34 protein-coding genes and 2 pseudogenes are annotated in these 41,546 nt (G+C 40.4%); 4 read left to right on the top strand and 32 right to left on the bottom strand.

Translation table 11 applies throughout. The features are described from left to right. Positions 1–166 precede the first annotated feature (166 nt). The 5 genes from PGQ38_RS15505 to PGQ38_RS15525 all read right to left on the bottom strand — a co-directional run bounded on the left by PGQ38_RS15505 (position 167) and on the right by PGQ38_RS15525 (position 2,545). Positions 167–574 (bottom strand): hypothetical protein, encoded by a 408-nt coding sequence (locus PGQ38_RS15505; RefSeq protein WP_204453460.1) that lies wholly within the window; start codon positions 572–574, stop codon positions 167–169. Beyond that, positions 564–686: a hypothetical protein gene (locus PGQ38_RS15510; protein ID WP_264295764.1), complete on the bottom strand. Its 123-nt coding sequence runs from the start codon at positions 684–686 to the stop codon at positions 564–566. The genes PGQ38_RS15505 and PGQ38_RS15510 overlap by 11 nt, the downstream gene beginning before the upstream one ends. A gap of 235 nt (positions 687–921) precedes the next feature. Further along, positions 922–1,302, bottom strand: coding sequence for a DUF4313 domain-containing protein (locus tag PGQ38_RS15515; protein ID WP_204453462.1), 381 nt, complete (start codon positions 1,300–1,302; stop codon positions 922–924). A gap of 327 nt (positions 1,303–1,629) precedes the next feature. Next, positions 1,630–1,875, bottom strand: coding sequence for a hypothetical protein (locus PGQ38_RS15520; protein WP_118580277.1), 246 nt, complete (start codon positions 1,873–1,875; stop codon positions 1,630–1,632). A 7-nt stretch (positions 1,876–1,882) separates the two neighbouring features. Next, entirely contained in the window at positions 1,883–2,545 is a 663-nt protein-coding gene (locus PGQ38_RS15525) for a DinB/UmuC family translesion DNA polymerase (protein ID WP_118580337.1), read from the bottom strand. Between the two features lie 7 nt (positions 2,546–2,552). Between PGQ38_RS15525 and PGQ38_RS15530 the strand changes: the two genes are divergently transcribed. Then, positions 2,553–2,951: a hypothetical protein gene (locus tag PGQ38_RS15530; protein WP_226854550.1), complete on the top strand. Its 399-nt coding sequence runs from the start codon at positions 2,553–2,555 to the stop codon at positions 2,949–2,951. Between the two features lie 83 nt (positions 2,952–3,034). Here the strand turns inward: PGQ38_RS15530 and PGQ38_RS15535 are convergent, their stop codons facing one another. The 5 genes from PGQ38_RS15535 to PGQ38_RS15555 form a co-directional block, all read right to left on the bottom strand. Continuing rightward, on the bottom strand, positions 3,035–4,408 hold the full coding sequence (locus PGQ38_RS15535) for an MATE family efflux transporter (RefSeq protein WP_204453463.1): 1,374 nt from the start codon (positions 4,406–4,408) through the stop codon (positions 3,035–3,037). A 164-nt stretch (positions 4,409–4,572) separates the two neighbouring features. Beyond that, positions 4,573–6,600: an alpha-xylosidase gene (gene yicI / locus PGQ38_RS15540; RefSeq protein WP_173736502.1), complete on the bottom strand. Its 2,028-nt coding sequence runs from the start codon at positions 6,598–6,600 to the stop codon at positions 4,573–4,575. 25 nt (positions 6,601–6,625) lie between these two features. Beyond that, positions 6,626–7,459, bottom strand: a complete 834-nt coding sequence (locus PGQ38_RS15545; protein WP_118580283.1) for a carbohydrate ABC transporter permease — start codon at positions 7,457–7,459, stop codon at positions 6,626–6,628. Then, positions 7,456–8,352, bottom strand: coding sequence for a carbohydrate ABC transporter permease (locus PGQ38_RS15550; protein WP_204453465.1), 897 nt, complete (start codon positions 8,350–8,352; stop codon positions 7,456–7,458). The genes PGQ38_RS15545 and PGQ38_RS15550 overlap by 4 nt, the downstream gene beginning before the upstream one ends. A 94-nt stretch (positions 8,353–8,446) precedes the next feature. Next, a complete protein-coding gene (locus PGQ38_RS15555) occupies positions 8,447–9,694 on the bottom strand; it encodes an ABC transporter substrate-binding protein (protein ID WP_204453467.1) in 1,248 nt (415 codons plus the stop codon). A 209-nt stretch (positions 9,695–9,903) separates the two neighbouring features. Between PGQ38_RS15555 and PGQ38_RS15560 the strand changes: the two genes are divergently transcribed. Continuing rightward, positions 9,904–11,664: a sensor histidine kinase gene (locus PGQ38_RS15560; RefSeq protein ID WP_270432546.1), complete on the top strand. Its 1,761-nt coding sequence runs from the start codon at positions 9,904–9,906 to the stop codon at positions 11,662–11,664. After that, positions 11,657–12,409: a response regulator transcription factor gene (locus PGQ38_RS15565; RefSeq protein WP_173717310.1), complete on the top strand. Its 753-nt coding sequence runs from the start codon at positions 11,657–11,659 to the stop codon at positions 12,407–12,409. Before PGQ38_RS15560 ends, PGQ38_RS15565 begins: the two co-directional genes overlap by 8 nt. Here PGQ38_RS15565 and PGQ38_RS15570 read toward each other — a convergent pair. From PGQ38_RS15570 to PGQ38_RS15600, 7 genes and pseudogenes are all read right to left on the bottom strand, one after another. After that, entirely contained in the window at positions 12,402–13,265 is an 864-nt protein-coding gene (locus PGQ38_RS15570; protein WP_148462085.1) for a YitT family protein, read from the bottom strand. The genes PGQ38_RS15565 and PGQ38_RS15570 overlap by 8 nt on opposite strands. A gap of 131 nt (positions 13,266–13,396) precedes the next feature. After that, positions 13,397–14,497 carry an ABC transporter ATP-binding protein gene (locus PGQ38_RS15575; RefSeq protein WP_118580298.1) on the bottom strand — a complete coding sequence of 367 codons (1,101 nt, stop codon included), beginning with the start codon at positions 14,495–14,497 and terminating at the stop codon, positions 13,397–13,399. Between the two features lies 1 nt (position 14,498). Then, positions 14,499–15,413 (bottom strand): annotated as a pseudogene (locus PGQ38_RS15580) (FecCD family ABC transporter permease); the annotation flags it as partial. Beyond that, a complete protein-coding gene (locus tag PGQ38_RS15585; protein ID WP_204453470.1) occupies positions 15,392–15,733 on the bottom strand; it encodes a hypothetical protein in 342 nt (113 codons plus the stop codon). The gene PGQ38_RS15585 and the pseudogene PGQ38_RS15580, both read right to left, overlap by 22 nt. Before the next feature lie 129 nt (positions 15,734–15,862). After that, complete coding sequence (locus PGQ38_RS15590) at positions 15,863–17,005, bottom strand: hypothetical protein (protein ID WP_204453472.1); 1,143 nt, start codon at positions 17,003–17,005, stop codon at positions 15,863–15,865. A gap of 70 nt (positions 17,006–17,075) precedes the next feature. After that, positions 17,076–19,109, bottom strand: coding sequence for a P-loop NTPase fold protein (locus tag PGQ38_RS15595; RefSeq protein WP_270432551.1), 2,034 nt, complete (start codon positions 19,107–19,109; stop codon positions 17,076–17,078). Positions 19,110–19,165: 56 nt separating this feature from the next. Further along, positions 19,166–20,059: a hypothetical protein gene (locus PGQ38_RS15600; RefSeq protein ID WP_204453475.1), complete on the bottom strand. Its 894-nt coding sequence runs from the start codon at positions 20,057–20,059 to the stop codon at positions 19,166–19,168. A 357-nt stretch (positions 20,060–20,416) separates the two neighbouring features. On the opposite strand from PGQ38_RS15600, the gene PGQ38_RS15605 reads away from it, so the two are divergent. Beyond that, positions 20,417–20,602: a hypothetical protein gene (locus PGQ38_RS15605; RefSeq protein ID WP_204453478.1), complete on the top strand. Its 186-nt coding sequence runs from the start codon at positions 20,417–20,419 to the stop codon at positions 20,600–20,602. 52 nt (positions 20,603–20,654) lie between these two features. On the opposite strand, the gene PGQ38_RS15610 is transcribed toward PGQ38_RS15605, so the two are convergent. The 15 genes and pseudogenes from PGQ38_RS15610 to PGQ38_RS15680 form a co-directional block, all read right to left on the bottom strand. Next, positions 20,655–21,812 (bottom strand): IS3 family transposase, encoded by a 1,158-nt coding sequence (locus PGQ38_RS15610; RefSeq protein ID WP_270432555.1) that lies wholly within the window; start codon positions 21,810–21,812, stop codon positions 20,655–20,657. Between the two features lie 218 nt (positions 21,813–22,030). Continuing rightward, a complete protein-coding gene (locus PGQ38_RS15615; protein ID WP_118584255.1) occupies positions 22,031–22,618 on the bottom strand; it encodes an SOS response-associated peptidase in 588 nt (195 codons plus the stop codon). Positions 22,619–22,705: 87 nt separating this feature from the next. Next, positions 22,706–23,488 (bottom strand): PhzF family phenazine biosynthesis protein, encoded by a 783-nt coding sequence (locus PGQ38_RS15620; RefSeq protein WP_204453081.1) that lies wholly within the window; start codon positions 23,486–23,488, stop codon positions 22,706–22,708. Positions 23,489–23,654: 166 nt separating this feature from the next. Next, positions 23,655–24,041: pseudogene (locus PGQ38_RS15625) on the bottom strand (arsenate reductase ArsC); the annotation flags it as partial. A gap of 25 nt (positions 24,042–24,066) precedes the next feature. After that, the gene (locus PGQ38_RS15630) at positions 24,067–24,723 is read right to left on the bottom strand and encodes a thymidine kinase (RefSeq protein WP_270432558.1); all 657 of its coding nucleotides are present in this window, start codon (positions 24,721–24,723) and stop codon (positions 24,067–24,069) included. Between the two features lie 62 nt (positions 24,724–24,785). After that, positions 24,786–25,718 (bottom strand): DUF1848 domain-containing protein, encoded by a 933-nt coding sequence (locus tag PGQ38_RS15635; RefSeq protein ID WP_173717344.1) that lies wholly within the window; start codon positions 25,716–25,718, stop codon positions 24,786–24,788. Positions 25,719–25,762: 44 nt separating this feature from the next. Beyond that, the gene (locus PGQ38_RS15640; RefSeq protein ID WP_270432560.1) at positions 25,763–26,242 is read right to left on the bottom strand and encodes a pyridoxamine 5'-phosphate oxidase family protein; all 480 of its coding nucleotides are present in this window, start codon (positions 26,240–26,242) and stop codon (positions 25,763–25,765) included. 897 nt (positions 26,243–27,139) lie between these two features. After that, positions 27,140–27,790, bottom strand: a complete 651-nt coding sequence (locus tag PGQ38_RS15645) for a TetR/AcrR family transcriptional regulator (protein WP_118583846.1) — start codon at positions 27,788–27,790, stop codon at positions 27,140–27,142. A 303-nt stretch (positions 27,791–28,093) separates the two neighbouring features. Further along, on the bottom strand, positions 28,094–28,888 hold the full coding sequence (locus PGQ38_RS15650) for a S8 family peptidase (protein ID WP_270432562.1): 795 nt from the start codon (positions 28,886–28,888) through the stop codon (positions 28,094–28,096). 51 nt (positions 28,889–28,939) lie between these two features. Continuing rightward, positions 28,940–37,264, bottom strand: a complete 8,325-nt coding sequence (locus PGQ38_RS15655) for an InlB B-repeat-containing protein (RefSeq protein ID WP_270432564.1) — start codon at positions 37,262–37,264, stop codon at positions 28,940–28,942. A 288-nt stretch (positions 37,265–37,552) separates the two neighbouring features. Beyond that, positions 37,553–37,912: a phosphatase PAP2 family protein gene (locus PGQ38_RS20855; protein ID WP_173717812.1), complete on the bottom strand. Its 360-nt coding sequence runs from the start codon at positions 37,910–37,912 to the stop codon at positions 37,553–37,555. Beyond that, the gene (locus PGQ38_RS15665) at positions 37,888–38,061 is read right to left on the bottom strand and encodes a hypothetical protein (RefSeq protein ID WP_173717811.1); all 174 of its coding nucleotides are present in this window, start codon (positions 38,059–38,061) and stop codon (positions 37,888–37,890) included. The genes PGQ38_RS20855 and PGQ38_RS15665 overlap by 25 nt, the downstream gene beginning before the upstream one ends. A gap of 289 nt (positions 38,062–38,350) precedes the next feature. Next, on the bottom strand, positions 38,351–38,536 hold the full coding sequence (locus PGQ38_RS15670; protein WP_173717810.1) for a hypothetical protein: 186 nt from the start codon (positions 38,534–38,536) through the stop codon (positions 38,351–38,353). Between the two features lie 68 nt (positions 38,537–38,604). Next, entirely contained in the window at positions 38,605–39,060 is a 456-nt protein-coding gene (locus PGQ38_RS15675) for a hypothetical protein (RefSeq protein WP_118584190.1), read from the bottom strand. Positions 39,061–39,167: 107 nt separating this feature from the next. Next, a complete protein-coding gene (locus PGQ38_RS15680; RefSeq protein ID WP_270432567.1) occupies positions 39,168–40,112 on the bottom strand; it encodes a PD-(D/E)XK nuclease family transposase in 945 nt (314 codons plus the stop codon). Between the last annotated feature and the right edge of the window lie 1,434 nt (positions 40,113–41,546).

Below are 41,546 nucleotides of genomic sequence, written 5' to 3' on the forward strand. Positions count from 1 at the left end.
TTTTTCCCGCTATAAAAGCATCCGTGTCCTCTTTGGATATGAAACATTCTTTTGCAAGGCTTTCAATAGCCGCTACATTTTGACAGGTCCGGTAATGTTCTGCCAGGACATTTACTTCCTCTATGCTTTTTGCCAATTTTTCCAGCATATAAAGTTCCTCCCGTCATTATGCAGCTTTGGAGGTGTGATTTTCTGCATTTCCGCCAGCTGCCGCTCTTTGCACTTCCTGGGATTCCTTATCAAGCTCATTCACCAGATTCAGTATTACCCGGCGTACCCAAAGGTTTTCATTCCACTTCTTTTCAAGGGTCTCCGCACTCTCTACAATGTCTTTCCACGCATTATCATCTAATGCACGATGTCTGTATTTCTTGTAAAATGGATAGATCTCATACATGGCCTTTTTAACATCCACATAAATAACAGAATCCACATTGGACAACAATCCCATCAGGACCGGATGCCTGTCATATTTCTGGATCAGCTCCTGGATTCCAACAGGTCTTTCTCCTGTGTACAAGCCTAAAAAGTCATTAAATATCGTTCCAACTGTATTTATATTTCTATGTTCCATTCATGTCCTCCTCTGCTCTTTTGATTCTTGCTGTTACGGTTTCCGGTAAGCATTCAAACGCTTCTGCAATTGCATTTTTACTGTAGCCTTCCAGAAACAGCTTTTTCATCATTTTTTCCTGTTCTTTTTTCTTCAGCTTTTTCAGGGAGGAATCCCTGATCTTATGCTTCAGGATTTTTTTACTTAACGGATGATCCGGTCCATATTGATAGATTTTCCAGGCCTCCGCTGCATTTAGTCCGCAGACAATTGCCAGTACCAGGCAATAATAGCCTGCATACTCTTCATCTTTTATGCCATCACCCTCTTTATAGCTCTAAAGTTTTTCGGTTCCCGGCATTTTCCATTTATGCATGTCCTCCTTCCTGTTCTGCAAGAAACTTTTTTACGCCTTCCCGATCATATTCTGCCAGTTTTTCCAAATCAAAACGCACCAGCCGATAATCACAAAATCCAGAATGCCCCACTCTTTGCAGCACTTCTCCAAGCTTGTATTTTCGGATAAACGAAAGCTTATACTTGCACTCAAAATCTGAGATAAATGCTTCGTTTATTTTTATATTCTCACCTGGCAAGCTTACTGTTAAAATGTCATACAGTTCCTCTTCCTGATCTTTTTTCTTGACCATTGCGATAAAAAGCCTGTTTTTGCAACGATAAGAATCCACTTTCAAAATGAGTTCTTCTTTGCACAGACTTCCTTCGTATTCCAAAGTTTTCTGTTCCATGTTCCTCCTCCGATATGCTTATATTTTTTTGAATTATCCAGTAACTCCTTTCCTTCGTATTTGCGCCCTTTGCCTGGATTCTGGAATTTTTGGCAACAAAAAAAGACACCAAAAATCCATTCCAGGTTTTTGATGTCTTTCTATATTTTCCAGATCTATTGTCTCAAATGATTGCTTGTGATTCGCACCAGCCCTAAATTTTCCTGCATAGAGTGCTATGCATAAACGATAATTCGATTATAGAATAGCACAATATATAGTGCGTGTCAATTATATATTTCTATATATTGTATTTTCATTTTCTCTGACAGTCTCCAGCTTCACGTATCAGGAACATCGTCTCTCCATAAACCATTTATCAAATTCATAGTATAAATGGCTCTCTTTTCCATTCACCATTATGGTGTAACAAATTCCGGTTCCACCAGCTTTTCGACTAGCACAGCGCTCCCTTGCAAGAATACGGTCCACATGATATTTTTCCCCGTCTTCCCAGATAAAGTCCACCGGGCTCATAGTTCCATCTTTGTCAAAATTGACAAGGACATCCACATATACTTTTGCATTTTCCATTTACTAATTACCTCCCATTAAAATACCCTATCGGATGAACCGTGTGGGAACTTTGTGCATCCAGACTTGCAAGAGCTTTATCCTGATACATAAAAGCTTTTTGCACACTGAAATAGCCAAACCGTCTACGGATTTCATCCACCGCCTGATCCATTTTCTCCTGTTTTTCTCGTTGTTCCTCGCTCACAAATAAGTCAAGCTGTATAGGAATATCGGATAATACCAGACTTTCTGCACGAACGCCCAGGCTTCTGATCGGATGCTGCCAGTTATAATGTTCCTGAAAGAGCTCGTTTGCAGCCTTCATAATCTCATTTGTAATGTCCGTAGGACGCTCCAGCTTTTTCTGCCGGGAAAAAGAATATAACCCATTATCCCGGATACTGATGGATACTACCTTGCATTTAAACCCATGTTTTCGAAGCCTGGCTGCAACACTTTCTGCTAACGCCATCAATACAATCTGCACATCCAGATTATTTTCCAAGTCCCTGGGAGTCGTGGTACTATTGCCAATAGATTTAACAGGTGCTTCATATCCCTGGGGTGATACTGGCGACTCATCCCATCCATTTGCAAAAGTATAAAGCACCAGACCCATTTTTCCCAATAAACGTTCCAGAAATGTAGGATCCGACAGGGCAAGCTCGCCTTTTATCAACTGGACCATTGAGACCTTGTCACTGATCAAGGCCCGTCTGCAGCGCGGGGACCGGATCACAGACGAAGTCAGCGGGGAAGTTTACACCTTGTATTCTTTCCAGCAGTTTGTGGAGAAGAATTTCTCTTCTTACATAGCAAGCCAGGTGTTTAAAGAGACTTCTAAGCCTGAGAAAATTTACTTCTCACTGAAACCATGTGAAGAAGGCTACTCTCTGGTGGCAGCTGACTCAGACAGCAATAAGACATATGCCTGGATTTCCAGCCTGAGCAAACGATTCTCACTGGTAGAAATGATCGCTACCGGAATTGTATATGTGAAAGATACTCGTACCAATACCTATCAGCCATTTATTTCCGGAAAGGGGAAATATTGTAAGTATGATAAGGAAAAGGGAATTCTGGTAGAAATCTAACCAAAATGGACACAGATCACAATGCCATTACTGGAGGTTCAGTAATAAAGACATTGCAGTCTGTGTCCATTTTTCATCAGATCCTATTGTTCAAAAATATCTTCCCGGGTAATATTTTTCGCCCACTCTCCCTTTCGGTAATGATGGAAAACCCAGGGCCATTTCACGAATTCGTCTGTACAAAGCAGAAAGTAAACCCACAACACTGGAAGCTTCAGTACAAAGGCAGCGAAGAAACCTAGCGGCACCGCATATACCCACATATCTACCGTGTCACAGATTAAGCCAAATTTCGTATCGCCCCCTGCCCGAAAGACACCTGCAATCAGCGCAGTATTTACTGCGGATCCCATAATATAGTAGGTGTTAATGAGAAGCATGTATTTCAGATAATGCATAGCGGTGTCATTCAGGGAAGCAAATTTCATCACAAAAGGAGTGATGGCAAGGACGATCAGCCCTCCAAGTGCACCGGTGATCACAGTCAGCTTCAGCATTCTGGAAGCGTATCGTCTGGATTTTTCCAGGTCTCCTTTTCCCATGATCTGCCCAAGAAGAATGGTTCCCGCACTTGCAATGGCAAAACAGAATACAGAGCCAATGTTCCGCACCACAGTAACCAGGGAATTAGCGGCCACCGCGTCAGTGCCAAGGTGTCCCAGGATTACAGAATACATGGAAAAAGCAACGCTCCAGGACAGGTCGTTTCCAAGTGCCGGAAGTGACAAACAGATAAAGTCCTGAAACAATACTTTACTGCGAAGGAACATATATGCCAGATTCAGCTTCACATTTTTACTAAAGGAAGATACAACCACACAGCCAATCAGCTGGATCAGTCTTGATGCAGCGGTGGCGATTGCAACGCCGGTTGCACCAAGCTTCGGAGCACCGAACAGGCCGAAGATAAAAACTGCATTTAGGAATATATTCAGAATAAATGCCAGCATATTCAGCGCCATACTGATGGTTACTCTTCCAATACTTCGAAGAACTGCCAGATAGATCTCCGAGATTCCCCAGCAGATATAGGTAACGCCCATAATGCGGATATAGGAGGAACCAATGGTGATCAGCTCAGGATCATTGGTAAATAGCCTCAGCATCATCTGAGGCGCAGTAAATGCAACCAGGGCAACCAACAGGGAAATCAACACAGAGAAACGAAGTGCGATTCCCTCTACTACATGAATCGCCTGAAAATCCTTTTTACCGGCATATTGGGAGCACAAAAGAGAGGCTCCGGTACCGATGCCATAATACACCATAAATAAAATATTGGAATAATTGGCTGCCAGGGATACCGCCGAAATAGCGGACTGCCCCACGTAATTCAACATGATCACATCCGCTGAATTCACAGCCGCACTGAGCAGATTCTGTATAATAATTGGAACCGCCAACCGGAAAATCTGCGGATAAAAATCATCTTTTCCAATTGAAAGTATTCTTTTCATTTTCCCTCCTTAGTAAATACCTATATTTAAATAAACCATTTGGTATTATACTGTTTTTCTGTCCCAAAAGCTATCCCTTTTCTGACAGAAAATAACAATATTTTGACATTAAAAAGGCACTGTCTGGGACAAACATGCCAGACAGTGCCTGTAAAATCTTTCTATTAAATAACTTTTAGTAAAGGATCTCCTTCTCTTACATACAATGGCAGACTGAAGTAATCAAAGGTTCCGGTATGCCACTGGTTTCCCTGTGCAGGTTCTTTGGTAAGAAGATGTACCCAGTTTCCTTCTGGAAGATAAAAATCCTGTTTTCCATCTGAGGAAAATACAGGTGCAACCAGAATGCGGTCTCCCAACATATATTGCTGATCCAGATATGCGCAGTTTCTGTCTTTTGGGTATTGCATGTGCATTGGACGCATTACGGGAAGCCCTTTTTCATGGGCAGTCTGTGCAAGGCTGTAAATATAAGGCATAAGCTTCCATTTCAGCTCGGTAAAGTATTTCAGAACCTCACAGGCCTCTTCATCATAATTCCATGGAACACGATAAGAACTGGATCCGTGTAAACGACTGTGGGAAGATAAAAGTCCGAAAGCCACCCACCTTTTGTACAGATCAGCTGAGCCATCATCCTCGAAGCCGCCAATATCGTGGCTCCAGAAGCCAAAGCCGCTGTCCATAAGGGAAAGCCCGCCCCTTAAGGTTTCGGCCATGGAAATATACTGGCTGGTTGAATCTCCGCCCCAGTGTACTGGAAATTTTTGTCCGCCTGGTGCTGCACTTCGTGCAAAAAGAACAGCTTCGCTTTCTCCTTTTTCTTTTTTCAGAAGCTCAAATACGCACTGGTTATAAAGATACGTGTAATAATTATGCATTTTTTCCGGATCAGAGCCGTCGAACCATTTTACATTGGTAGGAACACGTTCTCCGAAATCTGTTTTGAAACAATCCACTCCCACATCCAGAAGTGCTTTCAGCTTACTCTGGTACCAGCTGCATGCATCTGGATTGGTAAAGTCTACCAGTCCCATACCAGCCTGCCACATATCCCACTGCCAAACTCTTCCATTGTCTTTCATCAGAAGATAGCCCTTTTCCATGGCTTCTCCAAACAGAGGCGACTTCTGTGCAATATAGGGATTGATCCAAACACAGATTTTTAAGCCTCGCTTATGAAAACGTTCCAGCATACCTGCCGGATCCGGGAACATATCTTTATCCCAGGTGAAGTTGCACCATTCGAAGCCTTTCATCCAGAAACAGTCAAAATGGAAAACAGAAAGAGGAATATGGCGCTGTTCAAATCCATCAATAAAGCTGTTTACCGTAGCCTCGTCGTAGTTGGTGGTAAAGGATGTGGTAAGCCATAAGCCAAAGGACCACTTAGGCGGCAATGCCGGTCTTCCGGTAAGGGCTGTGTATTTTTCTATAATTTCCAAAGGGGTAGGACCATAAATAACAAAGTATTCCAGTTCCTCATCTTCTACAGAAAACTGTACGGTTTCCACCTTCTCACTACCTACCTCGAAGCTGACACGTCCCGGATGATTGACAAAGACGCCATAGCCTTTGGTCGTATAATAGAACGGAATATTCTTATAGGAAATTTCACTGGCTGTACCGCCATCCTCATTCCAGATATCCACGGTCTGGCCATTTTTTACCATAGGGGTAAACCGTTCCCCAAGGCCATAAACCAGCTCGCCAACACCTAAATTAAGTCCGGAGACCAGATAGTTCATGCCTTGTTTGTGATGCATCATTCCCGTAGTTTTGCTCTTGATACAGGTAAGCTCCCTTCCATCTCCATAAAACTTCATTTCAGGGGAACCAGTTTCAAATTCCAGGGAAAGCTTTCCTGACTTTAACGTCCATTTTTCTTTGCCGGAAGCTTTCTCACATTTACGTTCCGGACTTTTATCTAAATCACCATACAATTCAAATGATGGGCTTTTTACGTAATTTCCAGCGTGATTTACCATGTGGATTCCCAAAATGTCCTTTGCTGGTGCGGTGAAGGTATAGGTCATCATTCCAATGTTTAAGGTATCCCCGCGTCCCTGGATTTGTTTATAGGGGGCAAAAGCCAGGAGTTCGTTTTCCCGCTCTTCTACCTCATAAATGTCTCTTACATAATCAGCCTGAAATTCATCTCTCACAAGCCAGAAGCCATTGGTAAACTTCATCTTCCATTCCTCCTTTGAAAATCGGTCAGCCTTTTACGGCTCCAGCTACAACACCCTTGATAATAGATTTCTGGAAAATCAGATACAGGATCAGCGCTGGGATAATGATCAGGATCGCAGCAGACATAATGTTCTGCCATTCCATTTTGTACTGTCCCATAAAGCTGTAGGCTGCAAGCTGCAGGGTTTTGCTGCTCTTTCTTCCGCCCAGCATAAGAAGGGGAAGAAGAAAGTCATTCCAGATCCACATTACATTGATGATCGTAACCGTCGCAGTACAGGATTTCAGCATTGGAAAAATAATACGGGTAAAAAGCTGAAACTGGTTGCAGCCGTCAATAAGTGCGCTCTCTTCCAGTTCCAGGGGAATGCCCTTGGCAAAGCCCTGATACAGGAAAATACTCATTGGGGCACCAAGCCCCCAGTAAATAATGGCAAGTCCCCATATTTTCCCATTGATATGTAAAGTGGTGGCTACATTTACCAGAGTAAGCATAAAGGACTGGAACGGGATCATCATAGGCGCAATGCAGAACAGGAAACAGAAACGGCTGTAGCGTGTTTTCACACGTGCCATTTTATAGCCTCCCATGGAAGCGATCACGATAATGCCGAGAGTTCCTATTACTGTGGCGATGAGTGTATTCAAAAAAGTAGCTGGATATTTCATATCATGAAATACATTTTTTATATTGTCAAGAGTAAAAGCAGATGGAAGGCTCATAACATCTGTCATGATTTCCTGATAGCTTTTAAAGGCATTGATTCCCACCAGGAAAAGAGGGGAAAGATATAAAAGCAGAAAAAGGATCAGGAATAACTGTATTACACCGTGAAGTGCTTTGCTTTTTTTACTCATGCCTCTACCTCCCTGCCTTTAAAGAAATTAACCTGAATTACGGAGATCACCAGAACGATGATAAAAAGAATTACACTTTTGGCGCTTCCATATCCATAGCGGCTGTTGTTAAATGCAGTGTTGTAAATATCAAGTGCAATTGATGTAGTGGATGTTCCCGGACCGCCGCCTGTCAAGCTGAAGATCAATTCAAACATTTTTAAGGAATTGGCAACAGAATGGAACATGCAGAAGGAAATGGACGGCATGATCAGCGGGATAGTAATTGAGAAAAATCTGCGGACTGCTCCTGCCCCATCCAGGTCTGCGGATTCATTTAGTTCCGTTGGTACTCCCTGCATACCTGCAACGTAGATCAGGATATAAAAGCCAAGGCTCTGCCAAACAGAAACAATGATGGTGGAGAACACAGCCAGTTGGGAGTCTCCCAGCCAGCTAAGACCGAAAATTCCCCATCCGGTTATGGACATAAGTGCTTCAAATACTCTGGTACAGATAAATTTCCAGATAAATCCAATGATAACAAGGCTTATGATATTGGGAATATAAAAAGCGGCTCTGAAAAATCCTTTGCCTTTGATCTTGGATTCCAGAAGTGCGGCAAAAAAAATGGCAAGTACATTTACGATCAGTACTGTTCCAATGGCATAGATAAAGGTATATTTCAGCGCACTGACAAAGGCTGGATCATTGGTAAAAAGCCGGATATAATTTTCGAGTCCGATAAATTCCGATGTTTTTCCAATACCGTTCCATTTACGGAAGGAATAATAAATACACATAACGAAAGGAATTCCTACAAACAGCGTGATGAAGAAAACTGCAGGGGCTACATATCCTGCGAATTCCAATGCTGTTTTTCTGGCCCTTCGTTTCTGGCTGTTTGCCTGCATAAAGAAACCTCCTGTCCTTTTCGGAAAAACAGGGCTGCCGAAATTGTCAGCCGCCCTGTTTTCGTTTTTATTCACGCGATCATTTTATAATAAATTACATTGCATCGTAAGCATCAACAAATAACTGGGTAAGAACCTCTTTTGTCTCGTCGCGGTCTGCATTTCCTGCAACATAGTTCTGGAATGCGGTACCAAATGGCTCTTCTACACCTTCTGGTCCTTTAAAGATCCACCATGGACATGTTACGGAATTATCCTGTGCAGCTGCAGTTTCTGCTGCAAGCTGTGTATCAGGTGCATCTGCTCCGGTAAGTGGGGAGATATCACCGATAACTGATGGAACCCAGCTTCTTCCATAATCAGAAGTACACATGTAGTTCAGGAAATCAAGAACCGTATCAAGATTTTCGGAATCTTTTGCTACACGGAAGGTAAGGTTGGACTCAACTGCGAGAACTGCTTTTTCGTCCATGCGGGGCATATAAACATAACCCATATCAATATCAGGGGCAATGGCGCGGATACTTGCCTCGTCCCAGGAGCCATTGTGGATCATGGCAACTTTTCCTGTTGCAAAATCGGAGCACTGAAGATCATTGGTGGACTCCATTGGCTTGTCACCGCTGTACTCCTTGATCAGATCCAGAAGATCAAGTGCAAAATCAACCTGCGGAAGCTCGCCAAATTTCAGATCTCCTTTTTTCACATCTTCAAAGAGCTTGTCATAATCGCCGTCATAGGCATCACTCATGGACGGATAAACGGTCTGTGGAAGGATCCACCACTCACCAAATCCGGAGCTGAATGGCTGAATACCTGCATCTGTCAATTTCTCACAAACGGTGCGAAGCTCGTCTAAGGTAGTTGGAAGTTCTGTGATTCCAGCCTGCTCAAATAATGCTTTGTTATAGATAAAGCCATGGGACTGAACCAGGAATGGCATTCCTGTAATATGGCCATCTTCTGTTACAGATGTAAGGGTTGTCTCGGAAAAGTTCTTCATAAACTCTTCGTCATCCAGGTTATAAATATAATCTGCATATAAAGTATTGTCGCTGTATGCACTGGAAAGAAACAGGTCCGGAACCTCACCGGAATTTAATCTGGAACGGAGTACAGTCTGGTAATCATTCTGAAGGACTTCCAGCTCAATGGATACATTTGGATGTTCTTCTGTATAATGATCGATCAGATCATGGTAAGCGTCTGTGTATTCCGGACCATTAAACATGAAATAAAGCTCTACCGGATCATCGTCTGCCATTACGGTTACAGAACCCATTGTAAGAGAACTGACTGTCATTAAACCGGCCATTAATAAAGCAATTTGTTTCTTATGCATATGCATATCCTCCTTCTTTTTGCTGCTGCCCGTTTCGCCCACGGCAGCCTGCTTTGTTTTTGATAATCTAATCATACACTATGCAATATTACAAATAAATAGAAAAAATCAAACTGTTTATGGTAAAAGTTTGATATCTATAACCTGTTCTATTGTGAATGAATACAACAAGTTGTATAATATTGCCATAATAAAAAGGAGCTTTATATATGAAAAAGAAAATAGAAAATTTATCCATGCAGACGCAGCTGACAGTTGTGATCCTGTCTGTGATCGTTCTTGCATTTGGAATTATTTTATATAGTGGTTATTCTGGTCAGGCAAGGTCTTTTGCAGAGGAATATACTTCTTCCACACAGACTATTCTGGAGATGGATGTGGCAAATCTGGATCAATATATTCAGGGTCTGCGGATCTTTTGCGTACAGCCCTGCCTGAATGTATCTGTCTATAATTCCCTGCTGAAGAGAAAACCTCTTTCCTCTTCTGAGATCAGTGACATAAAACAGGAAATCCAGTCTTCCTATCACAGCAGAACAGATATCCGTTCTTATTCCATTACAGCAATGAATCAGGATTTATGTTTTGAGCGGAATGCAGGGGTTGGGGGACAGCATATTTTATCAACCCCTATAAAAGATACTGAAATATCCAGACCTTATATTGCCTGTGGAAGCAATGACAAATATGAATATCTGGCGCCCCCGGATTCAGAAGATGTGTTTTTCCGGTATTATCACTACCTGATCCGCCTGAGAAACCGGGAACCAGTTAGTTTGTCTTATGTGGATGTAGATACTACACAGCTGCGGCTGCTTATGAAAAACCATCAGGATTATGGGCAGATCTTATGCCTGTATAATTCAGATGGTGAACTTTTATATTCCAGTTCTGAGGATATCCGAAATCAGGAAGAAAAAGAAAAGAAGCAGCTTTTTGGGCTTCATTCAGATGTTGAAAATGTAAATATCGGTGGAATTTCTTATCTTGCACTTCGCAGGACCAGTGAAGAGACGGGTATTGTCCTGCTTTCCCTGCTTCCTAAAAGCGCCTGGGACGACCGGGCAAGAGACTTTTTGCTTCCTCTGGTAATGCAGATTGCAGTGATCACTATCTGTCTGATCATTATTGTTACACTCATGATCCGGATGATCACAATTCCATTGAAGAGGCTGTCTTACCAGATGGGAAAAATGGGTGAAGGAGACTTTTCTCCCACAGCTTTTGGCGGAGGCTGTAAGGAAACCTGTGCATTAACAGAAAGCTATAACGACATGGCAGCCCACATTAATGAATTGATCGAGACCAACTATATTTCCAGCATCAATGAGAAAAATTCCAGGCTCCAGGCGTTGGAGGCCCAGCTGAATCCCCATTTTCTCTATAACACTCTTCAGGCGATTGCTACAGAAGCATTGCTTGCAGACTGCCAGGAAATTTATGATATGATTGTGTCTTTGTCTGCAAATCTTCGTTATACCATTAAAGGTGGAGAGCTCGTCAGCCTGCAGGAGGAACTTGATTATGTAGACCGGTATATTCTTCTACAGAAAACAAGACTAGGCGGGCGTCTGGAAGTGACGAAGAAAATTAATCCAAAGGTAAATCTGGCTGTGATTCCAAAAATCAGTATTCAAATGCTGGTGGAAAATGCCATTATACACGGAATGCCGGAGGACGGAGCTGTTCTTCACATTATCATCCGGGTATGTATGGAAAATAACCGGCTGCTCATCAGTGTATATGATGATGGAAAGGGAATTCTCCCAGAAAAAGTGAAAGAACTGAATGATATTTTTTCCGGAAAATCAGCAGATACTGGCAATTCCATCGGACTTCCCAATCTTGCAAGCCGTTTGAAAATACTTTATCAGGGAGAAGCTGGTCTGTTTCTGGAATCGCAGGGCGATCAGTTTACAGAAGTAAAAATGGAACTTCCGATCAGAAAGAGGGGAAATGAAAATGTATAAAGTACTGATTATTGACGATGAGGCACCTGCTAGAATTGCAATAAGCAGGCTTGGTCACTGGGCAGATTATCATATTACAGAGCTTTATCAGGAAACCAACGGTGCTGCAGCTTTAAAAACCATGCGGGAAATAAAGCCCCAGATTGTTTTTGTAGATATGCAGATGCCGGTTATGAATGGCATGGAATTTCTGGAAAAGGCTTCCCATGAATTTAGGGATACCTGTTTTATTGTAATCAGTGGGTATGATTATTTTGATTACGCAAAGGCAGCTTTGAAATGTGGTGCCATTGATTATCTGTTAAAACCAATTGCACGGGAAGAATTGAATGCTGCCATTGATAAAGCAGTCCAGACATTGGGAAATACTGGTACCTGTTTAGAAAAAGAAGCGCCAAAGCTTTCCCCTGATGAAGTTGTTGCCAGGATCCGGCAGGACATTGACCAGAACTATCCACAGCCCCTTAAGGTCAGCAGTTATGCGAAGAAGTACTTCTTTACCCAGGAGTATCTCACACGCCTTTTTCGCCAGCATTATGAGATGACCATTCAGGAATACCTCCTTATGGTCAGAATGACCCGGGCGAAAGAACTGCTGGAGAATCCTTCTATTAAGATCCAGGAAGTTGCTGCCCGGGTTGGATATTCCGATAATAACTATTTCAGTAAGGCATTTCGGAATTTCTTTGGAATTACGCCCACAGATTGCAGAAATAAGTGTTTCGTGAGCAGAAATACTAAATAGACCGAAAGCCCTTTCCAATGATCTCACTGCTGTTTACAATGGTAATGAAAGCGTGGGGATCAATCTGTCTTAAATGAATGCGAAGGCGGTTGGTCTCGCTTCTGGTGAGAACAGTCATCAGTACCTTCTGCTCCTGTTTGGTATAAACACCGAAGGCATTTTGCTCAGTTGCAGAACGGTGAAGATCGTTGATAATAAAGTCTTCCACCTGATCTGGGTACTTGCTGATAATGGTACAGACTTTTCGCAGGTTCAGGCTTTCAATGGCACTGTCTACAACGGTACATTTCAAGATCATTCCCAGGATACAGTAAAGTCCGGTCTGTGCACCGTAAAGGTAAGCGGCGATCAGTACGATTCCAAGATCGCTGACCAGAAGGGCGCGTCCAATCTCCAGACTGGTATATTTGTGCAGGATCATGGCTACAATATCGGTACCACCAGTGGAAGCGCCTACGTTAAATACCATGGCCGCTCCTACTGCTGGCAGGATAACCGCAAAGCACAGCTCCAGGAATACATCATGTGTCAGCGGGAAACTAAGCGGATAGATCACTTCACAGGCACTTACATAAAAAGACAGGGCAAAGGAGGAATAAATAGTCCAGCCCATAGAACGGATTCCCAGAAAGAAAAATCCGAGTACAACCAGCGCTGCGTTGACGATCCACATGAATGCGCCTACATTCCACTTCGGAAACAGGGTAGACAGGATAATGGACAAACCGGATGTACCGCCAAATGCGAAGTGGTTTGGCGTTTTGAAAATGGAAATTCCAACTGCTGTAAAAATTAATCCCAGATTCAGAATTAAAAAGAAAATCAGGTTATCTTTTGTAAAAATCTTCTTTTTCATAAGTTATTTTATCTCCTCCCTTCAGTAAAATTAGTATAGCGCAAAACATGTGTTCTGTATAGAGCGTTTTTTTCTATTTTTTATATAATGAGCTTAAAATCCCTCACTGCTTTTGATATAGAGTTTTTTCTTTATACAAACTGCACTTTTCTGCTTTTCTTTGCTGCCTCGATAAGCTCTCCCAGCCGCTTATTGCAGCTTCCAACAGGTACGCTTGTACAGATAACCCTGTCACAGCTTTCCATGGCTTTTAAAGCTTTCTGGAAGGTTTCCCCACTGATTTCCATAAAGGGTTTCTCTGTGATCACCTGATCGGCCAGCAGTCTTGCCAGGCGGTAATCCACATCATTGGTGTATAGAACACCTGCAATAAAAGGAGTATGCACCTTCTGAAGCTGCCGGAATACGGGAATACCAGTGCCGTTTCCACAGATCACAAAAGTTTTCGCTTCACCTTCCGGCTTTGGAAGTTCAATGCTCCCAAACAGCGGATCAAAAAAGCCGTTGTTGATTTCATAAAGCTCCCGGATCATATTTTCCTCGAAAATTTCCTCAGGTTTTCCAAAATGGGAAATGGTATCTCCCTTTACACAGATGATCTTATCCGCAATCTTCTGTGCAAGGTCAATTTCATGAAGAGACATGATAACAGTTATCTGCTTTTTCTTCGCCATATCCCGAAGAATAGATAAAAGATCCAGCTTATGTTTAATATCCAGGAATGAAGTAGGCTCATCCAGAATAATAATATCTGGTTCCTGGCAGATCGCGCGTGCAAGAAGCACCCTCTGGCGCTGTCCATCACTGATGTTGTTAAAATCACGGCTGCCAAGAGCTTCTGCATGTACCGCCTTCATAGCTTCTTCTACCTTTTCTTCATCTTCCCTTGTAAGAATGCCAAGCCTTCCTGTATAAGGATAACGGCCGGTTGCTACAATGTCATGGCAGGTCATCAGCTCCGGCTTCATTCTCTCAGTAAGAACTACAGCCATACGGGTAGACAGATCCCGAAAGGTAAAGGACAACAGATTCTGGTTGTCAAAATAGACCTTTCCGCCAATGATCTGCAGCTGTCTTGTAATACTTTTTAAAATAGTAGATTTTCCGGAACCGTTAGGACCAATGAGAGTTACGATCTCTCCCTTTTTTATTCCAATACAGATATCGTGGATCAGTGCCTTTCGATTGTAACCAACAGAAAGGTTGTCCATATGAAAATAATAATTGTCCATTTTAATTTCCTCTCTTCTTTCGCAACATCATGAATATAACTACTGGTGCTCCAAAGATGGAGGTAACGGTGCTGATGTTCAGCTCCAGAGGCGCGAACGCCATTCTGGCGATCAGGTCACACATCATACAGAAAACAGCACCTCCCAGGAAGGTTCCCGGAATGATGATCAGCGGTCTGGATGTACCAAAGCTTCTTTTCATTAGAAATGGAACTGCAATTCCAACAAAGGAAATAGGTCCTGCAAAAGCAGTTACTGTTGCAGACAAAATGCTGGAAAGCAGGATTAATGCAACACGGAAAAACTTAATATTCACACCCATGCTCTGCGCATAAGCTTCTCCCAGCTGATAAGCTCCAATGGGCTTTGACAACAGGAACGTAAGGAGCAGGGTGACACCTATAACTGCACAGGAAATGTAAACATTACTCCAGCTCATACCAGAGAAGCTTCCCTGTGACCATCCATGAAGATTTACAATATTTGAGTCATCTGCAAAGGTTACCACGAAGTCTGTAACTGCGGAACAGATATATCCGATCATGATTCCGGCAACCAGAAGGGTAGCCATGTGCTTGATCCTTTTGGAATTCAAAAGAATAAATCCAATGGAAATCAAGGAACCTATAAAGGCAGCGATGATCAAAGTATAAGAGGTTACATTCTGGGCGATTTCAAGATAGTAGATCATAGTAAGTGCAACTACCATTTTGGCACCGGAGGAAATTCCCAGAACAAAAGGTCCTGCAATGGGATTTTCAAAAAAGGTCTGAAGAAGAAAACCAGATAAAGATAATGCACCTCCAAGGATGGCTGCCATCAGGATCCTGGGAAGACGGATCTTCCAGATGATGCTGTATTCCTTGGTGTCAGTGGCTTTTTTCAAAAGGATATTTACGATCTCAGACAGGGAAATTTTTTATTGTTAAATGATACAATAGAACCTGGAGTATCAATAGAATATCCTGCTTTAACATATAAAAAATCATTTTCAGTATAATCTGGTTTTTCATGGCTATGTAAGCCTTTAATTCGCTTTTTTTCAAATTCACCTTCATAATTTGGGATTTTATATGTTATATTTTTTTCATCTTCTTCAAACTTATTTATAGCTTCATCAACATTTATTTTATATTCTTCTAAATAACCAAATGCTTCTAAATAACTGTAAATATCATATACTTTTCCTGTAACAATTTGTTTTATGATTTCTTTTCTATGAGAATTTAAATTCATCAATATACCTTCTTTACTTTAGTAATGTTAAGCACCTATCTCTTTTTATACAAAAATATTGTTAGTATTGATTTATACCGATTATAGACGCTAACCAAATCTTGTTATCCAATCATTTATTTTTCTATATTATACAATTTCATTTTGCAGTTGGATATCCGAAATTTTGTATTGAATCACCCTGAGGCATATTTCCATCAATTCTGCCACAGCAATATCTATTTTTAAGAGTTTTTCATTTTCTTTTCCAGAGTCACCATGAAAATAGTGATTTCTCAAATCAATTAACTTTTGCATACTTCCTTTATCGATTGCTACTTCATTACCGCACTCCTGAAGATTACATATTTTCAGTCTGTTCAATATATTTGCTAGTTTTTGTGCACGTCCAATATCCGTCATTCTGCTCAAATTTCCCTTTAGTGTACTCAAAATTTGTTTGGATTTATCAGCCTCAGAATGAAGTTTTCCTTTAATTTCCTGTAGCACTTCATTCACATTCTCAACAGAGAGCAATTTATTAGCACCAGCCAATCCAGCATATTCTTTTTCTATGAATTCAATAATAGCAAATAAATGAAAAAATTTGCTGTTCATATTCTCGGAACCAAGTGCAATAAAATATTCCTCAATAAGAAATTTCAATTTTTCATCTATTTCCAAATTTAATAGAGATAAAAACTCATTCTTATCCAAATATCCATATAATATACAGGACGTGCTTACTTTCATTTCTATTTTAGATTGAACCTGAATGCAAATATGTTTCATTCCATTCTGATCTACATATTCCACAGGCTCACTTAACTTATCCAGTAAGCTTTCATATGGTTCATACGGCTTAACACTCCAGTTTATACTATCATTCTCCCATTGCACCTTTGGCTGAAAACTTTGTTTATTGCAATTATGTATATTCAACTGAAGGCTAAGCGTTCTGCATATATCCAATAAACTATTTTCAATTTTTCCCCAGGCTTCCGTTTTTTCATGCGCTACAATATTTTCTACCCTTAAAGAAAAATAATTTTTCAGTAATGTTTTCTCTTCATTCTGCCAGCCACAACTTAAACAAAATTGCATTTCCTCTTGAGCTATTATGCTGTTTCCTGGATAATCTTCCAATGGCTCATTTATAGTGTAAGCTTTCTTCCAAAAAATGTTTTCTTTTACCCCCATTATAAATTCGGAGGAATCTTCTTCGTTACCATTCAAGTCTCTACTGTTATATCGTAAAATAATATCAGCTGAAAAACATCTCAATCTTCCCATTCTTGTATTCCTCAAAGAATCAATTGTGAGCCCGTTATTTATTCACAAAATTGCCACTTTATAAATCCTGCTATTCTTTTGCACTTTCTTCAAAATCTGTAAACTTCAAAAGGTATTCTTCAATTATCTGATACTGAAATCTTCTAATCAACTGTGTTTCATTTTCTTTGCAATGCTTCATTGCAAGGCATAATTTTTTTCTTTCTTCGTTATCTTCAATAAAAGCATTTGGATTATATTGTAGTGGATATACTAAACGAAGAACAGAAGCAAATTTTTGCAAATTTTCTCCATTCGAAGTTTCAAGCTTTCCAATAAGTGTCTTCACATCCAAAGCCTTAAGAAATGGAGATAATTTTTTTGTGTAATCCTCCTGTTTTTGGGGATGTTTCACATTTAAACAATAATCATATATTTTTTGTGCCCAATTATCTTCTTGCAAAAAAATGTTTAAATCATCTTCTGATTTTTTCTCCATGAATTTATTATAAACTTCCTGTAATTTTCGAATATACTGTTTATACAATTGTTCAGTTTTCTTTGATTCCCAGGACATTGTACCTATACAATCCAAAATTCCAGTGGCTCTCTTTGCTTCAATTCCTTCACACATTGCTTCAAGCAATCGATCTGTATATTTAATATCGAATCCAGCCGTGTGGATTTGCAAAAAAATTTGTAATATTCTATCGTAGGAGCCAATATCATATATTCCCTTTCGCGCGTTTTCTATTACAGCATTCATATTGTTCACTATAAAATCATCACTATCTGCTCTATACCATTTATCTTGTAATAAATTAACAGGATCGTTTTTGAGTAATTTTGTTCTGGTTTCCTCCACATCAAACTTTTTAAAAACTCTCTTTCCTTTTTCAACATTCAACCAACTATACTTTATATAATCTTCTATGACTCTAACCCGAAATTTCACTCCTTCTATATATTCAGCATCGTTCCAATCATCCTTTAATTTTCCTGTTTTAAATAAAATGCAGCTATCCCAGCATGACAGGATAACCCGTTTATAGATAAAATCTATATTTTCGTAATCCTCACCGTCCAATACCTGAAGCAACTTATCCATTTTTTGTAAAAAAAATTGGAAGGTACGGAAATTAACATGTTTCGCTTTTTCCATACTTTCAGCCAGATAATTAATATTTTTTTCAAGCTGTCTTCTGTCATTCGTATTATATGTAGAGTTTTTTTGAATTAAATTGCTCATAACTTTTTTAGTATCAGGATTATAGTAAAATACAGTACCAACAATTTTTTCACGAATATGCTCATATTCTGATTCCACACCAAATACTCTGGCAACACGCTCTTTTGCCACATTTAAAGATACCTTTTTTATTTTTTCATTTTCAGGCTGTTTATTTTGCATGGATATAAGATATTTTACAAGTTGTCCATTTCCAGGTTCTGTAAAATCAAGTGTTTCATCTCTTCCAATAACTGCACGAATCTGCATTGCTAATGTCTGTGCATCTATCTTTTTTCTGAATTCTTCTTGATTAGCAATTATAATGACTTTCATTCCAGCCTGTTCAACAAACCCATTAATATATCCAAGAATATCCTGTATGGAGCAATCGCATCTTTCAAGATCATCAAATATCAAAACACAATTTTTCATTGGACAAATATGTTTAACGGCATTTTGGACTATGTTTTTAATTTTCCTTTCTTTTATATCTATATCGCCCAGTTTTCCCATAAAGGGAGATCCAATATCAATTATTGTTCCAATTACATTTTCAACCAGCTCTGTATGTTCCATCACAAGTTTACTTTTATCCTTAAGCAGATAATCTAAATATAGCTTTTTTCCTAGCTCCTGAATATTAGAAATGCCATACAAAGATACATACAGTACTCTCTTCTCGTTAGATTCAATTTTCTTCAATAACACATTCTTCACGAAATATGTTTTTCCACTTCCCCATGCTCCATCAATCATAACAGCATAATTATAGAAATCGGTATCTATATAATACTTAATTTCTTTTAGAATACTGCTCTCACTTAAGTACCGCTCATCCATTTCTTGTCTTCCCCTTCCTATAATCTTCTCACCTACAGCATTAGCATTCTGCACAATACTGTAGCTTATGCCAATCTTCTATTTGAAATTTATTATTTTTTCTTTCTTTTCTATGGAAGAGGAAAAATTCTTTGCCAATTATCATCAGGATTAAAAATATCTTCCGTATCATCTTCATTTTTAGCCCAAGCACCAAAAAAGTCTTCTGTCATCCCTTCTGTAATTGTACGAATAATTGCTTGAGGATATTTACAATGTCTCGCAACCCGATAATAATCATCCCAGTCAAACACTTCCAAAACCTTATTTTTCTCAGAATTTGTAAAATATGTAAAAGTATATTTCATAATATCTTCATCCAATATCATCCAATCACCATTAGAATTTGAAAGAATCTTCTTTTTATATACCTTCTCAATCTGCTCCGACTCTAATTCAGTAAGTTCTGCCAATATTGCACAATATGTCACCACATCTTCATAATCCACTAATTCTTGAATTCCTGTAGCTGGAAATTTATATGAAAACAATTCTCTTTGTCCCTTAAGTGTGAATAGCATCTTTTCTATTTTTTCTGCCAACTTCTTATTTAAATGATTTTTAATTTCATTGTATGTTGTATTCAGAACTTTTTCATGAGATGTTACCATCAAGTTGGGAATATCACTTGTATTTCTATATGGACAAACATACAAAAAAGCTCTTGCAGCGCAAAACATTGCATAGTATTGAAGATATGGTACAGTTATTAGCAAATTTTTTTCTATAGAATACTCCGCAGAATTTAAAAGCAATGTAGCTGCCATTATCATTTTAGATGCACAATACGTTCTCAACATCCACTCAGAATTCAAAAGAGAATTCATTTCAATTATTCCGTCTTCATTTTTACAGAGTTTTACAAATTCTCTATATGTTGCATCTTTGAATTTCTGTATCTCTTCATCCTCTACATACCAATTCGATAAATAAGGAAATTCCATTAATTCACTCTCACCATTCATATTCCAGCCCCCTTATATTTTTTACAATCATCTATTTGCGCTTATAGCATTTCTCAAGTACTACCTACCCACTACTAACCTTTTTTCATAAGTCTATTATACATTTTAATTATCTTTTTTTCCATAAAAAAAAGGAACTCCAGCTATATCACCAGAGTTCCAGTTACTGTTCAGGGGCAATGTCATTTACTTAGGGGAATTTCTTATTAGAAAAGAAATTTCCCTTTTTCTTACCAGTAACTCAAAAAATTTCTTGACATTATATCAATTTTGTGCGGTTTTTTTCTGATTAATATCAGAAAAAACCAATTAGTTAGGAATGTATTTACGATTTATCACCTAACTAAGGAGGCAAAAATGACGTACTCAAATTTAATGAAACAGATGCTTATGGCATCCATTGACGAGCTTTCCAAAACGCCTGAAATCTATGCGGTTCATCCGGATAAAGATTTTACCCGTAACAGAAAAATTAGTTTTCATGATTTTCTTTTTCTTTTGCTGACCATGTATAGTGGTTCAGTTGTCAAGACAAAAATCTAAGCTTTTTATAATGAACTGATATATGTAACTGGGTAGGGGGAGAAAATCCCCCTTAGGCTGCATGATCATCCAGTAACAGGATCGGATAATAGCAGGATGCCGGTGTCTGATTATTGAGTGCAGAATGACAACGTTCAAAGTTGTAAGTGTGCACATATTTACCGATTGCCTTCCGTGCTTCTCTGATATTGTTATATTGGGTCAGATATGCTTCCTCGTACTTGAAGCTCCGGAACCATCGTTCAATCATGATATTGTCAGCCCAGCGGCTTTTACCATCCATGCTTTGAAAGATCTGGTTCTCTTTGAGAAAATTCATATACTCATGGCTTGTAAACTGACAGCACTGATCCGAATTCAGGATAACAGGTTTTGCTACCATAAACGCCTTCTTTAGCGCAGTTATGACCATTCTGGTATCCAGAGTATCATCGACTTCCCATCCAACGATACAGCGGCTGTACCAGTCAATCACAGCTGTTAAATATAAAAATCCATGTTTAATGGCGATATATGTGATGTCGATTGACCATGCCTGATTAGGACGGTCGATAACGGCGTTACGCAGCAGATACGGGCAGACTTTAGCCTGTTGCATACGTTTAGAAAGGTTCATTTTTGGATAGATTGGATCAATCCCCATTTCATTCATATAACGGCGCGTTTTCCGGCGGCCAACCGGATGCCCTCGTTTCTTCAGTTGAGCAGACAGTTGTCGTGCTCCCCAGGCCGGGTTATCCGTGTGTAATCGATCTATGATCGATTTGCAATCTAACTCCTCCTGAGATATGGGCGTGCCCTTGTAATAAACACTGGTACGATTGATATCAAGAAGCGCAGCTCCTGTTTTAACTGGAAGTACTTTAGTCTTCAAAAGGTTTTGGACTAAATTTACTCTCGTAGTCAGGTCCAAGTGTTTCTTCAGATTTTTTTTCAACCAATCCACCTGCATGGTGAGTTGGCCAACTTTTTTCGCATATTCAGCTTTTTCCTTGCGCTCTAAAGCGAGTTTTTCTTTCAGATTATCCTCTCGTGTGTCATCAAAAACCACGGATGCTTTATCGAGGAATTCCTTCTTCCAGTTGCGGAGAAGGTTTGGCTGAATATTGTTTTCGCTTGCAATTGTATTTAAGTCTTTTTCTCCTTTGAGCAGTTCAATCACTAATTCTGATTTGAATTTGGCGGAGAAATTTCTTCTTGTTCGAGACATAATAATGATCCTTCTTTCTGTAGTGTTTACAGTATATCAGATTCATTAAGAAATGTCTCTTGAAGTGTCTTAAATTATGATACCATTATATTCGTTGTGTCCAATTTATCGGAATAAACCCTTGGTTTTAATACCGATCCTATTTTCCATTTTGTGCGAAAATAAAAAGGCTGGTTCTGTGAATAATTCACATACCAGCTTTTTTCGGGATTCTATTTTCAAAACAAAGACTGCTGCTCATAGGGCGTATAGCGTTCTAATGAAACCGGCTCCTGCTGCAAGAGTTTTCCTGCACTTTCCTTTTCACTAAGCCAGGGAACAACCTGGCTGCTTTCCAGAACCAGCGGCATTCGGTCATGTACCAGTTTCATGGAATCATTGGCCTGTGTCGTAAGAATGATAAAACGGTCTTCCATACCAAACCGGTCATAAAATCCTGCCAGATACATGGTATTCCCATCTTTCCGGTAAAAAGTATTCTTTTCCTTCTGATGGTTCCATTCATAGAAACCGCTTACTGGAATCACTGCCCGGTGATAGGAAATCCCATTCTGAAAGATCCGCTTCTCTTTTACAGACTCTGCCCTGGCATTAAAAATGATGCCTTTTTTCTGCCAGCCTGGATACCCCCAGGTTTTTTCGGTCAGGCAAAGCCTTCCCGGCTCTTTCCATACAAGAACGGGAGCCGTTTCCGTAGGATGAATGTCCCCGGTCTGGATTTTTTTCTTTACGTTCTGCTCAACCAGGGAGACAATCCGTTGTAGATCCTGATAGGTTTCTTCTGAGATGTAATATCTTCCGCACATGTTCTATCCCTCTTTCATCCATACTATAAAGTTTCTTTACTTCTCTTAGTATTTCTTTTATTAAAAGGAATCTTCGATAGCTCCCATTTAGAGTTTTGCCTTAATATCAGCAACCGCAACCAATACGGCTTCCCCGCTGATCTTTATCCTTCCTTTATCCAGAAGTTCAAGGTAAAGATATCCCCCACGTCTGGATGCCTGATACGCTTTAATCGCAGGCTTGTTCAAAACTCTGGACCAGTACGCAGCGATCTGGCAATGCGCAGACCCACATACAGGATCTTCTGCAATGGATAGTTTCGGACAGAAGCTTCTCGAAACACAGTCCACATTTATTCCTGCAGCTGTAGCGTTCTGGATCCTGCCCTCGATTTCCTTTAAAAGTGTCTGGTCAGGCTGCATCTTCCGTACCTGTTCTTCCTTTTCAAAGACACAGATCAGATCAAGCCCCAGAACTGCTTTTTGTGGCCGTACCCCGAATGCCCTTTCCATTGCATCCGTAACTGGTATCTCACGAAGTTCATAGGTTGGAAAATCCATTTCATATAGATTTTCGTCTTTCCTGACCGTCAGCTTTCCACTAAGGGTATGGAATGTAACAGCATCGCTTTGGGGTTCATAATAATTCAGGATTACAAAAGCAGAAGCCAGTGTTGCATGCCCGCATAATTCCACTTCCGTTCCCGGTGTGAACCATCTTAAATGGTAGCCTTTTTCTTCTTTTACAATAAATGCTGTTTCGGAAAGATTGTTTTCCATGGCAAGCTTCATCATAGATTTCTCAGGCGGCCAATGATCCATCACACAAACCGCTGCCGGGTTTCCGGAAAACGGTTCATTTGTAAAAGCATCCACGATATATTGCTTCATTTCTTTACTTTTCTCCAATCCTAACGTACAATTTTCATTTGAACTATCAAAATCTATTTTAATTTTCTGCAAAGTAATGTTTCAGCGCATATTCAAAATGAAGGTTGAACTTTGCTGCCGCTTCTTTGCTTACCTGTAATTCTGGCTTTAGCATATCAAAAGCATTCTTCTTTAATTCAAGGATTTTCTTCCTGATTTCTTCCATAACTAATTTAAACGCCTCATCGCTTTTTCCCGTTGGATCTTCCAGTCCCCAGTTATCGTCAAAAGATCTGCCAATAAACGGGCATCCGACATTGCATCCCATGGAAATCACAATATCAGGCGTGGGGATATCGCAAATCAGTTTGCTGTACTGACCATCTGCTTCCATATCTATTCCATATGATTCTTTCATAATCCGGACCGCATCCTGATTGATCTGCGGTTTTGTCTCTGTACCAGCCGAATAGCTTTCAAATACATCTGATGCCAAATGCTTTCCGAATGCTTCTGCTATCTGGCTGCGGCATGAATTATGGACACAGATAAAAGCTACCTTTTTCTTACTCATAGAATAGTCCCCTTCCTCTTATATCTTACTCCTTTTCCATAATTTTACAGTTTCTCCTGGTACTCGTTTCATTTTCTGCTCCAGCTTCTTTCCATAATTTTCCTTCTTTGTAGTGCTTCCGGCAAAGCGCCACATAGCTTTCATTGGAGCCAAGCATGATCTGCGCACCCTCCCGTACAATTTTTCCATTTGCATACCGGGTATTACACTGTGCACGCTTTCCACACCAGCAGACAGTCGGCACCTCTTCTATGACATCTGCAATCTCCATCAGACGTCTGGAGCCAGGAAATAAGCGGTTGCGGAAATCGGTGCGCAGTCCATAGCAGATCACTGGAATATTATAAAAATCCACAAGGTCGGACAAAGTGTCTATTTCCGCTTCCGAAAGGAACTGTGCTTCATCTACCAGAACTGCATCCACTTTCTTTCCCTGATAACTGTATTCTTTATTTCCTTCTTTCCAGGTTTGGGAAATCTCTTTTAAAAATTCATCCACGTATTCTGCTGAAGCAGATAATCCCATACGAGACTGGATCTTGCGTTCTCCATCCCGGCTGTCTGTTCTTGGTTTTAACAAAACGGCATACTGACCGCGCTCTTCGTAGTTATAACGGACCATTAGTATGTTTGCTGATTTCGAGCTTCCCATTGCTCCGTAGCGGAAATATAATTTTGCCATTTTCAGACTCTCCTTATGCTCAGTGTTCTTTCAAAAGCTTTTCCATATAGCTTTTCCTTCTATCAATCAAATTTCAGAACCAGTTGTCCGTCGATCCAGCTTTTCTGATCCGCCTGATGTATTTTATCATCCGCTTTTAAATTTCCAATCAAAAACGGGGATTTCGGATCATGCAAAGCATAATTCTGACGAACCGTTTTGGTATCGTAATTAGCATAACAATATTTACATCCATGAAGACAGGTATTATATGCTCCAATATCATTTCCCATAAAACAGGCACATTCTTTCCGTAGTGGCTGCTTTTTCGGTATATCCAGCGTGGTATGGAGGGCTTTTTCGTATGTTTCCTGTGTCATACAGCCATTGCAATCTGCCCCATAACAGGCTAATTCTGTTCCTTCTCCACAGGGATATACTTTCATTCCATGTGCCGCGGCTATCTGTATCATGGTTTTCCCAAGTGACAGACGTTTTTCTTTTGGTACAGCTTGGGCTTCCGGAAAATTTCTTCTCACTTTCTGGTACAGGTCGATGAAACTGATCACGCAGGTATGGGTATAGCCCTCAAGGGCCTGTGCGATCTGTGTAAACTTTTGGATATGGACCTCTGGCGTATAAGTCTCATTCAGGAATATAGGGTCATAACGCCATCCCATGGAATCCGGTCCTGTAATCTCAGCCAGTTGCCGAAATGTATCTATTACCGCTTCTACATCTGGAACCAGAGGCTCTATTTCTTTTCCATAAGGGGTAATGGTAACGAACCAGTACATTCCATATGTTTTCAGTAAATCCATGTGTGAAAGCATAGGCGCCGGATTTTTCGAGCAGAACGCAATCAGATCTACCACAGAAGGCGAAAAGGTATATCTTGTTACCTGCTGCGGCTGATATGGATTCCGAACCATCACGTAGCCCTCTTTTATCCGGTTACACAGCCATTCCGAATAAAACGCCGGGATATCCGTCCGCATACCGGTCTGAATAATCATAAATGTGTTCCCTTCTTTTTTATGTCAGCAAACTCTCTTACATATTATTTCTCATTTACAAGCTTCCCTGTCATATGCTCAATTCTGATTGCAAATAGCTGGACACGACTTCTTGCAGAACCATTCATTTCTTTTTCTACTTCTTCTACTGTAGGGTAATATTTTTCTGCCAGTTTTTGAAGACGGTCTTCTATAATCTTGGTATCTGTGACAAGTTCTGCTTTTCCAAACACAACAACACTTGTGGCATTCCACTCCCAGTGCCCTTCTTTTTTGAAACCCTGGTTCCAGGTTGTCAGACACACTTTATTACATTTCTGGATTGCATCCATCTTGTGTCCTTCTCTGGCTCCATGAAAATAAATCGTATGATCAGCCTCTTCATAGTAAAAATTAATTGGAATGGTATAGGGATACCCTTCATCACCAATTACAGAAAAAGCAGCTCTTTTTTCATCTTTTAATATTTTTTTACATTCATCTTGTGAAACCTGTTGCTTAAATCTTCTCATCTCGCGAAACATAAGATATCCTCCTGCCAATTATTTTCCTTTTCAATGGAATCTCATTTTTAAGATTACATTTTGATTAAGGCAAACTCCATTTTTCATCTATATAGATTACCAGACAATTCAATTGGAAAGAATCACATTCAGAGCAGTTCCAGTTTTTCTCAGAATTGCTCTTTTTGTTTGCTCTGAATCTGATACTTTCCTAATGAATTGTACCATATGCAAATAGAATTTACAAACATTTGTTCTACTTATTTTCAAAAAATAGTGCGCCTAGCTCATCACTGAAGTAACGAGAATGCGACGCACAGTTTTTCAAAACTTTATCCATATGTTTTCCCTGTAACTTTCCAAAAGTATTTGAAAAGGGACTGTTTCCAGCCCCTTGATTCTTATAAATTTCCTTACAGATATGAACAACATGACAATTTGTGCCCCGGATATCTTTAATCTGCATACCACGATGGTTCATTTATATACCGAATAGTTCTTCTCCAGGAGCGAGCCTCGCACTTAAAGCATCCCATTACAGTTTTTCCATCGCTAAATTCAATACTTCGGTCCTCATGTGGTTCAATTGTTCTATGCGTGAAGCAGAAGTGCTCTTTATTATTTATTGATTGTCCGTCACATTGGATAATTGTATCTAAAAAGTTTACAGCTTCTGTAATGTCTTTAAATCCATTAATTTCCTCAGGTTCAGGATCCTTAAAGAGTAAAATACGTGGCATTTATTTCTTTATCTATTACTCCTTTATGGCCTGTTGCCTTCACTGCTTTCTGTGCTGCAAATACTGCACCGCAGATTTCACAGTATCTTACTTCCGTTAATCCATCTTCTGTGCAGGTCGCTGCTACTTCTGACAGGTTTTTGTCAGTCCTTTTATACTTATATGATTTTCAAAATATTTACTTTTCTGCCAAAACTGCTTCAAATCCTTCTTCTGCTTTTCTTACTGTGTCTTCTATGATTTTCTCTGCAATTGGTTTCAGATCCATTTTTAAGATCTGACCTATTACTTCCTCTTGTTTGGCTTCCGGTACTTTATATAAGGTAAAGCAGCATTTCAGTAATCTTCTTAATTTGTTTTCCATGGTAAAATAGAGGTCGCATTTTTTTGCCATAAATCCTCTGGTGATTCCGGCAGAGGCAATGTCCATTTCATAAAAATCTTTCAATTCTGCTTCTTTTATATATTGTGAAAAAATATGCTGAATCTTCTGCGCCGTGCTCATATAAATATATTCTGAGGTAGTAGGAAGAGAATATCCTACCACATATAATTCCCTCAACGGTTCTGACAATTCGGCTATGTACATCTGTATCGAAACTTCTACTCCATAGACAAGCAACGGATCCGGGGTTTCCCCTAATAATTTCTCCGCCTTATCAAACTGGCTTCCAAACATTGTTTTGACCAGGGTAAGCAGCAAGGCTTCTTTATTATCAAATGCTGCAAAAAAGGAAGAGGGGGACATCCCGGCAGCCTTTGCAATAGAGGCTGTTGTGGTCTTCTCGTATCCATTTTCCAGAAATAATTTTACTGCTGCATAGATCATTTTGTTTCTTCTGACGATTCCTTTATGTTGTAATCCTTTTGGCATTTTTACATCAATCCATCCTTGTAATTATAATTTTGCATATACTTTTGATTATAATCAATTATATATTGCTTTAAAGTTTTTCGCAACTATTATTTGGATAATTTGTACAAAATTCCCACATTATATTTATGAAAAAAGACCTATGAAAAATGATCGCTCTTTTTTGCAGGCTTTATAAAACAAAAAGAATGCAACACATGAGCTGCATTCTTTTGTTTTGTATCTACATTCCGCATTATTCTAACTACTTATCAATTTTCATTCGATATACCCCCACCCAAACTGAAGGTCATATCCCTTGTCTCCGGCATCAACAGCTTTATTTTTCAGATAGTCCAGTACTTTTTCCTGCGTTACACCTGGATTCTCCAGCAGGTACCCTGCTACAGCTGCACTTACTCTGGGGACCGCATAGGAGGATCCTTTCTGATCTTCATAACTTCCGTTTGCGCTTACATATACTGCTTCACCGCCAAGATACCACAGCGAACTTATGGGATTCCCGTTTTCATCAAGATCAGCTCCTGCCACGCCGATTACTTCTTCCCAGGCAGCCGGATATACCTGGCTTCCAGAAGGTGTCTGGAAGCTCAGGTTTCCGGCTGCAGCCAGTATCAGGACTCCGTTTTCGCTGGCATACTGAATTGCTTCATGGAGGAGGTTCGAATCTCTATTCAGTGTCCAACTCATATTAAGGATATCTGCATGGTATTTATCTACGCTGTCATAGATGGCCTGGATGATGGTATTATCGTCTGTCTGATTTTCAGATTCCCCATCAAAACACTTTAGCATGACCAGATTTGCATCCAGTGCCTTTTCCAGCAGGATTTCACAGACGCCTGTTCCATGTCCGCTGTTGTCAGAAAGGTTATCGCTGCCTTCCAGATAATTCCACCCTGTAATGTCTTCCATGTTGCAGCCTGAATCCAGAATACACACAGTTACCTGGGATTCACTGTCTGCAAGAACCGGAGTATATGCTCCGATTGCAGACATAAGGTACAAAGCAATTAATGGAAGTTTTGAAAAAATTTTTAGTTTGTGTTTCATAGCATCTTTTTTTGTCAAATTCAATTGATCAGTCAGTTTTTTGTAGCTAATTTATTCTGTCGGAGCCAGAGGTTCTGTTGGCGCCGGGGCGTCCGTTGGAGCCAGAGCTTCCGTCGGAGCAGGGGCTTCTGTCGGAGCTGGTGCGTCTGTCGGAGCTGGTGCTTCTGTCGGAGCTGGTGCGTCCGTTGGAGCTAGGGATTCCGTTGGAGCTGATGCTTCTGTCGGAGCTGGTGCTTCTGTCGGAGCAGGGGCTTCTGTTGGAGCTGGAGCTTCTGTTGGAGCTGGAGTTTCTGTTGGAGCCGGAGCTTCTGTCGGAGCTGGAGTTTCTGTTGGAGCAGGGGCGTCCGTTGGAACTACAGGCTTATAGTCGACATGAATATAAATCATCAAGTTTTCAACAACAGCTTCTGAATAGTTTACTGTATCTTCCGGAGTAAAGGTAAGCTTATATGCAAATCCTCCACCCTCTTTAGTGATGACTTTGTCCTCAACAGGTGTTGCCTTCCAGGTTCCCACAATAGTTTCGCCAGTAATTGGATTTTTCGCTTCAACCCAGCCATTAATCTCTGCATTTGAAAGATAACTTCCAACCACATTTCCTTCATTATCTATTGAATTAAATAGTTTTCCGCTGAAATCTTTACACGTCAATGCAGGTACCGCCTTCTTTACTTTTACGGTAAATATCTCTTCAATCGGTTCTACATTTTTTGCCACGCTTTCATCAGCAGGTTGAAAAACTGCTTGAAGCTTATAAGCGTTTTCAGTAACTGCCAGCTGCTTTTTCTCGGATTCTTCAAGCTTCCACTGCCATTCTCCGGCTGTTTCCATCTCTGCGACCTTCACCTTGATTCCGGATATCATATCTTTTGCAATCAGAGTTTTCTTTTTCGCTCTGTCCGGTTCTGTTTCTGACGTCAATCCATCTGAAAGCATCTGCCCATAAATTAGGGTCAGTTTTTCCGGGTCCGGAGTTCCTGTAATGTCTGCTTTGGCTTTTTGAATCTTATAGGGCAGGATCGTAATTTTTTCTTCACTTTCCGGCCATCTGTACAGTGCAGGATTCTTAAGTTCCATCGTTACATTGTACTCTCCAGCATCTAAATGCTTTTCATTTTGAACTGTTTTATAGAATTCCGTTTCTGGAATAACCGGAGCCTGTTCCTGCCCATTATAGACCATTTCCGGGATCTCAGGAGGCGTCACCACTGCTTTTATTGTGGATACGGTTACTTCTGCCTGGATTGTTTTAAATCCAGCTGTATTTTCTGGAATAAACAGCATTGTGTATCGGATTTCACCCACCTGGTCAAGTACTGTCTCAGGATTTTGCCATTGCCAGGTTCCTGGAATTTCTTTCTGATTGTATGTAGCTTTTCCATCGGTTAAGACCGGATCCTTTTCTGGTGAATTTTGGATATCCTTTAATCTGGTACCGATTTCAAATTCCTGTGCTACGGTTGGCACAGTTTCGATCACTGGCGTGATCCAGTAGATAGAGGCTGTTGTTTCAGCTGTAGTATCCAGAAGCACATACAGGTTATCTGCATTTTGGTCTTCCCGAATTTTATAACCGCTGAAGGTAACTTTAAGGTTTTCACCAGGTGTTTCCTGTTCAAACTTAAATATACCGTCTGTCAGTTCCAGATTTTCCAGTTTCATACCGTCGCCAGCACGTGTCAGTTCATAGGTTCCGGTGGTGGTAACATTGCCTTTTTCGTAATCACGGCGGTCAGCTTTACAGCTTACGCGGACACCAATCTGCGTTCTTACTGGAAGGTCAAATTCTACAGGAAGATAAATGTTGGTTTCAGAAGGCGTAAATACAACCGTATAATTTGCATTATCGGTTCCGTTATTTTCTCCAGATGGTTTTACTTCCGGAGTCTTCCAGCTGAATTCCCCTGTTACTTCCAGCCCATTCCATGTTACTTTTCCGCCTTTCAGGACGCAGTCAGATAACGGTTTCTGATATTCCAGAATGTTCGTTTCAGGTTTCGTTCCTAGCTCCGGTGTAAGCTTTCTTATTACAGCCTGATAGGTTCCGGTTTCTGTATAGGTATTCCCAGTCGAGGTTGTAACTACTGCTTCAATGGCCAGGATATATGTGTAAGCATCCGCCAGAGGTTCTCCTTTGTCCTGAATCTTTGCCGTAATGGAGATCAGATTCTGGTATTCTTTCAGGAATTCATTTTGTCCCAATGCTTCGTTAATAACAGAAACCGTGGAGTTTTCTACCTTTTCTTCCATTTTTTCTATTGGCAGATAATTTTCAATGGAATCCTCATAATCTCCGTTAATTATTTCTATCAGCTGGGACAAAATCTGATCCGTCGGAACTGGCTCACGGATACTTGCTGTTGTTTCAGCTGTAGTATCCAGAAGCACATACAGGTTATCTGCATTTTGGTCTTCCCGGATTTTATAACCGCTGAAGGTAACTTTAAGGTTTTCACCAGGTGTTTCCTGTTCAAACTTAAAGATACCGTCTGTCAGTTCCAGATCCGTTAGTTTCATACCGTCACCGGCACGTGTCAGTTCATAGGTTCCGGTGGTGGTAACATTACCTTTTTCATAATCACGGCTGTCAGCTTTACAGCTTACGTGGACACCAATCTGTGTTCTTACTGGAAGGTCAAATTCTACAGGAAGATAAATGTTGGTTTCAGAAGGTGTAAATACAACTGTATAGTTTGCCTTCTCAGTTCCGTTATCTTCTCCGGCTGGTTTTGCTTCTGGAGTTTTCCAGCTGAACGTACCTTCTATTATTTCTCCCTTCCAGATTGCCTTTCCGCCTGTAATTGTACAGTCACTTAAAGTCTTGCCATAACCCAGCAGTGCTGTCGTCGGAACTTCCTCGATTTTTGGAGTGACCATTCCAATAGAGGCTGTTGTCTCAGCTGTTTCATCCAGAAGCACATACAGGTTATCCGTGTTCTGGTCGTCCCGGATTTTATAACCGCTGAAGGTAACTTTTAGGTTTTCACCAGGTGTTTCCTGTTCAAACTTAAAGATACCGTCTGTCAGTTCCAGATCCGTTAGTTTCATACCGTCACCGGCACGTGTCAGTTCATAGGTTCCGGTGGTGGTAACATTACCTTTTTCATAATCTCGGCTGTCAGCTTTACAGCTTACGCGGACACCGATCTGTGTTTTCACTGGTAATTCAAATTCTACAGGGGTATAAAGCTTTGCGCTGTCACCATCCGGTATAAATGTCGCTTTGTATTTTGCGGTTCCGTTATCTTCTCCTGCAGGCACAAGCTCCGGTTCATTCCAGCGGAAGCTTCCGGTCACCTTGTTTTCTTTGTAGGTCACTTCGCCTCCCGTAAACGGACTGAGCGCCAGTTTTTCCTGATATTTCAGGTTTCCAGCCAGTGGCAGTACCGAAACCTCAGGTTTCATTTTTCCCAGTACGAAACTGCCCTTGGCAGTACCTTCCCATTCTTTTCCAGCCAGATCTTTATAAAGGATATCTGCCTGGTAAGTATAGATATACTGGTTTTCTGTCTCTTCTACTTTGTCAGAGAGCACCACATGGAAAGAAATCCGGTTCCCATACAGCTGATACACATTTTCCTTTTCCAGGATTTCTGTCAGTCTTCCAGTGATTTCTGCCTGAAGCTTTTTGGGGGTATTTTCCAGTGGAAGATACTTTTCCAGGGAGTCCGTATAATGATTGGATAAAACTCCTGTTATGGATTCCAGTATCTGCTCCGGTGAAACTAATGGTTCCCACTGTGCATAAAGTGTACTGTCTTCTTTTAACTTACGGTCAAATTCATACGGTTCCCCGCTTCCATCTGCTGTCAGATACCAGCCTTTAAATACGTAACCAGGCACAGACGGATCCTCTGGTGCTGTTACATCCTGCTTTTCTGTGGAGTAAATGGTCTTATAAACCCCGTAATCGTCTAAATTATAATCAAATGTGATCTTATGGCGTTTATAGGCCCGAAGAACCAGCGTGATATTTCTCTGTGGCATGGTAAAGGTGATTTTATTCTCACCAGTAACGCTGTATTTAAAGTTATCATATGTACTGACGACTTCCAGGTCACTGTAATCCGGGTCCAGCACAGTCCTTATTTCCACTTTCGTTCCGGAACGGATCTCCTCAGAACGGATCAGCACATTTCTAAAAAATGATTTCCGATATGCCTTAAAAGTCCTGATTCCGTCTCCAGCCTGTATGACAAGCTGTACCTGACGGAGATCAAGTTTCAGGTAGACGTCTTTCTGGCTCTCCCTGCCGGTTATGGACAGGCTGGTCTTCTGATCCGGTTCGTTATTTACGGACATCATCACCGCCTGCTGTTCCCCGTTAAAATCCCGTTTGTTTATGGTGAGGTCATAGCTGCCGTTCTTCTGCTTCTTAAATTCCTTCACGGTACCGTCCGCAGCAGTTACCCACAGCTTATAAGTGGTATCTGCTTCTTTCCCGTTCAGGCTTATGTGATAATTTACCTGGCTGCTTTCACCCGGGAATCTGTGCACATAAAGATAATAAGTTGTTTCATAATTTTGGTCATCCGCAAAAACTTTATATCTTAAGGTTCCATTTTGCGCATCCAGTGAACAGTCCTTCACGGAACCAATTCCGGATTGTAGGGAACCGCTTCCATTTATCCACTTACATTCCATACCTGCCAGTTCCGGATAAGCATCTTTTGCTTTCTGGATGATCTGGTTTAAATTCAGGCTGACGGTTTTCCACTCTGCTGTTTTCTGGCCTGTACTTAGATAACTGGTAAAAGTGTTCTGATAAACCAGGGCATTGTCCCAGCCGGCAGGATCCAGTCCCCATTCGTCTGCGCACCAGTCCCTGAGCACGACTTTTATCGTGTGGTTTGTGGTTGCAACATAAATTTTTTTACTAAGATGGAACCTGCTGACCTGCTTTTTCACGATAGCAGATTTGCTGTTGTTGGTATAAGTTACAACAAGGTCCAGTTCTGCCTTTTTACAGTTATATTTTGCCGCTAGGCCCTGATCCAGATAAATAAATCCGGGGCTGGTGTTGTTCTTTCCGTTTCCTACATAAAAGAGTTTTGCCAGGGGATCTTTGTCCGATACTGCTTTCCCATCAACTTTCAGATTCTGGATCTGAAGGGAAATACCTGCATCCTTCTGGGTCGCCAGAACGAAGCTTTCTTTGCATGTGCCTTTCGCCATATCCCAGTTTTTCATCGGAATGGAAGAAAAACCGAAGGAATCTTTTTGGTCTGCATTTTTGGACACAACCTTCCACATGTCAGCCAACGTGGTCTGGTTCATATAGGAAAAACCGCTGGAATAGCTTTTCGACCACAACGGCCATCTGCCGCTGTATACGGTCCAGCTCTTTTTCTTGGTCTTAAAGATAAGCTTGACTTTCAGCTGAAGCTTGACAACCACATCAATACCGACCTCAAATTTCAATGCGCCCAGCTCTGTGCTTGCACCGCTTACCAGATTCGCGGTGTTATAATAGAAGCCAGACAATTCTGCGTAAGCGTAGACGCTGCCTTCTATGCTGGTGGAGATGAAGCCGCAGAAGGTAATGGAAATCGTAACACGGATTCCCACCCTTGCCCCTACTTTACCAATCAGGTAAACACTGCTGGTCACGCTGCTTTCCAGCTTCTGTGTATAGGAGCTTCCTTCAAACTTCAGGAACTTATACTCAAATCCAATGCGTTCTCCGCTTTTTACCTCAATTTCCACGCCAAAGGTTGCCAGCACACCGACCTGGCCCACAAGGTCAATATCCACACCCAAGGTAATGATTCCGTAGAAAGAGAACCGCAGCTTCAAAAGAACGACGTTGAAAATATCATTGTAGACCAGGGAGGAATTTACAATGGAACCAACTGTCTTCATTAGTTCGGAAACATTTTTGTCATACTGGCTGTAGTCGTTGGAATCCTTTAACCCTTCTGGTTTTACGATCTCGGAAAGTGTTTTCTTCGCATCATTGAACAGCTTTACAGAGCCGCCGGAGGATGCGGTAACCGTAAGGGAAATCTTGGATGTGGAACGCAAAGTTACGGACATATCGATCCAGAATTTTCCACCTTTTACATTAGTCTGTACGGACAGGCTCTGGGTAAAGGACAACTTAGGTGAAATGGTAAGAATCGTCTTCGAACCGTTCTTAATGGCTGCACTTGCCGAGATGCTGATCGTCGCAGTTACATTGCTGCCGGATGCAGAGATCTTTACGGATGGTTTGCCCGGCTTCAGGGTGGCATTCATTCCTGCCAGGGAATAAACTCCTTCCCCGTATTTTTCATTGATCATCTTCTGGGTTTCCTCAGAAGTCATAACCGCCATCAGCATCTGGGCTTTTAATTCCTCGTTTTCCTCTACCTGGCTGACGATTTTGGATTCCACTACCTGGAGTTCTTCTTCGGACAGCTGGCTCTCCAGATCTACATCATCTGTAGTGTTTACATCAAAATCTGCCAGGTAATCCTGTGGATTGGCATATCCGAACCAGATCCTTGTCTGATCCCCTTCGCTCTGGACATCCACAACCTGAGCAAAAAGCACATATCCGTCAAAAGAGCCTTCGGTATAGGAATCCATGCTCTTTTCATCCCGGCCGATTTCGCCGTCATAAAAGGCTACGATTTCCCCGGGCTCATAGTTAAGCGTCCCATTTACAAGAAGTTCCCCAGGCTCATATGCCGGAGTTTCGGTTTCCGGTACATCCTCTTCTGTTTCAATTTCCGGTTTTTCTTCGGAAGGAAGTTCTTCATTTTCTTCTGTTGTTGTGGAAGGCTCATCCGCTTCCTGCCGGGAAAGAATTTCCTTTTCTTCCTCCTGAAGGAGTTCAGCTGTTTCTTTTTCTGTTTGTCCTGCTGTTTCTTCTGAATTTTCTTTCTCAACAGCAGGGGTGTAGGATATTACCTGGTCCCAGAGAATATAATCGATATCTTCTGAAAAACCAACAATCTCCACCTTCTCTTTATAAACAGAAACTGTAACTGAGCGAACATCTTTGGAATAATCTGCAAAATTAATTTCTTCAGGAAGCCTTACTGTAAATGTGGCTCCCGGCTCAAATCCTTTTTTTTCATCTTTTTCGTAATATTCACCGAAAATGGAGAAACCGTTCGGTGTCTTTTTTACAGACAGGATCGGATCCAGATCACCGGCTCCCGGCTCTAAGGAGACAGCGGACAGAACCTCGTCTTCTGTCATTTTGGTATCTGTAATCAGCGGGATCTCTCCCTGCCAGTCGAAATCATTTAACTCCGCACAGCTTCCATCCTTTTCCTGGCTTATGGCTTCATTGGAAGTAAAAAGCGCATACAGAGTCATATCTTCCTGAATCGGCTCTGTATATGCAAATAATTCGGTACACGCTTCATCACGGCACCATCCGCCGAAGGTATAGCCCTCCTTATTTGTAGAAATTTTGGATACTGGTTTGGAAAGAAGTGTTTCCCCTTTTGCAAAGGTAAGAGGTGCTGCTGGTGTACCATCAAATGTTTCAAAGGTAACGGTCACAGCTTCAGCAGCATCTGTAAAACCTGCATATAAGGTCAGAGGTCCGTTCACACAGTCAAACTGGGAATACGCTTCTGTACAGGCCGCATCCTGATACCAGGTGGTAAATATGTATCCTTCTTTTTCTGGCGTGATCCCGGTAACATTCACCGGAGTTCCGGGAACTGTCTGACGGACAGCCACTTCACTGCCATCAGCTACAAATGTAACGGAGTAAGTTTCCAGTTTCAGAGAGCTTGCTGCACCACTTGGAAGGGTTTCACTGCTTCCGTCTGGTTTTTCCAGTTCCAGTGCTTTTCCGGACTGGTTTGTTACTTTACAGGTGGCGTAAACCGCCAGGGAACTTACCGGTTCTTTTACTTCCACATCTCCGATGGTTCCGCTTCCTTCCAGTGTTACTGCCTGGCCGCCGTTTAATTCCAGTTTGGAAATATTCGTTTCAGAATCAATCTGCAGGGAAGACTCTTCTGTCTTTTCCCCGGCTATCAACAGCTGGTCTGCTTTCACACCAGTGAAGCTGATCGCAGTACCCTGGCTGATGTCCAGTGCTTTCGCAGTAACATTAGATAGCTGGATCTTTGTTGTATTGCGGATTGTGATGGTTCCTGCTGTGATGCCGGAAAGATAAACTGACCCACATGCAACCAAAATGGATTTGGAATCATCCGACACCCTTAGTTCATCGGCCTGTTCCTGGGATGTGATCACATAATCGTAACCAGCTGTATCAATTCCATCCAGAAACCTGCTATCCACGGTCGTTTCTGCTTGATCCGAAAATCCCTGATTTTCAGTTCCTGCAAGCACAGTACTTCCCATTGTGGTTGTCAGCATAACTACCACCAGAAAGAGTGCAATTGTTTTTCTGAAATGCTTCATACATTTCCTCCTCCCTTTTGGCAATGCTTTTGCCTTTTCTTGTAATTACAATGATATTTTAACTATTGATTATAGTCAATTATATATTATTTGGTACCTTTAAGCAACTGTTATTTGACAATTTATGGCAAATTTCCAATAGAAAAAGGAATGTTCACTCTGAACAATCCCTTTTTATAAAACTTTATTCGTTTTTCACACGATACAAAGGATGATTCTTTTTATTATCAGAAACAGCACCCCTACTGCTATTGCATATGTTTCTCTACCCGTTTTTTCTCCAATCTGTCACTGATTCCTACAGCAAAGTAAAGTGGCTCCCCGATATATTCCAAACAATCCGAAGCTCAATAGAACACCTCCGATGATGTCTGTACACCAGTGTACACCATATAATAATCTTCCACATATCATAAACAAGGAAAAAAGAACAGAAAAAATATTAGTTTCTTTTCGTAACCAGTAATTCGAACTCCTATGATTTGCCTGATACATAAGCGAAAGCATGACACTTACCTGATTGATCTTAATCTGCATTTGCCAGTTTACTACTCGGTAAATCTTAAAAAGTTTTATGATGTCATGAAATTCTGTATTCTCTTCCCCTTTGTATTCTTTCGATATTACTCCTGCTCGTCCTCTTGACATTTTTCTGCCTCATCCTTTCGTAATTTCATCTTTTGTTGAAACGCCTTCTCCATTTCGTCGTCCACCACACTAGCTCTGATAAGGCAGCAATACATAAGCGTAATCACCACTGCCATCAGAACGAAGAACACAAGCCAAAATACCCACATTCTTTTATCCCTCCGTTTTCATAATATGGAGTGGTTCTTTACTCTCCTACTTATAAATAATAAAAATTTTCGACGAAAAGTGTAAAAATTTGAAAATAAATTGCGATTTTTTTAAGATTTTCTCGATTTATAAAAGAAATGGAATTGAAATGTGATTACCACTTTAGATTTGCAGGGTTTGATGATATAAAATGATTTCTGTATCGATATAGGGAAATAGTTGAATTTCTATAATAAAATTGCCATCCGATCAGATATTTATCCAACCAGATGGCGACAACTTCTTCATTTATGCTGGCAGCAAGTCCGCATTTTTAATAATTTCTTCAATCTGTTTTTCTTCCATTCCCGCTACATCAGCGATCTGAGCGATTGTATAACCCTTGCTGTGCATTTTTACAATCATTTCTTTTTTACCAATCTCAATTCCTGTCTCAATTCCAGTTTCTTTAATTTTCTGACTTAAATTACACATAACACTCACATCCTCTCTAAAGTCTTATTCCATTGGAATATCATATTCGTTTCCGATGATATTGCATTTTATCTGCCAGCCCTAATATAAAACAATGGAACCCATAATTTTGTTTTTATTTTCTTACCTTCCACACTATAGGCTGTCACATCACAAGTTTCAAATTTTTCTTGATTGCAATGGTGTTGTAGAGCATCTGCCTCTTGTTCCATAAGTGTATATGTGAAACTTTCAGAGGGCATAAGAACCTTGGCATTTTCTACTATGTGACAATCTACAAGCAATTTGTTTTTATAGCACAATTCAAAGCTCTCTAGTATAAATGGATTTTTACCTGTATTATAAATTTCAATTCCATGTTCTGATAAACTTGTTTTAGTACGGTATTCTTTATCTATCAGTTCCGTTTCTGGTGTAGAAACCATTTTAAAAGTAAGCTTTGGTCTTTCACGAAAAAACATCGTAATCTCATTGAAAATCCAGCCAACAATTACGCCTGCCAGAGTCGCTACTAATTCACGCATTTATAATCTCCTTTTGTTCAAGGAAAAGCTGTTCTCCTTTTATCTGGGAATTGATAAAAAGCCATTCAAATGAACATCCATTTGAATGACTTTTCCTTCACACAATATTATGCTGGTAGCAATTCCTCATTTTTAATAATTTCTTCAATCTGTTTCTCTTCCATTCCCGCTACATCGGCGATCTGAGCGATTGTATAACCCTTGCTGTGCATTTTTACAATCATTTCTTTTTTACCAATCTCAATTCCAGTTTCTTTAATTTTCTGACTTAAATTACACATAACACTCACATCCTCTCTGAAGTCTTCTTCCATTGGAATATCATATTCGTTTCCGATGATATTCAATTTTTCATTTACAGACAGATTCTGGGATAACAATGCTCCAAGTAATCTATGTAACTCGTATTTTTCTTCATGTTCAGGAAGCTCTTCTGCCAGTCCGATCATGACAATATTAATCAGATCCAACTTTCCCTTCCAGGCATGCGAATTGACAAGACTATCCTTTACCAGATGAATATGCTCCAAACTATTTTCCGGCATGTTCATACACACCCAGATGGAATAAACACGTTTGATATCATTATAATTTGAATTTGAAAAATCTTTTTCTTTCTGTGAAGAAATCATGCGACTCACATAAAAGATAGCTCGGTTTAAAATCTCATATTTCTCAGACTCATCCTTTTGTGCTTCCACGTTCACAATAATCTGTGATAATCCATCTCTCATCCGTACATAAAAGATAATATCAAACCTTATAGTTCCTTCATGAATCTCCTGGTTTTCAGAATTAAAACCTACGACTCGCTGACTATCTTTTTCAACAACAGTATTCGTAAGCCCAGGTTCAACCGGAACAGTATTAATAAATGGCTCTCCTTCAATGTAAGATATTACATCTTTTGGATTCATTCCCATGAATTCATCTACTGTTTTTACCAGTATATGTGCCAGAATGCTTTTCTGACCAAGCAGTCTTTTCGCTCTCTCATCATACTGTGCATCTTTATCAGTTATGAGAATTGCATTCTTCGTTTCTGTATTCACTGGCATTACTCCTTTTCGGGTATATTCAAAAATCCTTTTCCGAATATAGTTATATTATACTCTAATTCGGCATTTGTAACAACTGCTAATTTATATACGTGATCTTGTATTATCACAGCCCAAATGAAACAGACCGAACCCTGCATAATCAATTATACTTGGTTCGGTCTTACTTTATAATAAAGCATATTGTACTTGAGATATGATCTATTAAAAATTTTTTCTGGTTGTTTTACTGCACAGCTTACTGCACGGTTTTTGCAATAATCCCATGCCATGAACCGCCATTTAATGCTACTTATAAAAATCTCCTAGCACCTTCGAAAAGCCTTAAAAGATCGCATTTAACGGACATTTTAATAGCGAAACAAATCACCATTCCCATATGGGTGACATGTTTTTACTACTCATAAAACTCCTTATTTTATGCGGATTTCAACCGCTTTATCTTAAATTGACCACGTTTTTTTCACAGTAAAAGCATGGTCAGTAAATAGTTAATTTGTATTTTTCGAAACTTTTTCCAGTTTAACACAAATAATTGAAAGGTTCAAGGTTCTCTGATGTGAATTTTTTTACAGAAAACCTTTTAATTTAGCTTAATGCAAAACATTTCCTGCCACAATAAAATGAAAAGCTGCCAATACTATACCAATAACTATCAATGCAATTCCATATAATACTTTTTTCCACTTTATATTTAATTTCATCCAGGCACTCTTCTCCCATCTACCTCACTGATAAATTTTTCTATAAGTTTGTTTACTTCATCCGGTTGGTCAGTGTTGGAATTATGGCCAGCATTCTTTATCCACTTAAGGGGTAAACCTTCTCTCTGATGCCATTTTTTATTGTAGTTTTTTGCTGAGCCCGCTTTATCCTTTTCTCCACAGATAAGTAATGCCGGACAACTGATATGATATGGCAAATCTGCTTTGATTGCCTCAGCAAGCATTCTATAACCAAAACCGGCAAGCCTTGCATATTCTTTACAAGGCTGGAGCGATTATACAGTGGCCTATACGCAGATTTACAGTATCTCATATGAAGAAAATTCATCTCAGAACTGGAATGATTATAGAACCAACGGTTTAGGAAATCTTAGATATGCTATGGGAAATTTTAGAAATAATGTCTATGGAGATTATATCCGGTATACCCATTCATCCTGTCATTCATATGTAGTCATGAGTATAGATGGAAAAATATTGGTTGTAAATGGTGCAAATGATTCAGCGACAAAGGAAATCTATCATACTATTAGCGAAAAGGTGTCAAATGAATTAGAATAGCATCCGAAACGCTGGGAAGCTGTCGAATCGATTACTTTATTCGATCGGAAGCTCCCAGCCCCAAGTTACTCCATGGAAGAATATTCATTTTTCTTTTCCAACTGTAGTTTCGCCGCTCTTATATCCTTTAATAATCTGGAAT

It is taken from the genome of Blautia faecis (assembly GCF_027662325.1).
Lineage (GTDB): Bacteria > Bacillota > Clostridia > Lachnospirales > Lachnospiraceae > Blautia_A > Blautia_A faecis.

Bases quoted from the DNA above. Each gene is read 5' to 3' on its own strand.
- PGQ38_RS15515 (WP_204453462.1), bottom strand. From the start codon at position 1,302: ATGGAACAGAAAACTTTGGAATACGAAGGAAGTCTGTGCAAAGAAGAA.
- PGQ38_RS15545 (WP_118580283.1), bottom strand. From the start codon at position 7,459: ATGAGTAAAAAAAGCAAAGCACTTCACGGTGTAATACAGTTATTCCTG.
- PGQ38_RS20855 (WP_173717812.1), bottom strand. From the start codon at position 37,912: ATGTCAAGAGGACGAGCAGGAGTAATATCGAAAGAATACAAAGGGGAA.
- yicI (WP_173736502.1), bottom strand. From the start codon at position 6,600: ATGAAGTTTACCAATGGCTTCTGGCTTGTGAGAGATGAATTTCAGGCT.
- PGQ38_RS15620 (WP_204453081.1), bottom strand. From the start codon at position 23,488: ATGAAGCAATATATCGTGGATGCTTTTACAAATGAACCGTTTTCCGGA.
- PGQ38_RS15615 (WP_118584255.1), bottom strand. From the start codon at position 22,618: ATGTGCGGAAGATATTACATCTCAGAAGAAACCTATCAGGATCTACAA.
- PGQ38_RS15670 (WP_173717810.1), bottom strand. From the start codon at position 38,536: ATGTGTAATTTAAGTCAGAAAATTAAAGAAACTGGAATTGAGACAGGA.
- PGQ38_RS15655 (WP_270432564.1), bottom strand. From the start codon at position 37,264: ATGAAGCATTTCAGAAAAACAATTGCACTCTTTCTGGTGGTAGTTATG.
- PGQ38_RS15505 (WP_204453460.1), bottom strand. From the start codon at position 574: ATGGAACATAGAAATATAAATACAGTTGGAACGATATTTAATGACTTT.
- PGQ38_RS15605 (WP_204453478.1), top strand. From the start codon at position 20,417: ATGACGTACTCAAATTTAATGAAACAGATGCTTATGGCATCCATTGAC.
- PGQ38_RS15510 (WP_264295764.1), bottom strand. From the start codon at position 686: ATGATGAAAAAGCTGTTTCTGGAAGGCTACAGTAAAAATGCAATTGCA.
- PGQ38_RS15645 (WP_118583846.1), bottom strand. From the start codon at position 27,790: ATGATCTATGCAGCAGTAAAATTATTTCTGGAAAATGGATACGAGAAG.
- PGQ38_RS15600 (WP_204453475.1), bottom strand. From the start codon at position 20,059: ATGAATGGTGAGAGTGAATTAATGGAATTTCCTTATTTATCGAATTGG.
- PGQ38_RS15565 (WP_173717310.1), top strand. From the start codon at position 11,657: ATGTATAAAGTACTGATTATTGACGATGAGGCACCTGCTAGAATTGCA.
- PGQ38_RS15535 (WP_204453463.1), bottom strand. From the start codon at position 4,408: ATGAAAAGAATACTTTCAATTGGAAAAGATGATTTTTATCCGCAGATT.
- PGQ38_RS15675 (WP_118584190.1), bottom strand. From the start codon at position 39,060: ATGCGTGAATTAGTAGCGACTCTGGCAGGCGTAATTGTTGGCTGGATT.
- PGQ38_RS15665 (WP_173717811.1), bottom strand. From the start codon at position 38,061: ATGTGGGTATTTTGGCTTGTGTTCTTCGTTCTGATGGCAGTGGTGATT.
- PGQ38_RS15575 (WP_118580298.1), bottom strand. From the start codon at position 14,497: ATGGACAATTATTATTTTCATATGGACAACCTTTCTGTTGGTTACAAT.
- PGQ38_RS15555 (WP_204453467.1), bottom strand. From the start codon at position 9,694: ATGCATAAGAAACAAATTGCTTTATTAATGGCCGGTTTAATGACAGTC.
- PGQ38_RS15570 (WP_148462085.1), bottom strand. From the start codon at position 13,265: ATGAAAAAGAAGATTTTTACAAAAGATAACCTGATTTTCTTTTTAATT.
- PGQ38_RS15650 (WP_270432562.1), bottom strand. From the start codon at position 28,888: ATGAAACACAAACTAAAAATTTTTTCAAAACTTCCATTAATTGCTTTG.
- PGQ38_RS15550 (WP_204453465.1), bottom strand. From the start codon at position 8,352: ATGCAGGCAAACAGCCAGAAACGAAGGGCCAGAAAAACAGCATTGGAA.
- PGQ38_RS15640 (WP_270432560.1), bottom strand. From the start codon at position 26,242: ATGTTTCGCGAGATGAGAAGATTTAAGCAACAGGTTTCACAAGATGAA.
- PGQ38_RS15585 (WP_204453470.1), bottom strand. From the start codon at position 15,733: ATGAATTTAAATTCTCATAGAAAAGAAATCATAAAACAAATTGTTACA.
- PGQ38_RS15560 (WP_270432546.1), top strand. From the start codon at position 9,904: ATGAAAAAGAAAATAGAAAATTTATCCATGCAGACGCAGCTGACAGTT.
- PGQ38_RS15610 (WP_270432555.1), bottom strand. From the start codon at position 21,812: ATGTCTCGAACAAGAAGAAATTTCTCCGCCAAATTCAAATCAGAATTA.
- PGQ38_RS15520 (WP_118580277.1), bottom strand. From the start codon at position 1,875: ATGGAAAATGCAAAAGTATATGTGGATGTCCTTGTCAATTTTGACAAA.
- PGQ38_RS15525 (WP_118580337.1), bottom strand. From the start codon at position 2,545: ATGGTCCAGTTGATAAAAGGCGAGCTTGCCCTGTCGGATCCTACATTT.
- PGQ38_RS15635 (WP_173717344.1), bottom strand. From the start codon at position 25,718: ATGATTATTCAGACCGGTATGCGGACGGATATCCCGGCGTTTTATTCG.
- PGQ38_RS15630 (WP_270432558.1), bottom strand. From the start codon at position 24,723: ATGGCAAAATTATATTTCCGCTACGGAGCAATGGGAAGCTCGAAATCA.
- PGQ38_RS15590 (WP_204453472.1), bottom strand. From the start codon at position 17,005: ATGGGAAGATTGAGATGTTTTTCAGCTGATATTATTTTACGATATAAC.